Genomic DNA, 57,671 nt, shown 5'->3' on the forward strand with positions numbered 1-57,671 from the left:
AAAACTGGAGCGTTTTCACGGTAGTTTGAAGCGTGAGTGCATTCGGCCTCAGACGCCATTATCGCTGGAAGATGCCCAACGGGTTGTGGGAAAGTACGTCGAGCATTACAACACCCGGCGGCTCCATAGCGCCATCGACTACGTCACCCCACAGGATCGCCTGGAAGGGCGGCATGTGCAGATCCTGGCCGAACGAGATGAAAAGCTTGAGGCGGCCAGAGAACGGCGTCGGACGACGCACCAAAAGCAGTCTTTTCAGCCATCCCAAAAAATGGCTGAAAAGGCGAACAGCTAACTGATATTTTGGTTTAGACGGTTGTCATGTTTCCGCTGAACCAGCACAGGCAAGCGCAACACTCAGCGTATTGAGCGCAAGCATCTGACTTGGCGCACTCGCATCAAGCGACTGGCCAGAAAGACCATCTGCTTCTCCAAATGCGAGGTGATGCACGACACGGTCATTGGCCTGTTTATCAACCGCTACGAGTTTGGTCTGGAAATATAGTGATCAGCTAAACGGAGCCACTACCCACTTTTGAATGCTAGCAACTATAGTCAATCGAAACTAAAACTGCATAAAACGGCCAATGTTTGCGTGACGCAGCTTGTGCTTGCTCTGACTATTGGCCGCCGACCAGTCGGCGGCGGGGTCTGGGGGCCGCGCCCCCAGCGGGGTTTGGGGCAGAGCCCCAAGGTTTGGTCGCTGGGAGCTCGAGGGCAAAAGCCCTCGATATCTTTCATCGCCGCCAATATCCAATTTTGAATTCGACTGAGTATATCGTTGACTGCGTGAAGGAGAGCCGTTATGGCGCAGGAGAGGACCGTCTATCGCGTGCTGTTTCTGGGGCTGCATGATCGGGCGCGCAGCCTGATGGCCGAACGCATTATGCAGCGGGAGGGGCGGGGGCGTTTTCGCGCCTACAGCGCCGGAGTCGATCCGGCGGACGCGGCCCACCCCATGGCGCTGCAGTGGCTGCGCAATCTGAAGTATGACGTCGCCGGGCTGCGGCCCAAACACTGGCGGGAGCTCACCGAGGCGGAGCCGCCGCTGGCGTTCGACTTCGTGTTTACCCTGAGCGACGAGGCCCATGGCGAGATGGTGGCCGGTTGGCCCGGGCAGAGCATCACCTCCCATTGGGAGATCCCCGACCCGGTGTTGACGGATGACGATGACGCCGAGCAGGGCGCCGCCTTCGCCGACGCCTACCGCATGCTGTGGAACCGCATCACGGTGTTCGTCAATCTGCCGCTGGCCTCCATCGACCATCTGAGCATTCAGCGCCATCTGCGCGCCATCAGCGAGCAGGCCGAGACCGCCTAGATCGCCAAAAAAAATCGCGTCCGCCTGCGGCGGACAGATGGCTGGAGGGGGGAAGCCCCCCCTCCAGACCTCCCCCCTGACCGGGTTCCTATCGTCACTTGAAGTCAGAATGTCACAAATCCAAAGCGCTCAATGTTTGCGTGACGTAGATTGAGCTTGCGCTGACTATGGGCCGCCGACCAGTCGGCGGCGGGGTGATTCGGGCCATCCATGGCCCTCACCCTTCGGGCTCGCTGCGCGAGTCCGATTCGGCAATCCTGCCGAATCGTCTGGGGGCCGCGCCCCCAGCGGCCCCAGGCGAAGCCGTATCAACAATCAAAGGGCGGAGCCCGCGGTGTGGCTGTTGATCTTGGGAGCTCGAGGGCAACGCCCTCGATATCTTCCATATTCAAAATCGCCAATGTCCAATTTTGAATTCGACTGACTATCTATCCGAACGCTCAGCCAATCACGCGATGCAGATCCACTGCGCGCAGGGCGTCAAGCACCTGCGGCTGCATCGCCGGACTGCCCGCCACTACATCGCCGCTGGTCAAATAGGCGTTGCCGCCGTTCAGATCCGTCACAAAGCCGCCCGCCTCGGTCACCAGCAGCACGCCGGCGGCGATATCCCATGGCGACAGCCGCATTTCGAAGTAGCCGTCATAGCGTCCGGCGGCCACATAGGCCAGATCCAGTGACGCGCTGCCTGCGCGGCGCAACTCCCCAGTCTGCTGCAGCATGGCGGCGAACGCCTTCAAATAGGGCTCCTTGAGCTTGGGCTTGCGGAACGGAAAACCGGTGGCCAACAGCGCATGGGCCAGGCGGGTCTCGTCGCTGACGCGAATGCGGCGGTCATTGAGGAACGCGCCGCGCCCCTTCTCGGCCACGAACAGCTCATCGCGCAGAGGATCGAACACCAACCCCGCCTGCACCTCGCCATCCTTGGCCAGCGCCACCGAGATGCCGAAGTGCGGCATGCCGTGGGCGAAGTTGGCGGTGCCATCAATGGGATCGATGATCCACTGCCACCCTTTGGCCTTGCGATTGTCGTGACGTCCGCTCTCCTCGGCGAGGATGGCGTAGTCGGGATAGGCGCGCATCAATTGTTCGATCAGCTCCCGCTCCACCGCGATGTCGGCGCTGGTGACCAGATCCATGGGCGCCTTCTCATGCACCTCCAGGCGGTGGCGTTCATCGAAGTGGCGCGCGGCGATGCGGCCAGCGGAGCGGGCGGCGCGAATGGCCACGGAGAGGACGGGGGAAAGATTCATGGCGCATATTCCAAAGAGAGGCCGACGGCGTTGCGCGCCGCGCGGCGTGTGGCGAAAGCGGCGGACCCGCACGGCAGCGTGCGGGCAGAGGCCAGACATTACCACCCTGCGCCCGGCGGCGGCAACATTTGCCCGGCGCGGGGAAAAAGCGCCGTCGCCTGGGGGCGCTGGCGGCGGGACGGTCTGCGACAAGGCCCCCATGGGCGTCTGGGACAGTTCAAAAAACGCTGCAATTACAGAAACAAAATTGTTTCATCCGGCATTTTCTCGGGGTTGGCATGGCGCATGCTCTTATCTGGGCGACGGACCCGCAACGCGGTTGGCGGGCGCACTCAACCAAGAGGATTTGCCGTGAGCATCAACGGTCTATTAAACGTGTCGAAGTTGGGATTGTTTGCAAACCAGTCTGCATTGCAGGCGGTTTCCAACAACATCTCCAACGTCAATACGCCCGGCTACTCGCGGCAGACCATCGCCTTGACGGCGGAGCCCGGCGCGCGCGGTTCGGCGCTGGCCCAGGCCGGCAGCGGCGTGCGCATCGCCGACGTCACCCGTTCGGTGGACACCCTGGTGGAGAATCGTCTGCAACTGGGCACCTCCGAATTGGGGCGCCTGGAAGCGCGCAACCGCTACCTGACTCTGGTTGAAGATGTGTTCAACGAACTGGACGGCGATGGCCTGTCCACCCGTCTGGAGGAGTTCTTCAGCGAAGCCAACAATCTGGCCGACAACCCCACCAACGCCGCTGGACGCGCCTCGGTGGTGGGCAACGGTCGTCAGTTGGCCCAGTACGTCAACAATATGGCCGACTCCCTGGGCAGCATCGCCATGCCCATTGACGAAGAGATCAATGAGATGTTGGCCAACATCAATAACAAGCTGGCCAATCTGCGCGATGTGGATCATTCGATCCTGCTGCGCGAGCAGAGCCCCAACGAAGCGTTGGATCTGAAAGACACCCGGCAGCAACTGGTGCTGGAGCTGTCGCAGTTGATCGACGTGCAGGTGCTGGAGAATGGCGACGGCACCCTCAACATTCAGACCGCCTCCGGCGAGCTGCTGTTGGACCACGACTTCTCCGCCACCCTCAGCCGCGGCGCGCTGGACACCGCTACCGGATTCAACTCCATTACCATCAATGGCAAATCCGGCGACATCAGCGGCTCTTTGACCAGCGGCGAGCTGGCGGGTCTGCTGGAGGTGCGCGACCAGATCATCAACGGAACCGACGGCGTCTCCACGCAGTTGGAGAGCATCGTCGATGAGCTGCGTTTTCAGATCAACGCTGCCGCCGCGCAGTCGGTGGGGCCCAGCCTCTACACCAGCCAGACCGGCGCCTTTGATCTGGGCACGCAGTTGGACACCGCGGTGGACTCCCTGGCGACCAATCTGACCAATCCGCCGCCGCCGGACATGAGCCGCATCGTCGATGGAACCATCACCCTGGCCTATGGCGCCGGGCCCGACGGTCTGACCGCTGAGACGGTGACCATCACCGCCGGCATGACCATCAATGAGATCGTCACCGCGCTCAACGACTCCACCGCAGTGGACGCCAGCATCAGCAACAACCGCGTGGTGATCACCTCCACCGACGGTTATGGCGTGGTCTCCGACACCAGCAACGCCATGGCGGCGCTGGGCATCGGCGTGATCTTCACCGGTCAGGACGCCGCCGACATGGGCGTCTCCGACACCCTCACCGGCGACTATCGGCAACTGCCGGTGGCGCGCCTGCAGTCCGACGGCAATGGCGGCTACACCTTTGACGACGCCAATAACGACGGCGCTTTGGCTATCGCCGATGTGCGCGACATGTCGGTGACGCTGTTTGGCGAGAGCCGCACCATCAGCGGCCACTACGCCTCGGTGGTGGGTCAAATCGGCGCCGAACAGCAACGCAATGAAGAGTCGCTCTCCTCTCAGCAGGCGGCGCAGGACTTCATGCAGAACGTGCGCGATTCGATCTCCGGCATCTCCCTGGAGGAGGAGCTGACCGATCTGATGCGCTTCCAGCGCGCCTTCCAGGCGTCCAGTAAGATGGTGTCGACGGCCGACTCGCTGTTCGACTCCCTCCTCAACATGGTTTAACGAACGTAAAGGGGCGTCATCATGCTGCGCGTTACCCAGGCGTCACTCTATCGGGCCAGTGTCTCGGCCCTGCAGGACCAGTATCGCAATATGGCGACGGTCCAGGAGCAGTCGCTCACTTCGCAACACGCCAATAAACCGTCGGATGATCCGATGGCGGCGTTCCGCGATCTGCTGCTGTCCAACGATCTGTCGCAGGTGGAGAGCATGTCGCGCACCACCTCGCTGGCGGCCGAGCGCTTCAAGCACGCCGAAACCGCGTTGGGCGATATGCACGACAAATATTTGGATGCGCAGGACCTGGTCCTGCAGTTGGGCAACTCCATCGCCGCGGGCGATCCGGATGTGTTCACCGCCGCCTCGCGCAAAGCGCGGGCGCTGTATGACGACGTGTTGAAAAACGCCAACTCGCAGCTCGATGGGGTGCCGCTGTTTGGCGGTTCGCGTACGAATCTGCCGTTCGATGCGGCAAATTTGTCCACCACGCCGGTGCACAGTTGGACCGATGGCAGCAGCGACGGCATGACGTTGGCCGATACCACGCAGTTTACCGCCGCGTATGACTCCACTGTGGGCGCGCCGTCGGTTCCCAGCTCGGTGAAGGTGACTTATCGCACCACCGACGATACTGGCGCCGCGCTTGCAACGAATGTGTACAAGCTCAATGTCAACGGTGTGGACCTTACCGACGTTGAGGAGGGCGCCTACCCACAGACGTTGGATCTGGGCGATGGCATGAGCTTGACGGTCAATTCGGCGCCCAGCGATAAGCAGGCCCTCTTCTTTGAAGTGGTGCCCAGCTATCAGGGCGGCGCCAAGGACCGGGAGGTGCGGGTCGCCTCCAATCAGAAGTTTGAAGGCAATGTGACCGGCGACGAAGTGATTGAAGGCGCTGGGAATGGTCGGGGCGTCAACGCATTGGGGACCCTGGCCGGGCTGGAGGGGGCGCTGCTGCGCGGAGACTACAAGGAGGTTTCCGCCTGGTTGAGTCCGGTTCAGGAGGCGCGCGCGCAGATGTCGGATCTGCAAGCCATCACCGGCGTGCGCAACGTTCTGATGGAGTCCGTCAACACCACGTTGACCGACGACCAGCTGATTTTGGAAGAGACAAAGGCCTTGAACATTGAGGTCGATATCTTTGAGGTCATGAGCCGTCTGCAGGAGACGTCTCAGGCTATGCAGATCATGACGGTGAGCGAGCGGCAAGTTCTTGACACGTCTCTGCTCGATTTTATCCGGTAGGCCGTTTTCGTTGGAGTTGTGGAGAATATCAATGGAAATTCAGGGAACACGCTTCGGAGAACTGGAGTTCGACGAGAACGAAATCATCTATCTCAATGAGGGCCTGCTGGGATTCCCGCTGTCAAAGCGGTTCCTGCTGTTCCCGTACGGAGATGATTCTTCGTTCTTCTGGCTGCAATCGGTCGATGAACCGGAGATCGCGTTTATCGTCATCAACCCGTTCGAGTTCTTCGCGGATCTGGAGTTCGCCGTGGAGGATGACGACGCCGCTTCGCTGTCGCTGGCGCGCAGCGAGGATGTGGAGATCTTCACCTTGGTGACGATCCCCGAGGGGCGTCCAGAGGAGATGCGCACCAATCTGGCGGGGCCGGTGGTGGTGAACGTGGCCAATCGACAAGGCAAACAGGTGCTGTGCAAGCAGTACTCGCCGCGTCAGCCGCTCATCCCCGAGTCGATGCGCGCTAGTTTGCGCGAACGCACGCAAGAAAAACGTTCAGGGCGGGCCGCCGGAGGCCGATAAGCGATTTGGGGAAGTGCGATGGTTCCGGCGACACGACCATTGCCACCGTCAACCGGAGTCCGCTCCGGCCCCGCGCACTCGGAGGGAGCGTCATGAAATCAGCGTAATGCAGACGCGGCCTTCCGGGGTAGGGTTGATCCGGTAAAGCGAACAACCCAAGCGCGGGCCAGGGACGTGGCCAAAACCGCTCACCAGCGGTCCAAAAAAATCCGGTATGGATGTGACGGGGCGAACCCCGCATTAGTGAAGAGAGGAACGGACGATGCCTTTGTATATTAACACAAACGTCGCCTCGCTGAATGCTCAGCGCAGTTTGATGAAATCCAGCAGCACCCTGGGCAAGACCTTTGCGCGTCTGTCTTCGGGTCTGCGTATCAACACCGCCAAGGACGACGCGGCGGGTCTGGCGATCAGCCAGCGCATGACCTCGCAGATTCGCGGCCTGAACCAAGCGATCCGCAACGCCAATGACGGCATTTCGGTGGCGCAGGTGGCTGAAGGCGCGCTGGAGGAGACCACCAACGCGTTGCAGCGCATCCGCGAACTGGCGGTGCAGGCGGCCAACTCCACCTATAACTCGGATGACCGCGAGAATCTGCAAAAAGAGGTCAACCAGTTGTTGTCGGAGGTCTCCCGGATCTCCGAGCACACCGAGTTCAACAAACTCAAAGTGCTCGACGGCACCTACACGGCGCAGAACTTCCATGTGGGCGCGTTCTCCGGGCAGAAGATCTCCATCACCATCACCGGGGCGTCGATCAACCATCTGTTCTCCAACACCACGGGGAACCCGGTTGTGACCATCAGCACCACCAACGGGGCCAACTCCGCGCTGCGTCAAATCGACCAGGCGCTGGACAGCATCGCCGACATTCGGGCGAGCCTGGGCGCGGTGCAGAACCGGTTCGAAGCGGTGATCAACAACCTGTCGAACATTGTGGAGAACATGTCGGCCTCGCGTTCGCGCATCATGGACGCCGATATCGCCTCCGAAACCGCCGATTTGACCAAAAACGCCATTCTGCAACAGGCGGGCACGGCGGTGTTGGCGCAGGCCAATCAGCAGCCTCAGTTGGCGCTGCAGCTGCTGGGTTAAAAGACGCGACGGCCCTCGCGGGTTAAGCGGGGCCGTCGGTTAAGCAATCGCAGTGGATGGGAGCGGCCATCGGGTCGCTCCAAGGAACACAGAGGGGGCAGCCATGATCAATACTCTTGGCGCCATGGAATTGTCATATCATGCCGGGCCGCGCGCCGGTGATTTGACGCGCCCCCCGGCTCCACCCGCTGAGCACGGCATGCGGTCTGGTCGCGCGAGCGCAAGCTCGACGACCGCGTCTGCTTCCACCAATCCGCCATCAAGAGCGGAGTCCCAAACGCCGGGTCGCGCGGCGTTGGAACAAGCGGTGGAGCAGGCGCAGCGCGCAGTCAATGGCTTCACCCGTCTGCAGTTCTCCATCGAAGAGGAGACCGAAGACGTGGTGGTGCGGGTGGTGGATCGCGAAACCGATGAGGTGATTCGTCAGATCCCCAGCGAAGAGATGGTGAATTTCGCCAAACGGATGCAGGACTGGGATGGCCTGCTCTTCGACGCTCAAGCATAACGCACTGCGTTTGCCTCGGCGTCGTCATATCGAAGCGCAAGGGAGAGTGACATGACAACCGGGAGCGTGACTTTCGGCGGACTGGCGAGCGGATTGCCGTCAGATATCGTTGATCAATTGATGCAGGCCGAGCAGACGCGCCTGAGCTCGTTGCAGACCAAACGCAGCCAGGTCAGCGCGACGCAAAGCGCCTTTTCTGAGCTCAAGTCCAAGCTGCTCAGTTTTCAGAGCAAGGCCGAAGAGATGCAGGAGGAGTCCTACTTCCGCCCGCATACGGCCAGCACCTCCGATGAGGACAAGTTGACGGTCACCGCCAGCAGCGATGCGGTGGCGGCTATCCATTCCGTCAACGTGACGCAGTTGGCCACCCACGACACCCATGTGTCCGGTGCGGCCCTGACCAGCGTTTCCGACACCCTCACGGCGGACACCAGCTTTGTCTTCAGCTATAACGGGACCAACTACACCGCCAGCTTGCAAGCCGGCGACACCCTGGCCACCATCGCCGAGCGCATCGCCGCCCTCGATTATGACGACGGCGACTCCACCACCACCGAGGGGGTGAGCGCCAGCGTGCTGTATGATGGCACCAACTATCGTCTGGTGTTGCAGGCGATGGATAGCGGCACCAATAGCGGCGCGTCGCGCATCGACGTCTCCGGGGTCAACGCGCTGGCGTTCGACAGCGGCAACTCCCTGGCCAACGCCGACTGGACCAACAGCGTGGCCGGTCAAGACGCGACCATGACCGTAGACGGCATCGCCGTGACCAGCGACAGCAACGCCGCCAGCGACGTGCTCTCCGGTCTGACGCTGAACTTGGAAGCCACCGGCTCGTTCACCGTCACCGTGGCCAACGACTCCGATACGCTCAAGGAGAACATCCAGGGCTTTATCGATTCGTTCAACGAGATTCAGTCGTTCATCAGCAACAATCCGGATCAGTTCCAGGGCGATTCGTTGGCGCGTAGCACCGTTGCGCAGATTCGCAACGAGTTCAACACCAAGACCAGCAGCTCCACGTCGCCTTATGGCGACCTGTCCACCTATACGCGGGCGGCGGAGATCGGCATTCGCACCAACGCCAAATCCGGTCTGCTGGAGCTGGACACCTCCGCTTTTGAAGAAGCGGTGGCCAATGGTTTCAACTCCATTGCCGATCTGTTCACCTCCACCCCGGACGCCTCCAACTCCTCGGCCTTCGCCACTGCGGGCGCCAATGAGGGTCTGGCGCACCGGTTGGAGGATCTGATCGACACGCTGACCCAAAGCGGCACCGACAGCAGCGCCTTTGGCGGTAAGAACGATGCCCTGGCCGCGCGGCTGGCCTCTTTGGATAGCAGCATCGATCGCGAAACCATGCGTTTGGAGAAGGTGCGCGATCGTTTGAACAAGAAATTCACCAGTCTTGAGCAGCTCATGTCCCAGATGCAGGCGACGCAGTCTTCGCTGTCACAGGCGTTGGGTTAAGAGCGGGTTTGGATAAACGGCGGACGGTGAGCGCGCTTTGGTTGTTGTGCAACGCGCGTTTGGGACAACGCCACCAGTGGGCTTGATGGAAGAGAACCATGGACCAGATGCGATTTGCCGATAGCGGCGCCAATGGCGGTAGCGGCTTGCTCGATCAACTGGATGTGCTCATTCGTCTGTATGAGGGCGCGATTCAATTCCTGCAAGAGGCGCAGCAGCGTTTGCAGGACGGGCGGGAGGATTTCTCCGAACCCCTTGGGCGCGCGCGTCGCATTATTGAGGAGTTCCAGCGTACGCTGGATGTGGAGGCGTGTGTTGAAGTGACCCGCCACCTGCGTGACTTGTATGCGTTCATGATTGAGAGCATCGACAAGGCTCGCGCCACCGTCGCCGCCGATCCTCTGGGACCGGTGATTCATCAACTCGGCGTCCTTCTGGAAGGTTGGAAAGGCGCCCAACCGCTGCTCGACCGTTAAGGGAGGACGCGCGTCATGTCGTACGGGATTCGCAGTTACAAAAGCTCCCGGGCCAATACCGCCTCTCGTGAAGATCTGTTGATTCTTCTGTATGAGGGAGCGATTCGGTTCCTGGAGCGCTCGCTCCAAGAGAAGCGCGATGGCCGTCTGGCCGAGCACAAGACCTTTTTGCAAAAGGCCTCCGCCATCATCAGCGAACTCCAGAACACGCTGGACTTCGACAAGGGCGGCCAATTGGCGGTGCAGCTGTTCGAGCTGTATAACTTCATGCTTGACTCGCTGACCAAAGCCAACGTCAAAAAGGAAGAGCAGCCGATTCAAGACGTGATTCAGATGCTCACCGTGTTGTTGGATGGTTGGCGCGACGCCGTGCGTCAAGTCAAGTCCCAGGGCGGGTTGCAAGCCGCAATGGCCGGTCAAGGCCAGGCGGTGGCGGCCAACTCGTCGGCGGTGATGAAAGCGGGCGGCGCCAACAAGCCCAAAGCTTATGGCGCGGCGCAACCGGCGGCGGGCGGCGCGGCGGTGCGGCCCACCTTGACCACGCGCACCCTGTGAGCGCCATGGACGCCCTGCTGGAGTGTCCGGCGCTGGGGGATCTGGAGCGCATGCTCGATGAAGTCGACGCCCCCGAGTCTCTCGACGATGCGCGATTGGAGAGTTTGCCCCGGTTGTGGAGCGAAGCCTCCTTGCAGTTGACCACGCGTCTGTCCGACACCGAACTGGCTGGTCTGGAGCGGGAGTTGTTGGAGAAGCGCGCGCGGGACATTCTGGCGCGCATCGCTCCGGCCATGCGCACGTTGCGTGCGTATAAAGCCCGCGTGTCGGATCAGATGGGGCAGGAGAATCGCCGTTTTCAAGCCATGACCGGTTACGGCATTCAGCGCGATCACGCCACCTGCGTCAGTCATAAAGTTTAAGCGCATATCAAGCGCTGGTTGGATCTCAACGCCGCGCGCCTCGTTTAGAGGTTGCGCGGCGTTTTTTATGCGCTCTCCTGTCGCCATACGAAACCAAAACCGCACAGGACGACCAATGTTTGCGTGACGTAGGTACAGCTTGCGCTAACTATTGGCCGTCGGCTGGCCGACGGCGGGGTCTGGGGCCTGCGGCCCCAGCGGGTGTGGGCGGCGCCCACGATTTGGCAGGAACGCCAAATCGGACTCGCGCAGCGAGCCCGAAGGGTGAGGGACAGGGATGGCCCGAATCACGGTGTGGCTGTTGATCTTGGGAGCTCGAGGGCAAAGCCCTCGATATCTTCCATTCTCAAAATCGCCAATGTTCAATCTCTAAGGGTCCAATTCCCCGCAGCTTGCTGCGTTGAAAAAGAAAATGATCTACGGCTCTTGTCGCCGCTAGGCGGTAAGCGCCGTTATGACCCTCTCGAGTTCATACCCCGCTGCTTGCAGCGGGGTGGTTGATTTTTCGACTGACCATTGCGCCAAGCGGCGTGATTGTCGGCAGTGTGATCTTTTTGCATCACTGTATTGGGGGCGGCGCGGGGCGGCGGGGAGAATTTCCGCCGAATCGAGGCGGCGCGGGGCGGCGTCAAAAGCGATCAAGGGTCGTCATTGAACTGACGATGCTGTCAATATGTTGCGCAAAACGGCGATTATTGCCGGGGGAAAATTTGCCCTTCCATCCAGGTGATGTAAAAATGCAACACCTGGTCGTATGATTAAATAATTGTTTATGTGGTGTTTTTTATGGATAGGTGACAAATTTATATTTGGCACGCCTCCTGCTCTAGAAGTTTTCGTTGTTTTTTTGCAACTCGCTGTTGATTTTTCGCAACGCACCGTGTATCTTGTCAGCCATATGAAAGTGCTGATCCCTTGCGGGAAGGCGAACAAAAGCCGCCGCAATTACGCTTAAACTGGAGATGATAGCAATGAAAAAAGGTCTGATTCTGGGCGCCGCCGCCATGGCCGCCGTGGTCGCCGCTCCCTCCGCCGACGCCGGCGAAGTGAAAATGGGTGGTTACTACATGTTCCGTGGCATCAGCGCCGACAGCAACATCACCACCGAAACCGGCAACGCCAAAGACATCGCTGCGATGTACCATCGCTTGAACATCAAGATGGACTTCATCGCCAGCCCCAAGACCCACGCTCACTTGGTGTTCCGTCCCCTGAACTCCAACCTGATCAGCTCCGCTGACCTGGGCACCGTGACCGACGCCATCGGCACCGCCTCCACCCCCGGCAACGACTGGTCCATCCGTCAGGGCTGGTTGGAGACCGAAGCTTGGGGCGTGGGCGTGAAAGTTGGTGAGATGCCCATCTCCTTGAACGACAGCATCCTGGTTGAGCATGACGCCACCGCTTTCGGCACCTGGCTGCTGGCCAAGTCCTTCGGCGACGTGACCGCCATCCTGGCCGGTGTGAAGGCTGAAGAAGGCAGCGCCTCCTCCACCACCGCCAGCGCCACCCCCGCCAACCAAGACGACGCCGACCTGTACGCCCTGTCGCTGCTGGGTAAAGCCGGTTCCGTCAACTGGCAGCTGACCGGCGCCTACCTGGATGCCGACTACGGTTCGACCCTGGGCACCACCATCAACACCGTGGCCACCGACGACGTCAACAACTTCTGGTTGGCTCTGACCCTGAATGGCGCCATGGGCGGCATCGACCTGACCGGCACCATCGTCTACGAAGATGGCTTCAGCGGCGTCACCCCCACCGCCAACAGCGTGAGCGGCACCTGGGATGCCAACGGCTTCCTGGTTGGTCTGCGCGCCAAGGGCAAAACCGGCTTCGGTTCCTGGAGCGGCTATGCCTTCTACGGTGACGAAGACTTCGACTCCGTGACCAACGACAACACCGTGTGGTCCAAGACCTGGGACACCGGCGGTCCTGGCGGTCAAGACCTGATGGGCAACTGGGCTGCCGCCGCCACCGGTTCCGCTGGCCTGCTGTCCAACGCCACCAAAAACATGTGGGGCATCGGCGCTGGTCTGAGCGTGAAAGCTGGCGCGTGGACCATCACCCCGCACCTGGACTACGCTGCTCTGGCTGAAGATCGTCCCACCGGCTACACCACCAACCAAGACGTGAGCGACGCGGCTTGGGGCGGCAGCATCGGTGCGGCCACCAAGATCGACACCGACACCACCTTCGGTCTGTTCGGCGCCTATGTGGATCCTCAGTCCGGTTCCGCTGTCGGCACCACCAGCATCGACGAGATGCACATCCTGGAAGCCACCATCAAGATGAAGTTCTAATACTTCGCTTGATCGGTTGATCCAGCACTGCAGTACCAAACGGGGCCTTCGGGCCCCGTTTTTTTTGTGTTGCGCTGGAATTCTCCGGCTCATCCGTTCACTGCTTAGATCCTTCCCTTTCGGGCTGCCGTCAGTCACAATGTCGGGCTATTGTCCGTTTGCAAAATCTCTGTATTTCGCCTGCTGAGAATGAAAGGTTGGCCTGTCATGCAAAGTCGCATTTTGCGCATCTGTTTGACCCTGTTGATGGGGATCTCCCTCTCTGTGGCGGCTTCGGGCTGTTCCAACAAGTTGTGGCGCTCCTCCAACCAGGTGGACAAACACAAGCTGGCCAAATTCGGCCAGAAAAAGGCGGTTGAGGATGGCAAAGAGGACTGGATGAAAGTGCAGTCCAAAGCCGATGAAGGCGAGCAAAGCACCTTCAGCCTCGGTTCCGGCGGCATCATGGGCGGCGGGCGTGCGCTCACCGCAGCGGATATCCGTCGCGACAAGCTCTTCTCCGGGGCGCTGGATATGGTGATGGAGCTGCCCATCCAGACCGCCAATCGCGAATCGGGGTTTGTCTCCACCGAGTGGAAGGTTGACCCGACGGATCCCACCAAGCGTTATCGTTTGAACATTCGCGTCTCCGGCGTTGAGCCGTATGGCGAGGTGCGTGTGGTGGTGCTCAAGCAGGTGTTGCGTCAGAATGTCTGGATCGATCAACCGGCTGAAGAGAGCATGGCCGCGCAGATTGAAAAAGGGATTCGTAAGAACTCTCAGATCACCAAAATGTGAGTTTGGCTGTTTAGCCTGATTCATAGCCATGCAAAACGGCCCTGGAGAGCTCTCCAGGGCCGTTTTGCATGGCTATGAGTCGCTACATTCAAAAGTGAACATATGGGCGCTGGAAGATATCGAGGGCTGCGCCCTCGAGCTCCCAACACCCACACCGTGGGGCGCCGCCCCACACCCCGCTGGGGGCAGCGGCTCCCAGACGATTTGGCCATCCTGCCAAATCGTCATAGGGTCTGTGACCCTTAAGCGGGTGTAATGGAATGGTCCGCTCCGCTACCCAAACGGCCTCGCAATGGGCCAAGATGGTGGTGTGTTTTTCCATCTAAACGGAGTCGGAGCGGACCATGAGCAATCATATCGAAAACGGACAGGTACGGGTACTGGGGATTGATCTGGGCAAGAGCGTGTTTCAGTTGCATGGCGTGGATGCGCGCGGCAAGAGCGTTCTGAAACAGCGCTTGAAACGAGATAAGTTACTGGAGTTCATGGCGCAACTGCCGCCGTGCCTGGTGGGGATGGAAGCCAGTAGCGGCGCGCATCACTGGGCGCGGAAATTTCAGGGATATGGGCATGATGTGCGTTTGATGGCGCCGCAATATGTGAAGCCCTACGTGAAGCGGCACAAGAACGACAGCGTGGATGCAGAGGCGATTTGCGAAGCGGTACAGCGTCCGAATATGCGTTTTGTGGGGATCAAAAGCGTTGCCCAGCAAGAGATATTGTCGCTGCATCGGATACGCAGTCTGGCGGTGAAGAACCGCACGGCGTTGGTGAACCAGATTCGCGGACTGCTTGCCGAGTATGGGATTGTCTTTCCCAAGAGCATCAAACAGGCGCGGCGGGCGATTGTGCTGATTTTGAGTGATGAGAGCTCGGAAATGAGCGCCAATTTTCGCGTAATTCTGGAGGATGAGCGCGATGAGCTGGCGCATTTGGATGAGCGCATCGGCAAATATGAGCGTGAGATTGAGGCGCTGGCCAAGGCGGAGCCGCAGTGTCGATTGCTGATGACGATCCCGGGAGTGGGACCGATCACGGCGACGGCGCTGTTGGCGTCGGTGGGGGATGTGCGGGCGTTTAAGAATGGCCGGGAGCTGTCGGCATGGATAGGGTTGGTTCCGAATCAGCACTCCACAGGGGGCAAGGCGTGGCTGACGGGGATCAGCAAACGGGGAAATGGTTATCTTCGCACCCTGTTGATCCATGGGGCGCGGGCGGCGTTGCGCGTGTGTGAAAACAAGCCGGATCGCCGCAGCCAGTGGGCAGTGTCGGTGTCGGAACGTCGCGGCGCAAATAGAGCAGTGGTGGCGCTGGCCAACCGCATGGCGCGCAGCGCGTGGGCGATGCTGGTGAAGCAGGAGGCCTATGGGGCCAGCGCCGCTGTGTAGAGAGAGCGCAATACAACTCTAAAAGAAAAACAGGCCGATAAGGAAAGAGAAAGAGATCCCACCAGCCAGGTTGCGAGAGAGAGTCGAGATTGATGGCGTGAAACGGCATAGCCCTGCGTGGTCAAGAACCTGTTTCGCCCAAGGGCCCATAGAGGCCGAGGGTGTGTTGAGGAGGGCCACGCGCAAATTCCATCAGGGCCAGAGGGCGACAAGCCCCTCATCAACAGGCCGGATACATGGGCGCGACTAAGCCTCACACATCAGTGGACATTTTCTCTTGCCGTGGCGGAGCGGACCATACATGGCGGAGCGGACCATACATGGCGGAGCGGACCATACATGGCGGAGCGGACCATACATGGGCAGCGCCCACGATTCGGCAGGATTGCCGAATCGGACTCGCGCAGCGAGCCCGAAGGGTGAGGGCCATGGATTGCCCGAATCACGGTTTGGATTTTGATGTTGGGAGCTCGAGGGCGGAGCCCTCGAAATCTTCCAGCGCCCATATGTGCACTTTTGAATGCTAGCGACTATAGTCAGCGCGAGCTTCACTTACGTCACGCAAACATTGGCCGTTGTGTGCAGTTTTGGTTTCGCATGGCTATAGATCAACAGCGAGACAAGGTCCAGGCATGAGCCTAAGGCGCCGTCATCACGATTGATGGCGGGCCGCCCGCCTATTTGCCCATGGATTTGGGCTTCAGCGGCAGCGGAATGGTGAGGTTGATGAAGTCGTTCTTGATGGGCGGGGTGAGGGTGACGAAGCGATCGGACTTGAAGTCCATGAACACCACTTTACTGCCGGAGGTTTTGGCGCGGCTGATGATCTCTTCGGTGATGGAGGCGGTGCAGTTCTCCAGACAGACGCCAAAACCGTTCACATCGGAGATGACGATGCTAAACAGCTTCATGGATTGCGTCATACTCGCCAGCTCGTCGTTGTCCAGATAGCCGCGCTCAAGGAGGCCGTCATTGGCGCCATGGACCACCGGTGGGTAGCAGCCGTGTTCGCGAAAATAGGCTACGCAGGCGTTGGAGATGGTATAAAACAGGCCCAGCAGCAGGGTGGATTCGTCGGTCGGTAGTTTGCCGGACTTCTTTTGATCGCGGATATCGCGCAGTTTCGCCAACGTCCAGAGGATGATGGTTAAAACCGCCAAAGCCATGATATAATTAAACATATTCTCACAAACTCCGCGCTGTTCGGGCTGTGCCATGCAATCCGGCGCTGCGTGCGCGCCACACAGTCTGCCTGCAATTGGAATACCAGAACAGAATCTTTTCATTGTGCCGGGGTTGTGTCAAAACAGAAAAAAAATTTGCATCAATCCGTGCGTTGACGCAGCTTTGAGAGTATCCTGTTTTTCTAATAAACTGAGGTCCGCAGTTGCGGGCTGCTCGGATACAGACTGTTATGGAGAGGAAACTATGGCAGATAAAACGTTGGACGCCAAAGGCTTGAACTGCCCCCTGCCCATCTTGCGCGCGAAAAAAGCTCTCAAAGAGATGACCGCGGGTCAGATTTTGGCTATCGAAGCGACCGATCCCGGCTCCGCCAAAGATTTCGAGTCCTTCTGCGCCCAGACCGGCAACAAGATGGTGAAGGCTTCTGAGAACGGCGACGTGTTCTACTACGAAATCGAGAAGTGCTAAGAAAAGGGAGGTAGACCATGTCGGACCAGAAGAAACTGGCGATCATCGCCACCAAAGGCACCCTGGATTGGGCTTATCCCCCGCTGATTCTGGCCACCACGGCTGCGGCGTTGGATTATGAGGTTCACATCTTCTGGACCTTCTATGGTCTCCAGGTGCTGAAGAAAAACCGCAACCTGAAGATCTCCCCGCTGGGCAATCCCGCCATGCCGATGCCGGTTGACATGCCGGTGCTGGTGCAAGCCCTGCCTGGTATGGAAGCGATGGCCACCACCATGATGAAGGCGAAGATGAAGGGCAAAGGCGTTGCCTCCATCGACGACCTGATGGAGATGGCGATTGAGTCCGAAGTGAACATGATTGCCTGTCAGATGACGGTTGACCTGTTTGACTTCAAACACGAAGAGCTGCTGGACGGCGTTGAGTATGCTGGTGCGGCGCGCTTCTTTGAAGTGGCGGGCGACGCGGACATCACGCTGTACATCTAAGGCGTGGATGGACGCTGCAGGGCGTAAGCTCTGCGTCTGTGAATGCGAAAAAGGCCTGGCGGGCGACTGCCGGGCCTTTTTTGCGTGTTGGCGAGGAGCAAAAGTGTTTGCGTGACGCAAGGCCGAGCCAGCGCTGTCTCATGGGCCGCCGACCAGTCGGCGGCTGAATAGTCAGCGCTGGCTCGGCCTTGCGTCACGCAAACACTTTTACCGCATACCTAACAAACGACGAATGCGCTCACCCATCGGCGGGTGCGTCGAGAACAAGCTCGATAACCCCCCACGCAGCGGATTGACGATAAACATATGCGCCGTTGCCGGATGCGCCTCCGCAGTATGGTTGGGAATCGCCTCATTGCCACGCTGTAACTTATCCAACGCGCTCGCCAGCCACTGCGGGTTGCCGCAAATCTGCGCCCCAGTGGCGTCGGCGTGATACTCCCGCGCACGCGAGATCGCCATCTGAATCAGTGAGGCGGCGATAGGGGCCAGAATCATCATCACAATGCTCGCCAAGCCGCCCATGCCGCCACCCTCTTCCTCGTCGCGATTGGAGCCGAAAATGGCGGCGAATTGCGCCATATTGGCGATCATCGTCACCGCGCCGGCGATGGTGGCGGAAACCGTCATCACCAGCGTGTCGCGATTCTTCACGTGGGCCAGTTCATGGGCCATCACCCCAGCCAACTCCTCGCGGCTGAGAATGCGCATGATGCCTGTGGTGGCGGCCACGGCGGCGTGTTCCGGGTCGCGCCCCGTGGCGAAGGCGTTGGGGTTGGGGTCGTCGATGATATAGACCTTGGGCATGGGCAGACCGGCGCGTTTGGCCAACGCTTGCACCATGTTGTACAGCTCCGGCGCCTCACGCGGACCCACCGGCTGCGCGCCATACATGGAGAGCACCATCTTGTCGCTGTTCCAGTAGGCGAAGAAGTTCATCGCCACGGCGATGATCAACGCGATCATCATGCCGCCTTCTCCCGCCATGGCATACCCGGCCGCCATAAACAGCGCGGTCATTGCGGCCAGAAGAATCGACGTCTTGATTACGTTCATGGATGGTTTCGCAACCTCATGTGCGAGAGTGATCGTGAGAAGTGAACAGGCGCAACAGGCGCCTCGTACACTTTAACGGTGCGGTGAAACGTTTCCGTTCTCTTTTCGAATCTTAAGGCGAAACGAAATAAAAAACAGATACTGTGGAATCTTCATACAAGCTCAGAAGCAAAACTAACGAGGGTCCAGGGAAATCATTTCCCTGGCGGGTTGAGGGCGGAGCCCTCATGGGTCCAGGGCGAAGCCCTGGTGGGGTCTGGGGCGAAGCCCCAGTCTCTTTCATCACCCTTGTTAGTACTGCTCTACTTGTATCAGATGGGATGTGACGCGGCGTGCGTCAAGGGGTGTGCAGACGGATTCCGGGTTGCAGACCATGCCCGCGCAGCCAGTCGGCGGCGGCCATGCGCTTTTTGCCCGGGGCTTGAATCTCGGTGACCACCAACGAGCCTTCGCCACAAGCCACTTCGAAGCCGTCGTCATGAATGGCGGTGACCACGCCCGGCTCGCCGCTTCCTTGCGCCAAACGGGCGCGGAACAGCTTCAACGGCTTCTCATCCAAGCCGGTGACGGAGGCGGGCCAAGGATCAAAAGCGCGCAACATGCGCTCGATCTCCACCGCAGGCAATGCCCAGTCGATGTGGCTCTCTTCGCGCTTGAGTTTATGCGCGTAGGTTTCGCCATGGTCGGGCTGCGGCTGCGGATGAATGGCGTCCTGCTGCAGCGCCGCCACCGCCTCGACGATCAAACGTGATCCCAGTTCAGCCAATTGATCGTGCAACACGCCGCCGGTGGTGTTTGCCTCAATGGGCACGGTCTCCACCAGCAGCATGGGGCCGGTATCCAACCCGGCGTCCATCTGCATGATGGTCACGCCGGTGATGGCGTCGCCCGCCTGAATCGCCCGTTGAATCGGCGCCGCGCCGCGCCAGCGGGGCAGCACCGACGCATGGATGTTCAAGCAGCCATGGGTGGGGATATCCAGCACTTCCTGGGAGAGAATCTGCCCATAGGCCACCACCACCGCCAGATCGGGCTTCAGATCCCGCAACTTCTGCACCGGCTCGGCGTTGCGCAGTTTCTTGGGCTGAAACACCGGGATATTGTGCTGTTCGGCCAGAACCTTCACCGGCGTCGGCTGCATCTTCTTGCCGCGTCCAGCGGGTTTATCGGGCTGGGTGAACACCCCCACCACCTCGTCGGGACCATCGATCAACGCCTGCAGCGCGCCGACAGAGAAATCCGGCGTGCCCATAAACACGATGCGCCAGGGGGTCTCGCTCATGCGCTCTGCTCCGCTTTCATTTTCTTGAGCTTCTTGATGATCATCTCCCGTTTCAGCCGGGAGATGCGGTCGATGAACAGCACTCCATCCAGATGGTCAATCTCATGCTGAAGGCAGATGGAGAGCAGCCCGTCGGCCTCCAGCGTCACCTCATCACCGTTACGATCTAACGCTTTGAGGGTGATCTTCTCCATCCGATTGACCGAAGCGATGGCGTCCGGCACCGACAGGCACCCTTCGTCATAGCTGGTCTCGCCGGTGCTGGCGACAATCTGCGGATTGGCGAAACACATGGGGTTCTTACCGTCTTTATCCGGGTTGGACTGATCCACGTCCACCACGATGATGCGTTTGGAGACGCCCACCTGCGGCGCCGCCAGACCGATGCCCGGGGCGTCGTACATGGTTTCGAGCATATCATCCATCAGTTGACGAATCTCGTCGGTGACCGCTTCAACCGGTTTGGCTTTGGCTTTCAGCACCGGATCCGGCGCGGTGACAATGGGAAGAATGGGCATTGCGGCTTTCCTGCAACTCTGTGGAATATTTTGGATGATTTAAGAGACTGGGCTTTCAGCCCAGACCCGACCAGGGCTCCGCCCTGGACCCGGCAGGGCTCTGCCCTGCACCCGCACGGGCTCTGCCCGTGACCCGCCAGGGAAATGATTTCCCTGGACCCTCGTTAGTTTTGCTTCGTGCTCAACTCGACGAATTTTGCCTTCTATTGAGCACTGTTCAGCGCATTTCGTTCAACAAACTTCCTAACCTATCAGACAAACGCTTGTGGGTCGATATCCACGCCAATACGCAGATTCCGCCCCGCCAACGGCTCCGCCGCCGCCAGAATCCTGCCCACCGCCTGATGCACCATGCGGATATCCGCCCCCTTGATCATTAATTGCCAACGATGCCGCCCGCGCAGCTTCGATAGCGGCGCCGGAGCCGGACCCAGCACCAACGCGCCCTCGGTATGAGGCAGATTGCGCCGCAATTCGGCGACAAAACGATCCCCTTCGCCCAGGTCCTCACAGGAGAAGCGCACCAGCGCCATGCGCGAAAAGGGGGGATACTCCGCCTCGGCGCGAAACCGTAATTCCTGATCAGCGAACAGATCGGCGTCGTGACAGGCGGCGGCGGTGAGAGCGTAGTGCTGCGGGTCGAAGGTCTGCACCAGCACCCGACCCGTCTGCCCCCGTTCGCGCCCGGCGCGTCCCGCCACCTGAGTCACCAGTTGAAACGCCCGCTCGGCGGCGCGGAAGTCTGGCTGACTCATGGCGCTCTCGGCGGCGATCACCCCCACCAGCGAAAGGCCGGAGAAGTGGTGCCCCTTGGCGATCATCTGCGTGCCCACCAGGATATCCACCGCGCCGCTGCGGAAGGCGTCCAGGGTCTTGGCCAAACGATCCGCCGAACCCTTCACCGCGTCGCGATCCAGCCGCGCCACGTTGGCGTCGGGGAAGCGCTGTTTAACCTCCTCCTCCAACCGTTCGGTGCCGGGGCCGAAGCGGATCAACCCCAACTGGCCGCACTCGGGGCAGACGTCGGGGGGGTCGGCCACGTGGTCGCAGTAGTGGCACATCAACTGATTGCGCCCTTTGTGCAGCGTCAGCGCCACCGCACAGTTGGGACAGCTCACCGAGTGGCCGCAGAGGTTACACAGTAACGCCGGGGCAAAGCCGCGCCGGTTCAAAAACAGCAACGACTGCTTGCCCGCCGCCAGGGTCTCGCTCATCGCCTCACGCAGGGTCTTGCCGATGAGGCTGTGGGCGCGCATCCCCTCGCGGTTCTGCGGATCGGAGAGGTCCACCAGCTCAATGGGGGGGAGGTCGGCCCCGGTGGCGCGTTGAGTGAGTCGCAGATGGTGATATTTCCCATGCTGGGCGTTGTGCAGACTCTCCATGGCGGGCGTGGCGCTGCCCAGCACCACCACCGCCTGGTTGAAGCTGGCGCGCACGATGGCCATGTCGCGGGCGTGGTAAGGCACGCCCTCTTCTTGTTTGTAAGAGCCGTCATGCTCCTCATCCACCACGATGAGGCCCAAATCGGCAAACGGCGCGAACAGGGCGCTGCGCGCGCCGATGATCACCCGCGCCTGACCGGAGCGGGCGCGCCGCCACTCGTCGTGACGCCGCGCCGGGGTGAGCCCGGAGTGGAACACCGCCAGAGTCTCATGAAAGCGCACCCGATAGCGGGCGGTGAGTTGCGGCGTCAGGGAGATCTCCGGCACCAGCAGCAACGCCTGCCGACCCTGCGCCAGGGCGGTCTCCACGGCGCGGAAGTAGACCTCTGTTTTGCCCGAGCCGGTGACTCCTTGCAGCAAGAAGGGGGCGAAGCGTCCAGCGGTGATGGCCTCGTTGAGCGCATCCACCGCCTCCTGCTGCTCATCGGTGAGCTGCGGCGGCTCATGAAGCTGGCGGACTTCGGCCTGCTCCTCGGCCTCCCAGTGGGGATTCTCCCGCGCTTTGTGGCGCGCGTCCCAGCTCTCTTCGATGCGGATCAAACCGTCATCGCGTAACAGTTTGAGCTTACGATCCAGTCCGGCGCGCCCGACGTGCTGGGCGATGGTGGACTCCATCAAGCCGTTCTTGCGTTTGCGCAGATGGTCGGCCAGGGCGCGCAGGGCGGGGGAGAGGGAGTCGGGCGGGGCGGTTTCGCCGAGCCAGATAACGCGGCGTTTGCGATCGTGCAATAGATGGGCGGGTAGGGCGGCGGCGGCGATGCTGGCGGGAGCTTGGCGATAATAGCGGGCGATGTAGTCCAGCAGACGCATGAGTTCGGCGTTGAGGGGGGGCGTATCGCCGAGGATATCGGCGAGGGGCTTGATCTCACCGGTGTAGTCGCAGGTATCCGCCAACGACCAGATGAGGCCGGTGCGATTGCCGCGCCCCATGGGGACGAGAGCCAGGGCGCCGGGGATGGCGGCCTCGCGCAATGCATCGGGGATGGTGTAGGAGAAGAGGCCGCCGTAGGGGCCTTTGATGGCGACTTGGGCATACATGCGCGGATGGTACATCAAAACGCCAGGCCAGAGGAGCCGCTATGACGAAAATTGGCCGCCGACTGGTCGGCGGCGGGGTCTGGGGTCCGCGACCCCAGCGGGGTGTGGGGCGGCGCCCCACGGTGTGGCCGTTGCTGTTGCCGTTTCCCCATTGAACATAGGCGGCGCCAGTATGAGGGTGGAGAGGAGCGCAGAACAGCAAGCCAGCACAAAAGGAAAAGGGGAAACGGCGGGTGAGCAGGCCCCGTAGGGGCCGTCGTCCGCAGGACGGCGAACTGCACTAGAATTTCATGCAGGGAAAGCCAAAAAGTGTGTGTGGAAGGATGGTGGTGAAGGAGCAGTATCTGGAGTTTCCAACGTGAAATTGCCAAAAACGGTTTTGTCACAACGAGTTGGGTAAAGGAATCGTCAAGGTGCGGGAGCAGTTGGGGACGTCCTGCGGACACTGAGTGAGAAAGACTTGAGCCTCGACCTCATTGGTATTCCTAAACAGCTTTGCATTGTGCGCTTTGGCAACCGTCACAGTTCCCAGATTCCAATACACGAAAGGCAAGACCGCCACCTCGTGTATGATCAACACATCCGCAGAATCAAAGGCGGAAAAAGATTGCCTCTGAGCTTGGATAAAATGATCGCCAACACGGAGCTCATCTAAGGGTTCGGTTATCGCCATATTATAGGGCGTATAGCGTAATAGGATTCTGTGTCCAGCACTCACATATGTATAAATGACTGAAATAAAAATAAATGGGAAAAGGGTGGTCATCCCAATTGTGTAGAGTAACTTGGTCCAGAATTTATGAATATGATGGCGAATAGAGAACAAGCCATAAACTGGATATGAAATCAGGATCACACGTACAATCTCATTGATCAATACGGATTCAAAACGCAATTTAGGCGCAATCATCACCTGCATTGTGGCCAAGAGGAATAATGCCCCGTAGACAAAAAATGTCCACGGGGCATTCCATACAAAATAAGGCTTTATACTAAGTCTCACTTAGCATTACCTTCTTCCAGGGTTATTCTTGAGCCATTGTAATCCGTGTTGAATACCTTGTTTAACAGCCCGACAATCATCCCGGTCTTCACCTTTGCAACTTTCCGGGTCCGAATCCCAAGGACGTCCATCACGTGGAATGAGAGACCCATCGGGTTGCTTTTCCATCCAACCATCCATTTTCAAGTTCTCTCCTGGAAGCTCAAGAAGGCCACCAGCCCTAAGACAAGTTTGGGGATCATATCCTGCTGCAACACAGGTTGCTCCATAAGTCACATTACCAGCTCGTTCTCGAGGCGCCCACGGCTCTGCTTTCCGATTTTCATCATGTTTAAAATCCCACTCTCCATGGGGTCTGACTTTGTTAATCCATGGAATGGTGGCCCATTTTGAGCCATTTTCAACAGTCCATTCAATTTTTTTGTCAACATCTTCCCAACCATATAATGGCGGATTTTCCAGATTTGGTGATTCAGTCGCCCATTTTGGTTTGACAGGTTGAACCTGTGACCAGCCATCATAATCTTCAACCCCTTGTTGCTCTGGTATCTGATAATGTTGACCTGTTGTTTGTAGAGGCTTCTGTTGTCCTGGTTGGTTCATAATGACATTGCGCGTATCCGCCAAAGAGATCGGCTGTGCGCCCATGGCGGTCAGCGTCTGATTCACCCTCGGCAGGAGTTGTCCGGCGGCGATGGGGGCGCCTTGGGCGTTTTGGTGCAGATTACGCGGGTAGCCCTGTGGATTGCGTGGCTCCCCGGTGAAGGGATCCAATCCAAACGCCTGCCCAACCTGCTGGCGTTGGGTCAGATTCTGCGCCACGCCATTTTGCACCTGTTGATGGATCGCGCCCACGGTGGGGCCATGTAGCGTGTTGTTGCGCCACTCCTGACGCGCCGCATCGGTGGCTGCGCCATATCCCGGCGTCTGGCTGCTGGGCGCCTCGTTTAACCCCAACATGCCCTGACGCCGGGTGGCCACATAGTGATCATCCATCCCCGGTAATGTACGGAACTCCTCCAAATTACGCGGCGTTTGCAGTGTCGGCGCAGACAAAAACGCCGATGCCTGTCCAAAGGCGCGTTCGCTCAACGCATCAGCGGCGTGTTGCTCCAAATGCGGATCGCTTTGACCCGCCTCAGGGCGCCAGGTGATGCCTGCCGTGGGATCCTCCTGGTGCAGGTCGTGCGCCGCCAGCATGGTTTGATCCATGCCATAGGGAACCGGCTCGCCAAAAGCGGGCGGCGCGCCATCCAATCCTTGATTCGCATAAGTGCGTTGTCGCACTTGCTGCATCCAGGCCTGCTCTTTGCGTTGTCTGGCTTGATTGACCGTCTCCCAAGGGTCTTGCGGGGCAAAAGCGTCGGAAAACGGCGACCAGAGATTGGTCACGCCATAATCGTCATACATGATCTGTCCTTTCATACTGCGAGAGTGGAGATGTTGCGGGGATCACCCGCACCGCAGCAGAAATAATATCATAAAAGAATCATATTGTAAATATCCATACGATATGATATTAGGGCAATGCGCGCAACACGCGCCTTGCGCATTACGGAATCGTGACGTATTATGACTTTTACATGACATTCCAGTAAACACACTGCCAGGACAGACGCCACGTAACGCATAGCAAATAGCAGAAATATATATATTTATAGATATACCAAAGTGCGTCACAATGGAGAGCGCGTTCGTCACACAAGCAGGGTGACAGATCAAGGAGCGGGGCCATGACCATGCAGGAGAGCAATCCACACAACACGGAAGCCGCCATTGAAGCCATCGCCACAGGCGAATCGGACTGCGCTCGCCTTATCAAAGGAATATTGGAAGAGGTGAGTGAGCGGGAGACGGCCCTGCGAGAACAGATGGCGCAAATGGCCGAGCAACAGCGCAATGAGCTCTACCAACTGCGCAAAGCCCACGATGCGCAAGTGGAGCAACTCAATCGGCAAAGGCTGGAAGAGTTGAGCGCCGTCAGCGCTGCCCATCGGCAGGAGATCTCTACACTGAGAGCCGAAACCACAGCACAATTGAAAGCGCAAAAGCAGGAAGCTGACACGGAACTGGCGCGTATTCGGGAACAGGCGCAGGCATGCATACACTCCGCCATGAACGAAGCGCAAACCGGTACGCGCGCCCAGGTGCAGACCGCCGAAGCCCAGGCGCGCACCGCCGAGTCATTGGCCAAGACCGCCTCCGCCCAGGCGCGCACCGCGCAGGCGCAGACTCAGGCCAAATTGCAAATTGCCGAAGCCGAAGCAAAACTGATGGAGTTGGCGCAGAAGCAGGACGATGCGCATGATGTGGTGCAGTGGGCCAAAACCAGCGCCGCCCAGGCCGCCCAGGCTCAAGCAGAGTCCGCCAAAATGTTCCTGATGGCGGTGAACGCGCCCACGCGCGCGTAAATCCAGATAAAAAAAGAGACTGGGTTCGCCCCAGTCTCTTTTTTAAATCTCGAGACCTTACCGCACACATTAGCGCTCTTTACCTGGCCGTGAATCTACTGCATTCGCTCCTGTCGGCTACGCCGACATATCGCTCACCGCCGTTTCCCGTTTTCCTTTCGCGTGACTTTACATTTCGCGCTTCTCTTGCCATTTGGGAATGGCGCCCGCTTTGTTCAGCGGGAAACGGCTGAAAGATTAAAGATATTGGGGCTCTGCCCCAAACCCCGGCAGGGCGCCGCCCTGCACCCGCCAGGAGGCCAGCCTCCTGGACCTCGACAAATTTCCTACGGAAATTTGTCACCCAGATAGCGCTAGACCGTAGGCTTTCCCGCAAACACTTTTACAGTTTGCCCAGCGCCTCTTTGATGGCGTTCAGCACCGTATCCTGATCCGCTTGCTGCATGAACGGATGCATCGGCAACGACATCACCTCATTGGCCGCCAACTCCGCATTGGCGAAGGTCTCCGGCTCCAATCCCGCCTTCTGACGCATCTCCAAGAAGATCGGCTGACGATTCAGCGGCAACGGATAGTGCACCGCAATGGGCACGCCCGTTTCCCGAATCAACTCCACAACTTTATCCCGCTGCGGCACGCGCACCGTGAACTGCGCAAATGCGCTCAGATTGCCCTCACGAATCACCGGACCACGGGCGCCATCGGGCATGTTATCCATGTAGTACTGCGCCACTTTCTGCCGCGCGGCGATCTCATCATCAAAGTACTTCAGCTTCACCAACAGAATTGCCGCCTGGATGGTGTCCAGACGTCCGTTGATGCCGATCTTGCCGTGACGATAGTGCGCTGTCTGACCATGCTCCTTGATCATGCGCATGGTTTTGGCCAGCTCTTCGTCATTGGTGAAGGCCATGCCGCCGTCGCCCATACCGCCCAGCGGCTTGGCGGGAAAGAACGAAGTGCCCGCCACATGCCCCAAAGAGCCGGAGCGCCGCCCCTTATACTCCGCGCCCATGGATTGTGCGGCGTCTTCGATCACTTTCAGGCCATGTTTATCGGCGATGGCTTGGACCGCATCCATATCGGCGCATTGGCCATACAGACCCACTGCAATGATCGCTTTGGTGCGCGGCGTGATGGCCGCTTCAATCTGATTGGGGTCGATATTGAGGGTATCGGGCTCGATATCCACAAACACCGGCGTGGCGCCGGTAAGGGCGACCACCTCGGCAGTGGCGATAAAGGTGAACGGGGTGGTGATCACCTCATCGCCCGGGCCGATGCCCCACGCCATGAGCGGGGCCAACAGGGCGTCGGTGCCGGAGGAGAGGCCCACGGCGTATTTCACGCCCACATAGTCGGCCATCTGCTGTTCCAGCTCCGATACTTGCGGACCGTTGATGAAGCGAATGGAGGCGACCGCTTCGGCGATGGCGGCGTCGATTTCGGATTTATAGGCTTCGTACTGCGCTTTCAGATCGATGAATTGCATGGTGGGCTCCCGGGAAAGAGCGCTGGCGTTTCTTATGCCGCCATAAGCGCAAATTAACATAAGGCATTAAAAAATTATCGAAAAAAGGTACAAAACGCCAGTCGAGTAAGGGTGATATCGAGGGCGCATAAGCAAACTAACGAGGGTCCAGGGAAATCATTTCCCTGGCGGGTCCAGGGCAGAGCCCTGGTCGGGGTTTGGGGCGAAGCCCCAATATCTCTAATTTTCTTATATTTGTAATCTTCCATTTAGATGGGGTTTGGGCGAAGCCCCAACATCTTTCATGTTCCAGACGATGTTCTACGCAACCTTCCAAGCGATGCTCTACAGGTCATCAATATCCATCTCCCCACGGAACGACTCCTCCGCCGGGCCGGTCATGATGACGTGACCGTCGGATTCACGCCAGGCGATGTGCAGATCGCCGCCATCCAATGTGACGTTCACCGAACGCTCCACATAGCCCAACCGCATCGCCGCCACGGCGGCGGCGCACGCGCCGGTGCCGCAGGCGGGGGTCAGACCGGCGCCGCGCTCCCACACGCGCATGCGGATATGATCGCGATTGAACACCTGCACCGCTTCCACATTGGTGCGGTTGGGGAACAATTCGTGGTGTTCGATGCTGGGCCCCACCGTCAGAATGGGGAAGGTGTCGGCGTCGGGGGTGAACAGCACCGCATGGGGGTTGCCCATGGAGACGGCGCTGATGACATGCTGGCCGTTGGTGGTGCTAATGACGTGATCCAACACCTCCTCATCGGAGGTGGTGGGGATGGCGCGGCCAGCGAAGATGGGTGGGCCCATATCCACGGCGATCATGCCATTATCGAGAAAGCGCGGCGCAATAACGCCCGCCAGGGTGTCGATACGCAATTCCATATCCGAAACGCCGCGGTGTTCGCGTAGATACTTGGCCACGCATCGCATGGCGTTGCCGCACATCTCCGCGCGCGAACCGTCCGGATTGAAGATCACCATGGTGGCGTGGCAACCGTCCGGACCGGGCAGCAGTTGCACCAGTTGATCACACCCCACGCCAAAGCGCCGGTCCGCCCACTGAACCGCTTCGCGCTCGGAGATTTCGCGCGGCGCGTCCAAGTGGTCCAGGACAACGAAGTCGTTGCCCAAACCGTGCATTTTGACAAAAGGCTGTCTCACGTCTTCTACTCGTTGAATTGCGGATCCATCACATCGTTGTTGAGCAACTGATCCAACGTTTCACGCTGGCGCGCCACGGCGTATTGATCACCGCGCACCAGCACTTCGGCCACCTTGGGACGGCTATTGTAATTACCACTCATGACAAAGCCATAGGCGCCCGCCGACCGCACCGCCAGCAACTCGCCTTCACGGAATTTGGGCACGTAGCGATCCTGAGCGAAATAGTCGCCGGTTTCACAGATCGGTCCCACCACATCGGCGTTGACCTCATCGCGGTCAAAATGGCGCGTTACCGGCAACACGCCATGATACGCCTTGTACAGAGTCGGGCGCATCAGATCATTCATGCCGGCATCGGTGATGATGAAGTCGCGATCCGGCGTCTCTTTCACATACTCCACCCGCGCCACCAGAATGCCGGCGTTGCCCACAATGGCGCGACCCGGCTCCAACAGCACCGTCACCGCTTGATCGCCCAACTCCGTGAGCAGCGCCTGCGCCAACTCCTGGGGGGAGGGGGGATTATCATTCTCTTCGTAAGGGATGCCCAAACCGCCGCCTAGATCCAGATCGGTGATCTCGATGCCCAGCGCGGCGATCTCCTCCAGCAGCCCTTTGACCCGCTTGAGGGCGTCCACAAACGGCGTCACCTGGGTCAGTTGTGAACCGATATGACAATCCAGCCCGCGCACGCGGATATTGGGCATCTGCGCCGCTTCGCGGTAGAGCTCCAACGCCTGCTCGTGGGGAATGCCGAACTTGTTGCGCTTCAAACCGGTGGAGATATACGGATGGGTCTTGGCGTCCACATCGGGATTGACCCGCAGCGCAATGGGGGCGACTTTTCCCATCTCGCCAGCGATTTCGTTGATGCGTCGCAGCTCCGGGGCGCTCTCCACATTGAACATGCGCACACCGAACTCCAATGCGGCGCGAATCTCCGCTTCGGTCTTGCCCACGCCGGAGAAGACCACTTTCTCCGGGTCGCACCCCACCCGCTTGACCCGTTCCAACTCGCCGCCGGAGACGATATCAAAACCCGAACCGGCATGCCGCAGCAGGTTGAGAATCGCCAGATTGCTGTTGGCTTTGACCGAGTAGCAGATCAGGTGCGGCGCCAGGGCGAACGCCTCCTGAAACACCCGCAAATGGCGCAAAATGGTGCGTTCCGAGTAACAATAGAACGGCGTGCCCACCGCCTCGGCGATGGCCGTCAAATCGCTCTCTTCGCACATTAGCGAATCATCTTTGTAGGCGAAAAAGTCCATGTTCAGTTGGCCTTTTTATTGAGCTTCTCATCGTTTTGCGCCGCATCCGGCGTCTGCGTGGCGCTGGTTTGCGGTTTCTCTCCGGGCAGATAGAGATCGCCCTTATACCCACACGCCGCCGTTCCCAGCAACGTCATGGCCAGCAACACAGCCAGTCGATGTTTCATCGGTCAATCCTTATGCAAATTCAAATGCGGGAAGGAAAAAGAGACTGGGGCTTCGCCCCAGACCCCGACCAGGGTTTCACCCTGGACCCACGAGGGCTCTGCCCTCGACCCGGCCGGGCTCTGCCCGGCGCCCGCCAGGCCAAATTGAGACAAATCCCGATTTCCCTGGACCCTCGTTAGTTTTGCTTGGTCGCTATTATCGCACTTGGGTGCGAAATTTATGCGACTGAGAAAGTTTTATGGATTATCAACCATATGCGGCGAGTTGATCCTTGGCTTTGGCAATCGCCGCACGCACCGTATCAAACGCCGCGCCGCCCACCGCAACGCGCGCGTTTACCGACGCTTCCACCGTCAGCACCCCCGCCACGTCAGCTTCAATGCGACTATCCACCTGCTGCATCTGCTCCAGCGTCAACTGGTCCAGATCCACCCCCTGAACCTCCGCCATGCGCACAATACGCCCCACAATAGCGTGGGCTTCGCGGAAGGGGATGTTGCGCCGCACCAGATAGTCCGCCAGATCGGTGGCGGTGGCGTAACCCGCCCCGGCGGCTTCGCGCATACGCTTCTGCTGCGGCTCGATGCCCGGAACCATATCGGCGAACACGCGCAGACAGGAGCGCAGGGTATCCACCGCATCAAACACCGGCTCCTTGTCCTCCTGCATGTCGCGATTATACGCCAACGGCAGCCCCTTCATCAGCGTCATTAGCGTGAACAGCGCGCCATACACCCGCCCGGTCTTGCCGCGCACCAACTCCGGCACATCGGGGTTCTTCTTCTGCGGCATGATGCTGGAGCCGGTGCAGAAGGCGTCGGGCAGTTTGATAAAGGCGTAAGCCGGGCTGCTCCACAGAATCAGCTCTTCAGAGAAGCGCGACAGATGGGTCATGGTCAGCGCCGCCGCCGCCAGAATCTCCACCGCGAAATCGCGATCGCTCACCGCATCCAGGGAGTTTTCGCACACCCCTTCAAAACCCAGCTCCCCCGCCACCCAATGGCGATCCACCGGGAAGGTGGTGCCCGCCAGCGCCGCGCTGCCCAGGGGCAGACGGTTCAAGCGGCTGCGCAGATCGGTAAAGCGCTGACGATCGCGATTGAGCATCTCAAAGTAGGCCATCAGATGGTGGCCGAAGGTAACCGGCTGCGCGCTCTGCATGTGGGTGAAGCCGGGCATGATGGTCTCCACATGCGCTTCGGCCAGAGCCAGCAGATTCTTCTTGAGCACGCGGATCTGTTCGCGGATGGCGTCCACCTCTTCGCGCAGATAGAGGCGAATATCGGTGGCCACCTGATCATTACGCGAACGGGCGGTATGCAGTTTGCCCGCCACCGGACCGATCAGCTCCTTGAGCCGATTCTCCACATGCATGTGGATATCTTCCAGACGGGTTTGGAACGGCAGTTCGCCGCGATCCAGCTCGCCTTTGACCTGATCCAGACCGGCAATGATCTGCTCGGCCTCGGCCTGGGGGATGATGTTCTGACGGCCCAGCATGCGGCAGTGGACTTTGGAGGCGGCGATATCGTGCACATAGAGGCGCGAATCGTACTGAATGGAGGCGCTGAAGGACTCCACAAAGCTATCGATGGGCTGGGTGAAGCGGCCGCCCCAGAGTTTATTATCCGCCTGATCGTGAGATTGCGTCATGTTTGTCCACTCAATCCAAAGAAGTGTCGATTTATTGCACAATCGACGAATAAGCAACCAAGCCAAACTAACCGAGGTCCAGGAGGGCGTCCCTCCTGGCGGGTCGAGGGCAGCGCCCTGGTGGGGTTTGGGGCGAAGCCCCAATATCTTTTATCTCCCAAAACGAAACCGGAGATACCCCAACATTTTCCCCAACAGAATCAAAAAAACCCGGAGGCGCAAACCCCCGGGTTCGTTTGTCGCCTATGGCAAATCTTTATTAACCAGTGGGCCCATTGCGCAGCATGGAAGCGATGCGCATGCGCAGGGCGTTCAAACGAATGAACCCGCCCGCGTCGGCCTGGTTGTAGGCGCCGGCGTCATCCTCGAAGGTGGCGATGCGCTCATCCACCAGGGTGTAGTCGGACTTGCGACCCACCACGATGACGTTGCCCTTGTAGAGCTTCACCCGCACTACGCCGCTGACGAACGCCTGCGAAGCGTCGATCATCTGCTGCAGCATGACGCGCTCGGGCGCGAACCAATATCCGTTGTACACCAATTTGGCGTAGCGGGGCATCAGATCATCTTTCAAATGCGCCACTTCACGATCCAGGGTGAGGGACTCCATGGCGCGGTGGGCCACGCCGAGGATGGTTCCGCCCGGGGTTTCGTAGCAGCCGCGGGATTTCATCCCCACATAACGGTTCTCCACCATGTCCAGACGTCCCACGCCATTGGCGCCGCCCAGGGCGTTCAGACGCGCCAGCAGATTGGCCGGACTGAGCTTCTCGCCATCGATGGCCACCGGATCGCCTTTTTCAAAGGTGATCTCCACATAGGTGGGTTTGTCCGGCGCATTCTCGGGGGAGACGCTGAGCATGTACATCTCTTCGTCGGGCTCGTTCCAGGGATCTTCCAGGGCCTTGCCTTCAAAGGAGATGTGCAGCAAGTTGCGATCCATGGAGTAGGGCGCTTCGCCGCGCTTGTCCATGGGCACCGGAATGCCGTGCTGTTCGGCGTAGGCCAGCAGCTTGTTACGGCTGGTCAGATCCCATTCGCGCCACGGGGCGATCACGCGGATATCAGGACGCAACGCATAGTAGCCCATCTCAAAGCGGACCTGGTCGTTGCCCTTGCCGGTGGCGCCGTGAGAGACGGCTTCGGCGCCGGTGTCGTTGGCGATCTCAATCTGACGCTTGGCGATGAGCGGACGCGCGATGGAGGTGCCCAGGTGATAGACGCCCTCATACAGCGCGTTGGCGCGATACATGGGGAACACGTAGTCGCGCACAAACTCCTCTTTGAGATCTTCGATATAGATCTCTTTGACGCCCATCTGCTCGGCTTTGGCGCGGGCGGGCTCCAGCTCTTCACCCTGACCGAGATCGGCGCAGAAGGCCACCACTTCGCACGCATAGACGTCCTGCAACCACTTGAGAATAATGGAGGTATCCAACCCGCCCGAGTAGGCGAGCACGACTTTGTTGACGCCGTCACCCATGGTTCAATGCTCCTGCATAGAGTTCCAGGCCCGCCAAGGCGCTGGAACGTCGGGCTCACTCGCCCAGAATCAACCACTCCAAAATCGCCTTTTGAATATGCAGGCGATTCTCCGCTTCATCCCACACCACCGACTGCGGGCCTTCCAACACCGCAGCGGTCACCTCTTCGCCGCGATGGGCGGGTAGACAGTGCATAAACAGCGCATCGCTATGAGCAGCGGCCATCAAGCCGCCATCCACCTGATAGCCCTGGAACGCCTCGATGCGCGCGCGCTGCTCCTCCTCCTGGCCCATGGAGGTCCACACGTCGGTGGTGACCAGATCGGCTTGATCCGCCGCTTCACGGGGGTCGCGCACCAGCGTCACCGAAGCGTCGGCGCTGGAGGTGGAGAGCTCCTGACGGGCCTGCGTCAGAATCATCTCATCGGGCTTGTAGTTGGAAGGCGTCGCGATCACCAAGTGGAAACCGTAACGCACCGCCGCTTGAATCCAGGTGTTGGCCATATTGTTGCCGTCACCGACCCAAGCCACCTTCTTACCCTGCAACGAACCGCGCTTCTCTTCAAAGGTGAAGATGTCCGCCAACACCTGACATGGATGCAACAGGTCGGTCAACCCGTTGATAACCGGCGCGTCGGCGTAGTGGGCCATGGTTTCCACTTTTTGGTGCGCGAAGGTGCGCACCATAATGGCGTCGACAAACCGCGACAGCACCCGCGCGCTATCGGACATCTCCTCGCCGCGACCCAATTGGATATCCCGCGGGGAGAGGAACAGCGCCTGACCGCCCAGTTGGAACATGCCCACTTCGAACGACACCCGCGTGCGGGTGGAGGCTTTCTCGAAGATCATCCCCAGCGAGCGGCCACTCAGGGAGGGCGCATTGCCGCCAGATTTCAACTCCGTCTTCAAACGCGCCGATCGTTCAAGCAGCATGGAGAATTCGCTGGTGGACAGATCGTTGAGCGACAACAGATCGCGTTTGCTTTTTTTGACGGTCTCATTCATGCGTTCATACCCGTTTCCCCGACATTGCCAGGGGCGTGAAATGGAAAATCAAAACAGATCGTTCATCACCTCGCCAATGGTGGCGACAGCTTGATCAATCTCCGCTTCGGAGACGACCAACGGCGGCAACAAACGCAGCGTGGTGCCCATACAGACATTGATCAACAACCCGCGCGACATGCAGATGGAGACCACCTCTTCAGCCGGACAGTTGAGCTCCACGGCGGCCATCAGCCCGGCGCCGCGCACCTCTTTGATCAAGGACTGGTTATCCGACAGATTGCACAGCGCCTGATACAGATACTGACCCCGCGCCCGCACCGTGGGCAGGAAATCGGCTTCGCCCATCACCTCCAGCACCGCCAACGCCGCGGCCGAAGAGAGCGGATTACCGCCAAAGGTGGAGCCATGGGTTCCGGGAGAGAACGCCGAGGCCACCTCTTCGCGCGCCAGACAGGCGCCCATGGGCACGCCGGCGGCCAGCGCCTTGGAGCTGGTCATGATGTCCGGCTCCACGCCGCTGCGCTGATGGCTCCACATGGCGCCGGTGCGGCCCATGCCGGTCTGCACCTCATCGAGGATCAGCAGAATGCCTTTGTCGTCGCACAGCTTGCGCAGACCGCTCAGATAGTTCTCATCGGGCACGCGCACGCCGGATTCACCCTGAATCGGCTCCACCATAATGGCGGCGGTGTAACCGCTGATGGCGCGTTCGGCGGCCTCCAGATCGTTATAAGGCACATAGCGGAAGCCGGGCATGAGCGGTTCAAAACCGAACTGCACCTTCTCCTGACCGGTGGCGGTCAATGTCGCCAAGGTGCGGCCATGGAACGAATCGGTGGCGGTGATGATCTCATACCGGCCCGGCTGGCCGGAGTCCTTCATGTACTTACGCGCCAGTTTAATGGCCGCTTCATTGGCCTCGGCGCCGCTGTTGCTGAAAAAGGCGCGGTCGGCAAAGCAGGTGGCGGTCAACTTCTCCGCCAACTTCTCTTGCAACGGAATGCGATACAGATTGGAGGTATGGGTCAGCACGCCCGCCTGATGGCGAATCGCCTCCACCACGCGCGGATGGCAATGGCCCAGATTGTTCACCCCGATGCCGGAGAGAAAATCCAGATACTCTTTGTCCTGCGTATCCCACAGACGACACCCTTCGCCGCGCTCAAACGCGACCGGATACCGACCATAGGTGCTCATCACGTGTGTGGTTTTATCAACCATGGGATTCATCCCTTATCCAGCAAATACGCCATCGCGCCCGCCTCCGCCAAGAGGGGGAAAAACGTCCTTTTTACGCCATTGTGCGTAATGATTCCACCCTTTATGGATATCTGAGGGAAATTTTTGACATCACCAAAAGTTATGTGTGGATTTGTTGAACAGGATACTCATGTAGATTGCGCAACTATTTCCCAATAACTGTTCAACACATAGGATTTACTGTGTCGCGAGCAGATTGTGCGCACACTTTTCGGCGTGTAACACGCAATCAGCCACAGAGATGCCGTCGCGCCAGTTGGCGCGGGTATAGAGCCCGGCAAACGGCGCCAACGCCGCATTCACCGCCGCAATACGCGACAAGTGACCCAACGTATATTGCGGAATCGCCGCCTGATAACGGGTCAAACGACCAAACACCGCGTCGCCCCGCACCCCCAGACACTGATCCAGATCCCGCGTCACTTGCTTAATCACATCATCATCATCCCAATCCACCACGCCGGGATTCATGGCGCCGCCGATAAAGCAGGTGAGCAAGGCATGACGCTCATCGCTACGCTCAGGAAATAGCGTGGAGTTAAACAGCGCGCCCAGGGTGGCGATGCGCTCTTTACGCGGCAGCAGAAAGCCAAAGCCGTCCATGGGGTGGTCGATCTGCGATTTGAGAAAGCCCAGCGCCAGGGAGATGATGGGCGCATAGGGGATCGCCTCCAACGCCTGGGTCGCCGCCGGGGCGAATCCCGCCACCAGCTTGGCCGCCGCCGGAGCGGGCAGGGCCAATACCACCTGCTGGGCGGTCACCTGATGCGCTTGCCCCTGCTGCTCCCACTCAATGGACCAGCCGCCATCGGATTGCGGCGTCAGCGCTGTCACGGCGGCGCCCAGATGCGCGCTGCCTGCGGGCAGTTTCTCGGCAATGGCGCGGGGCAGGCTCTGCATCCCCTGTTTGAAGGAGACCAACCGTCCGGCGGGCATCCCCGCCGCCTTGCGCGCCTTACCCATGGCGATGGCGCCGCGAATCAGCGAGCCATATTTCTCCTCCAGGGCGTAGATCTTGGCGGTGGCGGCGCGCACGGAGAGGGTTTTGGGGTCACCCGCATAGACGCCGGAGACGAATGGCTCGATGGCGTAATCCAAAAACTCCTGACCCAAACGCCGCCGCACGAACTGAGCGATGCTCTCCTCTTCGCTGGCGCGGCCAATCAACGGTTCGAGCGCCAGACGCAGTTTGCCGCCGACGCTGAACAGCGGCGTTTTCACAAACGCCGGCGGCGAAGTGGGCAGGCTGTGCATCACGCCGTCACGGCGCACAAAACGCTTGGCCGCCGCCGCATTGGCCTCGATGAGTTGGTCTTCAATGCCCAGGCTGGCGATCAGACGTCCCAGGCCATCGTCCGGGCTATCGGGTTTTTGCAGCGTGGAGTTGGGGCCATGCTCCACCAACCAGGCGTCGTGACGACTGGTGAGAATGGAGCCGCCTGCTTCAGTGCGGGATTCGAACAGCTGCACATCGCAGCCCGCCTGATGCAGAAACCAGGCGGTGGCCAGACCGGAGACGCCGCCGCCGATGATGGCGACGGAAGCGGAGGAGACGGACATTGACGGACGCTCGCGTCAAGAGGTTGACGAAAGCCCCATGGGAGCCCATTTACGCCCGAGGCGCAAGGCGGGAACTGAAAGAGGGAGGAAGATTATCGAGACGCTATAACGAGTCAAAACCAAAACTGCACAAAACGGCCAATGTTTGCGTGACGCAGTTTGAGCTAGCGCTGACTATTGGCCGCCGACTGGTCGGCGGCGGGGTCTGGGGGCCGCGCCCCCAGCGGGTGTGGGCAGCGCCCACGGTGTGGTTGTTGATCTTGGGAGCTCGAGGGCAACGCCCTCGATATCTTTCATGACCAATACTCAAATTGTCCGATTCTGATTTCAACTGACAATAGCGCTGACTATTGGCCGCCGACTGGTCGGCGGCGGGGTCTGGGGGCCGCGCCCCCAGCGGGGTTTGGGGCGGCGCCCCAAGGTTTGGTCGTTGGGAGCTCGAGGGCAAAGCCCTCGATATCTTCCATTATCAAAATCGCGCATGTCAAATTATAAATCTAAGAGTTTGATTTAAAATATAATCAATCCGCCACCGGACGCAGCACCGCGTCGGCGTGCTCCAGTTCGCCGCCCAGGGTATCCATATCGCGGCGGGTCTTATCGGCGATGCGCTCCGCCATCTCCAGATTGTCCCGGGCTTGCGCCAACTGCGCGCGCAGTTGATCCACTTCGGCGCGCTGGGCAGTGGTGGCGGCCATCACTTGCTTCTTCGCCTCCAGATAGCCCAAACGCTCATTTTCCGTGGAAACTTCTGGATATTCCAACGACATCTGCTGCGCCTTGCGATAGCGCTCACGGGCTTCGCTCATGGGCAGTTCAGCGTATTTCAACGCCCGTTCCGCCAACCGCGTTTTGGCTTCGATCTGCTCGTAGATACGGCGTTTTTCCATCACCACTTCCTCTTGCTGACTCTGCGAGTCGCGCAAACTGGAGATGGCGTTTTGAATGGACTCCACATCTCCGGCGACGACGGGGGAGGCCGCCAGCAACAGGGTGGAGACGGCGATGGTCGAAAGAATCATGCGGAACATGGCGCGCCTGTTTTGAAATCTGTCGCCACACAGTGCATAAGGAAGCCATTGGGTAAAGAAGCCATTGGCCCCCGCAATCCGCGCGGCGTAATGTACCAGGAGGCCGCCGCCTCAATACGGCGACCCATGTTTGCTTGATTGCAGTGAATCCAAGAATCACGCCAAATCATATTCTCAAAGAGTTTTTGACGCCATGACCCATCCATTTCCCCATCGCGCCGCCTTCTACCAGGAGAGCTTTGTTCTCATTCTGGTTCTGCTGGCGGTGGCGGGCCTGCTGTGGCTCTTCTCCCCCTTTGCGCCGGGTCTGTTTCTGGCCGGATTGCTGGCCACGGCCACCTATCCGCTCTATTGGCGTCTGCAGAACTCGCCACGCCTCACCGGAGACGCCGCCAGCGCCATCATGAGCGTGGCGGTGGTGCTGATCGTGGTGGGGCCGCTGCTCTATCTGCTCATCGCCAGCGGCGTGATGGTGGCCCGGCTGGCGGCGGAGGGGCAGGCGTTTTTGGCCACCATGGGCGACTCGCCGGAACAGATCCGCGCGGCGCTGATGGCCAAAGTGCACGCACTGCCGCTGCCCGATGACCAAGTGGACGCGCTGATGGCGTGGTTGATGGAAAATCGCCAGGAGTTGGCGGCGCGGCTGGCCAAAGGGGCGCTGTTTCTGTTTCGCGCGGTGGGCGACAATGGCGCGGCGTTTCTCTCCTCACTGCTGCTCACCGCCTTTGCGCTGTTCTTCTTCTATCGCGACGGACCGGCCATGGCGCGCCGCTTCATGCATCTGACGCCGCTACAAAATTGCTATGATACCATCATCATGCGCCGTTTTGCCGCGCTGTCGTCGGTGTTGACGCTGAGCACCGTGGGCATCGCCTTCATTCAGGGCGTGTCGTTTGGCTTGGCGGCGCTGTTCTGGGATCTGCCGTGGTTTTACTTGGGACTGGCCATGGCGGTGGCGGCGTTTATTCCGGTGGTGGGCGGGTTTGTGGTGTGGGCGCCAGTGAGCTGGCATCTCTACGCCCAGGATCAGGTGGGCGGGGCCTTCTTCATGGCGTTTTGGGGCGCCATCATCGGCGGCGTGGTGATCGACAATCTGCTGCGTCCCATGCTCATGAGCCGCTTGGGCGCGCTCTATCCAGCGGCGCAGGAGGATGGCGACCTCAATATTCTGGATCACACCTTACTCACCGTACTGGCCACCTTCGGCGGTTTGATCCACTTCGGCATTCTCGGACTGCTGTTTGGACCGCTGCTGGCGGCCATGGCCATCACCATTTTCGATCTCTACGAGATGATCCATGGCGATTGGTTGGAGCAGGAGGATGAGATCGATGCGCCAGAACCCTCCTCTTCCGATCAGCAACCCGCGCAATAGGAAACACAGTTGACGCTGATCAAAATCTCCCTGCTGTTCATGGCCACCGCAGTGGCGGAGATCGTCGGCTGCTATCTACCCTGGCTGGTGATCAAGCAGGATAAACCCCTATGGTTGCTGCTCCCCGCCGCGGGCAGTCTGGCGCTGTTTGCATGGCTGTTGACCCTGCACCCCAACGCTGCGGGCAGGACCTACGCCGCCTATGGCGGCATGTATATCGCCGTGGCGCTGGTCTGGCTGCGGGTGGTGGATGGCGTGACGCTGACGCGCTGGGATCTGGTCGGCGCGGGGGTAGCGCTGACCGGCATGGCCATCATCGCGCTACAGCCCTCCACCGGCGGCTAATTCCGATCTATAGCGAATCAAAACCAAAACGGCACAAAACGACCAATGTTTGCGTGATGGAGGTCCGGCTTGCGCTGACTCTTGGCCGCCGACCAGTCGGCGGCGGGGTCTGGGGGCCGCGCCCCCAGCGGCCACAGGCGAAGCCGTATCTCACAAATTGGGCGGACCCACGATTTGGCAGGATTGCCAAATCGGACTCGCGTAGCGAGCCCGAAGGGTGAGGGCCATGGATGGCCCGAATCACGGTGTGGCTGTTGATCTTGGGAGCTCGAGGGCAAAGCCCTCGATATCTTTCATCGCCAAAATCGCTCATGTTCAACTCAAAATTTGACTGAGTATAATCCAGACAAACAATACGCAGAGACAGATGGCGATTAACATAACGCCTTGCCCCTGTGCGGCGCGCTGGGCATGATGGGCGGATAACCGTCCGTCACGCGGTTCTCTCATGAATGAAACAAGCCACTAGAGCCTGTTCACATGCCCGTAGAAACAGTCCAATCCCTGGTGCTCGAAGCGCTGCGCATTGCGCTGATGATCTCCGCGCCCATGCTGGTCACCGCGCTGATCGTCGGTGTAGCGATCTCGCTGTTGCAGGCGGTCACGCAGATCCAGGAGATGACGCTGACCTTTATCCCCAAGATTCTCGCCACCTTCCTGGCGCTGATGATCACCCTGCCGTGGATGATCCAGACGCTGGTGGATTACTTCCAAAACCTGTTCAATTCCATCCCCACGCTGTTGGGTTAGCGCCGCTGACAGGAGCCGATCATGGATCCCATGGCGCTGATGGATTTTCTCGGTTTCTCAGTGGGCGAAGTGGAGCGCATGGCGCTGGTGCTGGCGCGTCTGACCGGGCTGTTTCTGGCCGCGCCGTTCTTCTCCCGCGCCATTGGCCCCATGCGTGTGCGCGTCACCCTGCTGCTGGCCATTACGCTGGTCATCTATCCCCTGGTTCCGCCGTGGCCGGGGGAGGGGGGCGCGTCGGCGTGGGAGTTGGGAACCACGGCGTTTGTTGAGGCGCTCATCGGCGCCATTGTGGGCATGCTGGCGCACTGGGTGTTGGTGGCGGTGCAGGTGGCGGGCACCATCATGGGCTTCGAAATGGGCCTGTCCATGGCCATGGTGATGGACCCCACCTCCGGCGTGCAGGAGGGCGTGCTCTCCAACCTGCTCTATATGACCAGCCTGATGATCTTTCTGGCGGTCAACGGACACCACTGGATGCTCGAAGGAATTGCGCGTTCGTTCACCAGTCTGCCGTTGGGGCAGGGGTTGCCCGAGAGCGCCATTCTGTATGAGGCGGCGCTACAGGGCTTCATGCGTATGTTCGAACTGTCGATTCTCATCGCTGCGCCGGTAGTGGTGGCGTCAAAGATCCTCTATTTGGGCATGGGCTTGATCAACCGCGCTTCGCCACAGATTCAGGTGTTTTTCGTCGCCATGCCCATTGCGCAGATGATGGGCTTTTTCATCATGGGCCTGACGTTGGCGATCTTCAGTCAGGTGATGGTGCGAGAGATGGAGGCGTTCGCCAATCTGGCGTTTAGCGTGGTGAACCTCCGGTAAATTCAAACCGATCAATCCTTCCAACCAGCTTAATGGATATCGACGCACAGACGCCGAATCCCAACGGGAGCGCTGGCCATGGCGGACGAAGATAAGGACCAGAAGACAGAAGAACCCACAGGCAAACGTCTGGCCGACGCACGACAAAAAGGCCAGGTGGTGACCTCCCGTGAGGTGGCTACAGCGGTGCTGATGTTCGCCGCCATGGCGCTGTTCTGGTTGCAGGGCTCCAATCTCTGGCTCTCCCTGCAAGAGAAGATGATGTTTCTGCTCTCGGGGCAGATTCAAGGCGATCTGACCCAACCGGGCATGATCGTCCTGCTGCGCGAGCTGCTCATCGCCATGTTGGTGGATCTGGCGCCCTTCTTTGGCGTATTTGTGGTGATGGCGGTCCTTTCCGCGCTGATTCAACACGGCTGGCTGTTCACCTTCGAGCCGATTCAGCCCAAGCTCTCCAAACTCAACCCCATTCAAGGGGTCAAGCGTCTGTTCTCCATGCGTTCGGTGGTGGAGGCGATCAAATCCGTCTTCAAAATCATCATCGTCGGCATCGCCGTCTATCTGGGGGTGAAGAACAACACCGAACAGATTATGGGATTGGCCGACACCACCATTGCGGAGATGCTCTCCACCCTGGTCTCCGACTCCTTCGCCGTGATGTGGCGGGTGACGGTGGCGTTCATTCTGATGGCGATTTTCGACTTCATCTATCAGAAGTACGAACACATCAAAGGCATGCGCATGACCAAGCAGGAGGTCAAAGATGAGATGAAGCAGATGGAGGGTGATCCGCTGCTCAAAGGGCGCATCCGGCAGATTCAGCGCGAATTGGCCCAGAGCCGCATGATGCAGGAGGTGCCCAAGGCCGATGTGGTGATCACCAACCCGACCCACTACGCCATTGCACTGCGCTATACGCCCGGCGAGATGAGCGCGCCCATGCTCATCGCCAAGGGCAAGGGCCATATTGCGCTGCGCATTCGCGAAATCGCCGAAGAGAACAACATTCCCCGGGTGGAGAACCCACCGCTGGCGCGCACCCTCTATCGCGACGTGGAGGTGGAGCAGGCGATTCCGCCGCAACTGTTCAAGGCGGTGGCCGAAGTGCTGGCCTATGTCTACAACCTGCGCGGACGCAGCGAACAGATGGCGCAGCGGGTGCTGCATCGCAACGCTGTGCATCGGGAAACCGCTTGATTCTCCTCTTCTGATCACCTTACTGTGAGTAAGGAATCAAGGGTCAACCCAGGAGTCGCGCCATGCCCACCGCAACGCTCACCAGTAAAGGACAGATCACCCTGCCTAAGGCGGTGCGGGACCATTTTCACCTGCATCCAGGCGATAAGGTCTCTTTCCAACTCACAACGGATGGCGCGGTGATTCTCACGCCCCTAAATGCGGATATCACGGAATTGGCGGGTATTCTGCACCAACCCAAACGCGCGCCGGTAACACTGGAACAGATGGATGCCGCCATCGCCACAGAGGCAAAAAAACAGGCGCGATGATTGGTCTGGACACCAACGTTCTGGTTCGATTCCTCACTTGGGACGAACCAACACAGGCGCAGCAGGCGACGCAATACATTCAACAACACTGCACGCCACAAACGCCGGGACGCATCACCCTGATTGTGATTTGTGAGCTGGTCTGGGTGCTCAGATCCGCCTATGAAATTTCCCATGGGGATATTCTCGACACCATCGAACGCATCGCCAACGCCGCCTATTTTGATGTAGAGCGGATCGACCTACTGCGCGCTGCTTTGGTTCAAGCTCGAGAGAATACGCTGGATCTGCCGGATTGTCTGATCGCTCTGAGCAATCAACAGGCGGGATGCCGTCACACCATCACGCTGGACAAACACGCGGCCAAGCACAATCCATTCTTTCACCTTCTCAGCTGAAACAGCAGGATATGGACGCCGCAGAGGTCTATGATCAGGCGTTGCGCTGGCTTACGCGACGCGACTACGGCGCCCGCGAGTTGGTGAGTCGTTTAAAGCAAAACGGCGCTTCCCACCAGGATGCGGAATCCGCCTTGGCGCGTTGTCAGGAGTTGGGCTATCAGGATGACGCCCGCTATGCGGCGATGATGGTCAAAAGCCGCCTGGGACGCGGCCAAGGCGCCCAGCGCATTCGTCAGGAGTTGCGCGCCAAAGGGGTGGCCGACGGCGTCATCGACCTGGCTCTGGATGAGGCGCTGGAGCGTCCGGAGAACGATCCCCGGGAACAGGCGCTGCAGGCGCTGATCAAACGCTTTGGCGAAGCATCCACGACAGATCGGCGGGAGATCAAACGACGCTATGATTTCCTCCTGCGGCGCGGATTTGACAGTGAGACCATTCGTAGCGTTTTAGGGCTCTGACGCCGCCCGCTTCCTTGTGGTATACTTCCCCGTTTTTGAACGATCCAGCCCGTGACCTGTGCGCGGCGCGCCCTTGTCAAGCGTATGAGGCAGTCATGACCGGCAATGAGATTCGCAAACGGTTTATTCAATATTTTCAGAAGCATGGACACACCCATGAGCGCTCTTCCGGGTTGATTCCACGCAACGACCCCACGCTGATGTTCACCAACGCCGGCATGGTGCAGTTCAAAAGCGTGTTCCTCGGCGAAGAGAAGCGCCCCTACACCCGCGCGGTCACCTCGCAAAAGTGTGTGCGCGCCGGGGGTAAGCACAACGACCTGGAGAATGTGGGCCGCACCGCGCGTCACCACACCTTCTTTGAGATGCTGGGCAACTTCTCCTTTGGCGACTACTTCAAGAAAGAGGCGATTCCCTTTGCCTGGAGCTTCGTCACCGAAGAGCTGAAGCTGGATCCGGCGCGTCTCTTGGTCACCGTCTACAGCGAAGATGACGAAGCCTTCGACATCTGGACCCAGGACGTCGGTCTGCCGCCGGAGAAGGTGATCCGCATCCCCACCAACGACAACTTCTGGTCCATGGGCGATACCGGTCCCTGTGGTCCCTGCTCGGAGATCTTCTACGACTACGGCCCCAGCGTGGCGGGCGGTCCTCCCGGCTCGGAGGATGAGGATGGCGACCGCTTTGTGGAGATCTGGAACCTGGTCTTCATGCAGTATGATCGCGATAGCGACGGCAATCTCAATCCGCTGCCCAAACCCAGCATCGACACCGGCGCCGGTCTGGAACGCATCGCCTCGGTGATGCAAGGCAAGCAGAACAACTATGACACCGATCTGTTCCAACCGCTGCTGCGGGCGGCGGGCTCCATCGCCGGAGTGGATTATGTCAGCTGCTCCGATGAGCAGCGCGTCTCCCTGCGGGTGATCGCCGACCACATCCGCGCCGCCTGCTTCCTCATCGCCGACGGCGTGCTGCCCTCCAACGAAGGGCGCGGTTACGTGCTGCGGCGCATCATGCGTCGCGCCATGCGCCACGGCAAACTGCTGGGTATTGAACAGCCCTTCATGCATCAACTGGTGGAGGTGCTGGCCGCGCACATGGGCGACGTCTATACGGAGCTGGCCGAACAGCGCAACGCCATCGCCCTGATCATCGAAACCGAAGAGAAGCGCTTCGCCAAAACCTTAAGCGCCGGTCTGAAGATTCTGGAGGAGAACGCCGCCGGTCTCAAAGCGGGCGACGTGCTGGATGGGCAGACCCTGTTCACCCTGTATGACACCTATGGCTTCCCACTGGACCTGACCGCCGACATTCTGCGCGACCGCAACATCGGCGTGGATGAAGAGGGCTTCAACGCCCATATGGCCGAACAGCGTAAGCGCGCCCGCGCCGCCTGGGCCGGCTCGGGCGAAGAGAGCGTTGGGGCCATCTATCACGAAGTTCAGGAGAAGGTGGGCGGCAGCGAATTCCTCGGCTATGTGACCGAAAGCGCCAGCGGCGCAGTGGCGGCGCTGGTCAAAGAGGGCGCGTTGGCGGAGTCCCTGGCCGAGGGCGACAAGGGCTCGCTTATCGCCAACCAGACGCCGTTCTATGGCGAGTCGGGCGGTCAGGTAGGCGACTCCGGCGTGATCGAAACCGCCGATGGCGCGCGCTTCATTGTCACGGATACACAAAAACCGCTGCCCAACCTCATCGTGCACCATGGCCATGTGGCCAAAGGCGCCATCAAAGTGGGCGAAGCGGCGGAGTTCAACGTCAACACCGTGCGCCGTCATCTGATCCGTCTGCACCACTCGGCCACCCACCTGCTGCACCATGCGCTGCGTCAGGTGTTGGGCGAGCATGTGAAGCAGGCAGGCTCCCATGTAAGCGATGGCCGCATGCGTCTGGACTTCTCCCACTTCCAGGCGGTGACGCCTGCGGAGTTGAATGAGATTGAAGATCGCGTCAACGCCGCCATCAGCGCCAACGCCGCCCAAGAGACCACGGTGATGACCCCCGATGAGGCAGTGGCCGCCGGGGCCATGGCGCTGTTTGGCGAGAAGTATGGCGATGAGGTGCGGGTGGTGCGCATTGGCGACTCATTGGAGCTGTGCGGTGGCACCCACGTGGGCCGCTCCGGCGACATGGGGGTGTTCCGCATCGCCAGCGAAAGCGCCGTGGCGGCTGGTGTGCGCCGTATTGAAGGCGTGTGCGGGCCGGTGGCGCGGGAGACCTTCCGCAATGAGAAAGAGGCGCTGATGAGCGCCGCGCAACTGCTCAAAACCCGCCCGGACGCTCTGGCTGAGAGCATCGAAAAGCTGCTGACCAAGCAGAAGGAGCTGGAAAAAGAGCTGGAGAAGATGCAGGCGGCCAAAGCGGGCGACATGGTGGGCGATCTGCTGGCCAAAGCCGTAGAGGTGGGCGGCGTCAAACTGCTGGCCACGCAGATTGAGGGCGTGGAGTCCAAAGCGATGCGCGATCTGCTGGACCGTCTGCGCGATCAACTGGGTTCCGGGGTGATTCTGCTGGCGCAGGCGGGGGAGGACAAAGTGGCCCTCATCGCCGGGGTGACCAAGGATCTGACCGGCAAAGTCAAAGCGGGCGATCTGATGAAGTTCGCCGCGCCCCACGTGGGCGGCAAGGGCGGCGGACGTCCCGACATGGCTCAGGGCGGCGGCAGCGATCCGGCGGGGATTGCGGCGCTGCTGAAGGCGGTTCCCGGTTGGTTGGGGGAACAGCTCGGCTAAACTGAAATTTGATAAGTGCGGAATCCAATCGGTCATCTTCCTAGGGAGATGGCCGATTTACGTTTCGGCAAGCGAAACCCAGGATTGCACAAAACGACCAAAATGTTTGCGTGACGTCGGTGGAGCTTGCGCTAACTATAGTCGCTTGAATCCAGAATGACACACATCCAAATCGCTCAATGTTTGCGTGACGCAGGCTGAACTTGCGCTGACTATGGGACAAATTTCCAACGGAAATTTGTCGGGATTCTTAAGGGTCTGTGACCCTTAAGCGGGTGTGGGCGGAGCCCACGGTTTGGATGTTGACCTTGGGAGCTCGAGGGCATAGCCCTCGATATCTTTCAGCGCCCAAATGTTCACTATTGAATGCTAGCGACTATATTGGCCGCCGACTGGTCGGCGGCGGGGTCTGGGGCCTGTGGCCCCAGCGGGGTTTGGGGCGGCGCCCCAAGGTGTGGAAGTTGGGAGCTCGAGGGCGAAGCCCTCGATATCTTTCATCTTCAACCCGATTGACTCAAAGTGTCTCCAACCAATCAGCCAAACGCCGATTGGCTAACTCTTCAATGCGCGGATGCATCACATAGTACTGCCGTCCCTGCTCTTGAAGTTGTGGTTCGGGGGTTAATGCGCCATCGCGCAATCCCCGCAGCGCGTCAAGCATGCACTCCCACATCATGCGCTCCAGACGGCGGCGGATGAGGGCGAAATCATCCTCCGGCAACACCTGGCACACCCGACGCAGCAGAATCGGGCCGGTATCCACGCCGGAATCCATGCGATGCAGCGTGATGCCCAGATCGGCGCCAAAGGGTTGTGGAGTCGAAAGGACCGGCCACTCCACCACATCCATGCCGCGCCACTGGGGCAGAATGCCCATATGCGCATTGAGCACTCCATGAGGCGCTAAAGAGAGCAACTTCTTGCGGATCAATCCACCGCCGGTAAAGGCGATGACATCCGGCTGCGCCTGTTGCAGGAAGCCAAGGCAATCGGGGTCATTGTGATCGGCAAAGGTGGCGACGGGAACCTGAGCGACCTGCGCCAGTTGAGAGAGTCCCACACCCTCCAGCCCGCGCGTGCGGGCCAGTGCGGTGAGGGTCTCCACGCCATTGGACACCAAGGTTTCGCCGCGATGGCCAAACACCATCTTGCGTTTGACCTTGCGCAGCAGACGCGCGCCGTCACGACGCAACTCGCTGCGCATGCGCTTCCAGGTCCATGGGGTGCGAATGGCGATGGCGCAGGGGGTGATGTTGGCTTCGTCCTGGAGTTGATGCAGCAACATGCGCGCATAGATACTGCCATCCATGGGCGCCAGGATCGCCACGCGCAAAGGAGCGGAAGAGGGGGCGCTCATTGCGCTTGCTCCCACAGATGTTGAACGGCTTGCTCCTGGGCGGCGATGGCCCACGCCATGGCGGCCAGTCCGGGACGGTAACGGCGGGGAAGGGAGCGGGGGAAATCCCAATCGGTCAATTTCAACGCGCCATTCACAAAGCGCCAATCCAGTTGCCTGCGAGCATACTCCGCCAATGCGGCGGCAATACGCGCGCGCTGCGGCCACGGCATGGACCGACCCGCGCCATCGGCCAGACAATCCTGACGCCGAATCTCAATATGCCGCAATAGACGCTCCATCTGCGCAGCCAAGCGCGCATCGGCATGATTCACCCAGAGGGGAAGAAAGCGCGCCAGTTCCGGCGCCGCGCCGGTTTTCGGCGTGACGATAGCGTCATTGGGTAACGCTTTCATCCAACTTTGCAATACGCTTGTTTGCGACGCTGAATCGCTCGGCGCGATGGATATGGAACAGGACGCATCCACCCATCCGGCCTGATGCCCCCACGTCCACGCCACCATCAAGGCGTGACGCTCATCAGTGTCCAGCGTCTCCACGCCCACGCTGTGACACAGCGCAATGCAGCGCGCAAACAGCTCTTGCCGCTGATCCGGGGTGATCTCCTGCTGCAACGCATCGGCGGCGCGATCCAATACCCACGCCACCCCACGCCGCCACAAAGCGACGCTCTTCTGCTCCACGCTATGCGCCATTAAGCCGACTCCTCCCAGCGCAGAATGCCGCTGCGTCCCTCCAAGCCCTGCAACGCTTCGCCGCTGATATAGAGTTCACCCGGCGGCATGGGCCCTTCGGCGCAGGAGATGACGCCAAACTTAAACAAACTCATGGGACGCCAGCGATCCTTGGTAAAACGATACGCCTCTTGCCAATGGAAACCATCGCGACTGGTCAACACCTGACTCTCATTGCTCAAAATGCCCGGGCCCTCCTCCACCGTGGTGAAGGCGACCATCAGACCATCGCTCAAGGTGGCGCCATACCAGCAGGAGTTATCGACCTTCTGACCCACCTCCAACACACCATCCTGTCGCGATAGGCGGCATGCGTAGTTCTGCGCCAAATTGCTATCGGTCAGCCAACAGATATGCTTCGGCGTAAAAAAGAGCCGCACGGCGCGATAGAGCTGTGTGCCGTCGCCAAACTGATCGACGTGAGCAAAACGATCCCGGGTGCAGTAGAGATAACACTCGCCATCTTCATCCCCCACCGCCGCCCAGATGGCGCTGGGGTCAAATGGATCGCCATACACGCCGTGCACATGACGCGCCTGTCCGGGGGCGAATTCATGCGCGATCTCCCATTGGCTCAGATCCGGCGCAATGCGCCAGATGCGCACAGGCCCGCGCTCGGCGTTGCGAAAGTACTCGCCAAAGTAGATCCAACCATCCGACGCTTCATGGATTCCGCCATGCAGCACGCAGTCGCCCTGAATGGCGAACAGGGGCCGCAAGGAGTGTTTGTGCCCAGCATCAGGATCCGGCAACGCAAAGACCCAGCCGCCACGAATGCCCAGCAGACGCCCCTGACTGGTGAGGAAGAGATTGCACTTGTCGCCGCGCAACACCCGCTGTCCCAGACGGAACCAACTGGCCCAGTCGCGCGGCGAGCAGAAAGGGAAGCGCCCATGACGCCGCCACTGTTTGCCGTCGCCATACAAAATCTCACGCCCGCGCGTGGCCCACAGGCCGCCCTTGGCGTCGCGATGATGCAGAAAGCTGCGTCCTGGCAGCGGAGTAAACGTAACCCTTGGTTGGGCGTTGCTCACGTCGCCCTCTCCTGGCTGAATTTCTGTGAAAATAGTCGCTAGCATTCAAAAGTGAATACAAGGGTGTTGGAAGATATCGAGGGCTTCGCCCTCGAGCTCCCAAGATCAAAACCCACACCGTGGGGCTCCGCCCCACACCCCGCTGGGGGCGCAGCCCCCAGACCCCGCCGCCGACCAGTCGGCGGCCAATAGTCAGCGCAAGACCAACCAGTGTCACACAAACATTGGCCGTTCTGTGCAGTTTTAGTTTTGACTCACGAATTCCGCTTGCCCAAGGATAGCGGGTTTCATGCCAACCCATCGCAATTTCGGTGATGCATCCAATACCCATTGCGCAATTTCATCACAGACGAAGAATGGACCTTAGCGGGTGATTCCCCATAAAATGTGCAGAAATGAAACGTCGTTTCACGCCAATCCGAAAAATCCCCATGCCCAACGCCGCTACGACTCAACGCGCCGCCGAACTGCGTCGCCTGCTCACCGACTACGCCCATCACTACTATGTGATGGATCAACCCAAGGTTCCCGACAGCGAATATGATCGCCTGTTTCGCGAGCTGCAGGCGTTGGAGCAGGAGCATCCCGAGCTAAAAACCGCCGATTCTCCCACCCAACGGGTGGGCGGCGCGCCGCTGGATGGATTCGCCAAGGTGCAACACGTTGTGCCCATGCTGTCGCTGGATAACGCCTTCAGCAATGAGGAGCTGCGGGAGTTCGACCGCCGCGCCCGCGAAGGGTTGGTGGAGTCGGTGGTGGCGGAAATCGCCGAAAACTTCAAAAGCGAACGCGGGCTGACTACGCTGGACTCCCTGGGCAAGGACCCCATGAGTCTGAGCGCACTGGCCAAGCAAGCGCTGCAACTGGCCATGACCGCGTTGCCCACACACCTGACTGACGCGCCATCGCCGCCGAGCAACGCCGAGCTGCTCAGCGCCGGACGCAAAGAGCCGGAGATTCTGCGCCGCTTGCGTCAAACCTTGCTCGAAGCCGTACCGCAAACTCTCACCTATGTGGCTGAACCCAAACTGGATGGTCTGGCCATCTCCCTGCTCTATCGCAATGGCGAATTGGTTCAAGCCGCTACGCGAGGCGATGGACGCGAAGGGGAGGATGTCACCGCCCATGCGCGCACCATTCACGATGCGCCATTGCGCCTCAAAGGGGAGGATTGGCCACCGCTGCTGGAGGTGCGCGGCGAGGTGTTCATGACCCTGAAGAATTTCCGCCGCATCAATCAACAAGCAGAAGCGGCGGGGGAGAAGTTGTTCGCCAATCCGCGCAACGCCGCCGCGGGTTCCTTGCGGCAGTTGGACCCCAAAATCACCGCCAGTCGACGTCTGCGCCTCTTCTGCCATGGTTTGGGACAGGTCACCGACGGCGCGCTACCGGACTCCTATACGGAAATTCTCAACAAATTGCGTCAATGGGGCCTGCCGGTCTGCCCGGAGATTCACACCGTGCGCGGCGCGGATGGGTGCATCGCCTACTTTGAGCAGCTGGGCGCCAAACGCGATAGCCTGCCCTATGAGATCGACGGCGCGGTGCTCAAAGCGGATCGCTTACAGGACCGGCAGCGCTTGGGCTTTGTCGCCCGCGCGCCGCGCTGGGCCATCGCTTGGAAGTACCCGGCCCATGAGGAGATCACCACCGTACGCGGCATCGACATCCAGGTGGGGCGCACCGGTGTGTTGACCCCAGTGGCGCGTCTGCAGCCGGTGCAGGTGGCGGGGGTCACCGTCACCAACGCCACGCTGCACAATTTCAGCCTGCTGGCGCAAAAAGATGTGCGCATTGGCGACCGGGTGAGCGTGCGTCGGGCCGGCGATGTGATCCCCGAAGTGGTGCAGGTGATGCCGCAAACCGATGATGCGCCGCGCAACGCGCCGTTCGAGCCGCCTACCGCCTGTCCCGAATGCGGCTCCCATGTGGCGTTCGATGAGGCCGGGACGCAAAAGGCGCTGCGCTGTGTGGGCGGGCTCAGTTGCCCGGCGCAGGTGCGCGAGGCGGTGAAGCACTTCGTGGCCCGTCGCGCCATGGATATCGACGGACTGGGCGGCAAGTGGGTGGAGAAGTTTCTCGACCTGGGCTTTATCCGCTCCATCGCCGATATCTACCGTCTACATGAGCGGCGCGATGAACTGGAGCGGCTCGATGGTCTGGGGGCCAAATCGGTGGAAAATCTACTGGCCGCCATTGATGTCAGTCGCAACGCCGAGCCGCGTCGGCTGCTGTTTGCCCTGGGCATTCGCGAAGTGGGAGAGGCCACCGCGCGGGCGCTAACCAGCCACTTTGCCGATCTCAACGCCCTCATGGCCGCAGATGAGGCGCAATTGTTAGCCATTGAGGATGTCGGCCCCATTGTGGCGCATCGCATTCTGGATTTTTTCGCCGAGGCGCACAATCGCGAGATTTTGACTCAACTGGATGCGTTGGGCGTCGCCGCCATTCAGGCGCCTTGGCAAACGGCGCCTGCTCAAAACGCCCAAACGGGCGATGAAGCGGACGCGCAGGGGACGCCGTTGACGGGATTGACGGTGGTGCTAACGGGAAGCTTGGAGAGCATGACGCGGGATGAAGCCAAGGATCGGTTGGTTGCGCTGGGGGCCAAGGCGGCGGGGAGCGTCTCCAAAAAGACCGGCTGTGTGGTGGCGGGGGCGGAAGCGGGCTCCAAATTGACCAAGGCGCTGGATCTGGGCGTGCCGGTGCTGGATGAATCGGGACTGGCGGAGTTGCTGGCCGGGCGCATCCCTGACGATGTAAAAGCGCGTATGGCGTGAAATCGTTTTAGATTCTCGAGAACCCAAAACCGCACAGAACAGCCAATGTTTGCGTGACGCAGATTGAGCTTGCGCTAACTATTGGCCGCCGACTGGTCGGCGGCGGGGTCTGGGGCCTGCGGCCCCAGCGGGTGTGGACAGCGCCCACGATTCGGCAGGACTGCCGAATCGGACTCGCATAGCGAGCCCGAAGGGTGAGGGCCATGGATGGCCCGAATCACGGTGTGGAAGTTGGGAGCTCGAGGGCGGAGCCCTCGATATCTTCCATTATCCAAAAACCAAGCATGTCCGATTCTCGGTTTGACTTACTATAATTTCCTGGCGGGGTTTGGGGCGCAGCCCTCAATATCTTTCCTCTTCCAACGCATCCAGCAAAACAATAAAAGTCATACAAATAGATAAAAAAATGGGGAGGGCCGACATGAGAAAGTGCGTCGGTGGATCCTCCCGCCAAGTGAAGGGAAAAGGGAAACGGTATCAACGCATCTTTTTGATGCGCTTGGCGTGTTACTGAGTGTCTGAGGCACACAGGAACCGCCGTGAATTCTTATTCTCTCCTGAAGATTATCAGAAGGTTATGCATAAAAACTCGACAACGAAAGAGACAGTCAAGCAATCAGCCGGAACGCTGTCGACGCAAACACTGCTGCAAGATGGAATCGAAATCGGAGGATTGGGAAGAACCCGGAGAGGTTCGCCCAGACGTCTGATTCAGGCCGCGAGAAGAGATGGGCTGAACCGCGTCAGACGAAGTGTGATCAGACCCGCGTTTGGGCTGATCCAGGATGCTCAGCATGCCAGGATAGGTATACGGATACATGAGCCATTCCCCCATTCCATGGGACCCAAGTCATTTGGGATTTCCATCCATTCCATTGCGCTCACAAAACGTATCGGCAATGGCGTGGTTTGACTTGAGCGAAAAAAGCGAAATTTCTTGCTCAGAGACCAATGATTCGATCGCCTTGAGATATTTTTCGGAATAACAGGGAAGGGACTGAAGAAGTTTTTGCAGGGATTGTTTGAAAAAAACGCTGTGTCAGCACAGGAATGGGAATAGTGAACGCGTTGAACTAATTGCTAGTCAACTCTTTGACAACCTCCAACAGTCTGTTTTTGCTGATGGGTTTGGTCAAATGCATGTTGCAACCGGCATCCAGAGCCTGATTGACATCATTCTGCATGGCAAAGGCGGTAAACGCCACAATGGGGGTGGGGGCACGCTTCTGTTCATGCTCCCAAGCGCGAATGGCGCGGGTGGCGGCGTGGCCATCCATGATGGGCATCTGCACGTCCATGAACACCAGATCAAACTCGTTTTGCTGAAACTGCTCAAACGCTTCCTGGCCGTTTACCGCCTCTGACAATTGCAAGGGAACATTCTTCAGGAAAGCGCGGATCAACGTGCGGTTATCTTCGGTGTCATCCACCAGCAGTAGACGAATCTCACGACTATCGGCATTGAGAATCGGCGCGTCTTCATCCGGTTTGTGACGCCGCAAACGCCGACGATCCAACGAGCGCCGATCACCGCTACGGCGCTCCAACTCAGCGCGTCGGTCCAGTCCACAGCGGCGATCACTGCTGCGGCGATCGGAATCCTGGCGCCGCTCCTGGTCGGTTTTTGCATCAGCCAACGCTTGCGCGTTCTGTTCGCTCTCATCCACTGATTCCGACACAGCAGGCAGTAACAGATGGAACAGGAAGCGACTGCCCTCATCCGGGTTGCTGGACAGATGAATTTCGCCGGACATCTTTTCAATCAACTGCCGACAGATGGATAGACCCAGCCCGGTGCCGCCAAACCGGCGGGTAGTGGCGGATTCGGCCTGCACAAACGGCTCGAATATCGATTGCTGTTTATCCGAGGCGATGCCAATGCCGGTGTCTTGTACGCTGAACAGAATATGGTCGGCAATATCCGGATGCGGACGCGCCTCCACTGAAATATTGCCCTCCTGAGTGAACTTGATGGCGTTGCTGACCAGATTCATCACCACCTGACGCAGACGGTTGGAGTCGCCCAACACCCGCATAGGCACGCGCTCATCCACATTCAGCGTCAACGCCACGCCCTTTTCGCGCGCTTTCATCAAGAACAGGTCCAGCGTACGCGCCAGCACATGACGTGGGTTGAATACGGTGTTCTCCAGATGAAGCTGTCCCGCTTCGATTTTAGAGAGATCCAGAATGTCGTTGATCACCGCCAGCAACGTTTCGCCCGCGCGATGCAACGTTTGCAGGTAGTCGTACTGCTCCTCATCCACCCGTGTCTCCAACAGCAGTTCCGACAGGCCCAGAACCGTGTTGATGGGGGTGCGAATCTCATGGCTCATGGTGGCCAGGAAAGCGCTCTTGGCGTGGTTGGCTGCCTCAGCACTTAATTTGTCCCGCTCCATGACCTCCACACGATCGCGATCAATTAGAATCGCCAACGTACGCGACAGGCTATCGAGCAGCAGTTGATGCGACTCATCCAACGCCTTCTGCCGTGGATCCAGAAACAGCACCAGAACGCCCAGATTGCGCCGCCCGGAGAGCAGCGCAATACATTTCATCCCCTCTACAGGCACATTGTGTTGTTCAAAAGCATATTGCAGGCAGGAGATCTCACAGGTCATCAACTCCACTTGGCCCGAAGCAGAGCGTTCCGGATAAGCGCTGGCGCACTGATCCGACGGCACGTTGGCGCACTGAGCAATGGCCGATTCCGACAACCCATGGTGGGCCATTAATTTCAGATCCTGCGCCACAGAATCCAAAATAAACACCGCGCCGCCATTGGGCTTGGGCAAGCAGCTGGAGTTGATAATCGCTTGTAGAATGGCGTCGAGTCGTTCACTCAGGGGATCGGTGGTCAGACCGATATGCAATAACTGATTGACCAGATTCTGCGCTTCCAGCGCGCGATGCTCCTGCTGTTGCGCCGCGCGCCGCGCTTCGATCTCATACTCCAAACGCGTGTTGATAGTCTGCAACTCCTGGGTGCGTGTTCTGACTTGATCCTCCAGGGTGCGATTGAAGGCGAGAATCTGCGCCTCCTGGCTTTTGCGCAGCGTGATGTCGCGCAGGTGCGCCGCATAGTGGTTGCGCCCTATCAAGCGCATGGGGGAGATAGAGGCCTCCAGTGTAAACGAGCCATTGGCGCGAATGCCCAAGCACTCGTTGTGACGGCTGATCAGGGATTGAATACGGTCGGAGAAGTGATCCGACTCCACGCCGGGCAGCGTCACCAGTTGCGCAAACGACATCTCCTGCAACTGACTCAGGGAGAGTTCAAACAGCGTGGCGGCGGCGGGATTGGCGCGTTGAATCCCGCCCTCTTCATCCAACAACACGATAGCGTCCAAAGCCGAGTCCACAATGGCGCGAATCTGCGCGCTCTGGGCGCTCAACTTGGCCTGACTGCGCTCATGGCGGCAGTAGTTGATATAGGCGTTGGAGTGGTGTTGCAGACGCGCCAGCAGTTCGCTGGAGGCGGGGAGTTTGACCAGATAGTCGTTGGCGCCCATGGCGAACGCCTGCGCCTTGGTGTCGGGATTGTCCTCCACCGACAGCATGATGATGGGAATGTGCGATGTGCGCTGCTGGCCGCGCAGTTTGATCAGCAGGGTGATGCCGTCCTGCCGGGCCATCTGAATATCCAGCAGAATGACCGTGGGCTGAAACGCCTGAATGCGCGCAACCGCTTGCAGCGGGTCGGCGCAGTACTCAATCTGCAGCCCCACCAGACCGCCGATCATACGGCGCAACCCCACCGCCGTGCTCTCCTGGTCATCCACCAGCAGCACGCGAATGGAGTCGTCAAACGGCTCTTCCGCTTCGTGATTGAGGCCGCTGCTCATGGATGGGCGCTCTCCATAGGACTAGATTGACGTTCGCGTAAATACGCGAACACCAAAAAATATTAACAATTAATTAACAAAATTGTGGGTTTCAATCACATCCTATTTACGCAGATTATAAGCGCTTATTCAGCAAAACAAAACCGTTGCATCACTGCATGGTCAATCATTTTACCAAACGCTCGGATTGACGCCCCACCCAGGCGTCATCACGCCATATGCCTGCAAAGCGTTTGCCCTCTGGTGAGACATAAACGCCCAATCCATGGCGCAGATTATTGTGAAACTCTCCCTCATAAACGCCGCCATTGGCCCAGTGATAGACGCCGCTGCCCTGCTTTTTATCGTTAACAAACTGACCTACATAGCGACTGCCTAAGGGAAAAGACATCACGCCGACGCCATTCATGCGCCCGTTGCGCCACTCCCCTTCATAACGCCGCCCATCGCGCCAGATGAACAGCCCCTGACCATGTTTGCGTCCCTTGTGGTAGTAACCGCGATAGACATTGCCATTGGCGAAGCGCACCACGCTGAAGCCCTCCTTGGCGTTGCCGCGCAAACAGGTAAAGCCGGTGGTTTTTTTGGATTCGGGCGGCAGTCCGCGTTTGAGTCGCTCAATGCGTTCGGCGCGGCGGAAGAAGAAGTGGGTGTAATCCCGGGTGACCGCGATCACAAACAGCACCAGCGTGGCCATGACAAACAGCCAAAACAGCACCGTGGGGGCCTGGGAGAAGGGATCAAAAGGGATCATGGCGTTACGGAGTCACAAGAAGCCAAAATCAGACGTTTCATTCATGGGGAAACAGAAGATATCGTCACTAGCATTTAGAACTGAACATATGGGCGCTGGAAGATATCGAGGGCTCCGCCCTCGAGCTCCCAACGACCAAACCTTGGGGCGCTGCCCCAAACCCCGCTGGGGGCGCTGCCCCCAGACCCCGCCGCCGACCTGTCGGCGGCCAATAGTCAGCGCAAGCTCAACCTGTATCACGCAAACATTGGTCGTTCTGCGTGGTTTTGGGTGCGCATGATTTCGAAAGCGACGATCACCAACAAAAAATTCAATGCACAGAGAGCCTCTCTCTTTCTATCGGTTCATCAGCAGCGGGATATGATACATTCCGCAGCATGAAGCCAACAAACTCCCCCTCTCAGCCGCAACCCACCATCCCCTTGACCATCGAACGTC

General features: G+C 59.4%; 51 protein-coding genes and 1 pseudogene (1 of these 52 running past the window's edge). 29 read left to right on the forward strand and 23 right to left on the reverse strand.

Features of this window, described 5'->3' with window-relative positions; all coding sequences use genetic code 11:
- The 3 genes and pseudogenes from MAIT1_RS05130 to MAIT1_RS05140 form a co-directional block, all read left to right on the forward strand.
- Nucleotides 1-295, forward strand: a 295-nt coding sequence (locus MAIT1_RS05130; protein WP_143814669.1) for an integrase core domain-containing protein, incomplete at its 5' end; no start/stop codon positions are given.
- A 45-nt stretch (nucleotides 296-340) separates the two neighbouring features.
- Nucleotides 341-505, forward strand: a pseudogene (locus MAIT1_RS05135) (IS1 family transposase); the annotation flags it as partial.
- Between the two features lie 300 nt (nucleotides 506-805).
- Nucleotides 806-1,321 carry an arsenate-mycothiol transferase ArsC gene (locus MAIT1_RS05140; protein WP_085441235.1) on the forward strand — a complete coding sequence of 172 codons (516 nt, stop codon included), beginning with the start codon at nucleotides 806-808 and terminating at the stop codon, nucleotides 1,319-1,321.
- Between the two features lie 440 nt (nucleotides 1,322-1,761).
- Here the strand turns inward: MAIT1_RS05140 and MAIT1_RS05145 are convergent, their stop codons facing one another.
- Nucleotides 1,762-2,574, reverse strand: a complete 813-nt coding sequence (locus tag MAIT1_RS05145; RefSeq protein WP_085441236.1) for an inositol monophosphatase family protein — start codon at nucleotides 2,572-2,574, stop codon at nucleotides 1,762-1,764.
- Between the two features lie 351 nt (nucleotides 2,575-2,925).
- Here MAIT1_RS05145 and flgK point away from each other — a divergent pair, with 351 nt between their 5' ends.
- The 12 genes from flgK to MAIT1_RS05205 all read left to right on the forward strand — a co-directional run bounded on the left by flgK (nucleotide 2,926) and on the right by MAIT1_RS05205 (nucleotide 15,359).
- Nucleotides 2,926-4,665: a flagellar hook-associated protein FlgK gene (gene flgK, locus MAIT1_RS05150; protein WP_158089324.1), complete on the forward strand. Its 1,740-nt coding sequence runs from the start codon at nucleotides 2,926-2,928 to the stop codon at nucleotides 4,663-4,665.
- Nucleotides 4,666-4,686: 21 nt separating this feature from the next.
- Nucleotides 4,687-5,907 carry a flagellin N-terminal helical domain-containing protein gene (locus MAIT1_RS05155; protein WP_085441238.1) on the forward strand — a complete coding sequence of 407 codons (1,221 nt, stop codon included), beginning with the start codon at nucleotides 4,687-4,689 and terminating at the stop codon, nucleotides 5,905-5,907.
- Between the two features lie 31 nt (nucleotides 5,908-5,938).
- On the forward strand, nucleotides 5,939-6,427 hold the full coding sequence (gene fliW, locus MAIT1_RS05160) for a flagellar assembly protein FliW (RefSeq protein WP_085441239.1): 489 nt from the start codon (nucleotides 5,939-5,941) through the stop codon (nucleotides 6,425-6,427).
- 262 nt (nucleotides 6,428-6,689) lie between these two features.
- Nucleotides 6,690-7,523: a flagellin N-terminal helical domain-containing protein gene (locus MAIT1_RS05165; RefSeq protein WP_085441240.1), complete on the forward strand. Its 834-nt coding sequence runs from the start codon at nucleotides 6,690-6,692 to the stop codon at nucleotides 7,521-7,523.
- Between the two features lie 199 nt (nucleotides 7,524-7,722).
- A complete protein-coding gene (locus tag MAIT1_RS05170) occupies nucleotides 7,723-8,028 on the forward strand; it encodes a flagellar protein FlaG (RefSeq protein WP_198947804.1) in 306 nt (101 codons plus the stop codon).
- A 51-nt stretch (nucleotides 8,029-8,079) separates the two neighbouring features.
- Complete coding sequence (fliD, locus tag MAIT1_RS05175) at nucleotides 8,080-9,498, forward strand: flagellar filament capping protein FliD (protein ID WP_085441242.1); 1,419 nt, start codon at nucleotides 8,080-8,082, stop codon at nucleotides 9,496-9,498.
- Between the two features lie 98 nt (nucleotides 9,499-9,596).
- Complete coding sequence (locus MAIT1_RS05180; RefSeq protein ID WP_085441243.1) at nucleotides 9,597-9,974, forward strand: flagellar export chaperone FliS; 378 nt, start codon at nucleotides 9,597-9,599, stop codon at nucleotides 9,972-9,974.
- Nucleotides 9,975-9,989: 15 nt separating this feature from the next.
- Nucleotides 9,990-10,529 carry a flagellar export chaperone FliS gene (fliS, locus tag MAIT1_RS05185; protein WP_085441244.1) on the forward strand — a complete coding sequence of 180 codons (540 nt, stop codon included), beginning with the start codon at nucleotides 9,990-9,992 and terminating at the stop codon, nucleotides 10,527-10,529.
- Nucleotides 10,526-10,891, forward strand: coding sequence for a hypothetical protein (locus MAIT1_RS05190; protein ID WP_143814671.1), 366 nt, complete (start codon nucleotides 10,526-10,528; stop codon nucleotides 10,889-10,891). The genes fliS and MAIT1_RS05190 overlap by 4 nt, the downstream gene beginning before the upstream one ends.
- A 971-nt stretch (nucleotides 10,892-11,862) precedes the next feature.
- Nucleotides 11,863-13,194: a hypothetical protein gene (locus tag MAIT1_RS05195; protein WP_085441246.1), complete on the forward strand. Its 1,332-nt coding sequence runs from the start codon at nucleotides 11,863-11,865 to the stop codon at nucleotides 13,192-13,194.
- 207 nt (nucleotides 13,195-13,401) lie between these two features.
- Nucleotides 13,402-13,971: a DUF3576 domain-containing protein gene (locus MAIT1_RS05200; protein WP_085441247.1), complete on the forward strand. Its 570-nt coding sequence runs from the start codon at nucleotides 13,402-13,404 to the stop codon at nucleotides 13,969-13,971.
- A gap of 344 nt (nucleotides 13,972-14,315) precedes the next feature.
- Nucleotides 14,316-15,359: an IS110 family RNA-guided transposase gene (locus MAIT1_RS05205; RefSeq protein WP_085441248.1), complete on the forward strand. Its 1,044-nt coding sequence runs from the start codon at nucleotides 14,316-14,318 to the stop codon at nucleotides 15,357-15,359.
- A gap of 677 nt (nucleotides 15,360-16,036) precedes the next feature.
- On the opposite strand, the gene MAIT1_RS05210 is transcribed toward MAIT1_RS05205, so the two are convergent.
- Nucleotides 16,037-16,540, reverse strand: a complete 504-nt coding sequence (locus MAIT1_RS05210) for a hypothetical protein (RefSeq protein WP_085441249.1) — start codon at nucleotides 16,538-16,540, stop codon at nucleotides 16,037-16,039.
- 247 nt (nucleotides 16,541-16,787) lie between these two features.
- Here MAIT1_RS05210 and MAIT1_RS05215 point away from each other — a divergent pair, with 247 nt between their 5' ends.
- Together MAIT1_RS05215 and dsrE2 are read left to right on the forward strand one after the other, a co-directional pair.
- Complete coding sequence (locus MAIT1_RS05215) at nucleotides 16,788-17,012, forward strand: sulfurtransferase TusA family protein (RefSeq protein WP_085441250.1); 225 nt, start codon at nucleotides 16,788-16,790, stop codon at nucleotides 17,010-17,012.
- 17 nt (nucleotides 17,013-17,029) lie between these two features.
- Entirely contained in the window at nucleotides 17,030-17,500 is a 471-nt protein-coding gene (gene dsrE2 / locus MAIT1_RS05220; protein WP_085441251.1) for a sulfur carrier protein DsrE2, read from the forward strand.
- A 207-nt stretch (nucleotides 17,501-17,707) separates the two neighbouring features.
- Here dsrE2 and htpX read toward each other — a convergent pair whose 3' ends face one another.
- From htpX to MAIT1_RS05250, 6 genes are all read right to left on the reverse strand, one after another.
- On the reverse strand, nucleotides 17,708-18,556 hold the full coding sequence (gene htpX / locus MAIT1_RS05225) for a zinc metalloprotease HtpX (protein WP_085441252.1): 849 nt from the start codon (nucleotides 18,554-18,556) through the stop codon (nucleotides 17,708-17,710).
- A 337-nt stretch (nucleotides 18,557-18,893) separates the two neighbouring features.
- Entirely contained in the window at nucleotides 18,894-19,838 is a 945-nt protein-coding gene (gene fmt / locus MAIT1_RS05230) for a methionyl-tRNA formyltransferase (protein ID WP_085441253.1), read from the reverse strand.
- Nucleotides 19,835-20,356, reverse strand: a complete 522-nt coding sequence (gene def / locus MAIT1_RS05235; protein WP_085441254.1) for a peptide deformylase — start codon at nucleotides 20,354-20,356, stop codon at nucleotides 19,835-19,837. The genes fmt and def overlap by 4 nt, the downstream gene beginning before the upstream one ends.
- Before the next feature lie 251 nt (nucleotides 20,357-20,607).
- Nucleotides 20,608-22,851: a replication restart helicase PriA gene (gene priA, locus MAIT1_RS05240; protein ID WP_085441255.1), complete on the reverse strand. Its 2,244-nt coding sequence runs from the start codon at nucleotides 22,849-22,851 to the stop codon at nucleotides 20,608-20,610.
- 367 nt (nucleotides 22,852-23,218) lie between these two features.
- Nucleotides 23,219-23,764 (reverse strand): hypothetical protein, encoded by a 546-nt coding sequence (locus tag MAIT1_RS05245; protein WP_143814673.1) that lies wholly within the window; start codon nucleotides 23,762-23,764, stop codon nucleotides 23,219-23,221.
- Between the two features lie 81 nt (nucleotides 23,765-23,845).
- Nucleotides 23,846-25,249, reverse strand: a complete 1,404-nt coding sequence (locus tag MAIT1_RS05250; RefSeq protein WP_158089325.1) for a polymorphic toxin type 44 domain-containing protein — start codon at nucleotides 25,247-25,249, stop codon at nucleotides 23,846-23,848.
- 323 nt (nucleotides 25,250-25,572) lie between these two features.
- Here MAIT1_RS05250 and MAIT1_RS05255 point away from each other — a divergent pair, with 323 nt between their 5' ends.
- Nucleotides 25,573-26,250 carry a hypothetical protein gene (locus MAIT1_RS05255; protein ID WP_085441258.1) on the forward strand — a complete coding sequence of 226 codons (678 nt, stop codon included), beginning with the start codon at nucleotides 25,573-25,575 and terminating at the stop codon, nucleotides 26,248-26,250.
- A 382-nt stretch (nucleotides 26,251-26,632) separates the two neighbouring features.
- On the opposite strand, the gene MAIT1_RS05260 is transcribed toward MAIT1_RS05255, so the two are convergent.
- The 10 genes from MAIT1_RS05260 to MAIT1_RS05305 form a co-directional block, all read right to left on the reverse strand.
- The gene (locus tag MAIT1_RS05260) at nucleotides 26,633-27,742 is read right to left on the reverse strand and encodes a DegT/DnrJ/EryC1/StrS family aminotransferase (RefSeq protein ID WP_085441259.1); all 1,110 of its coding nucleotides are present in this window, start codon (nucleotides 27,740-27,742) and stop codon (nucleotides 26,633-26,635) included.
- Between the two features lie 324 nt (nucleotides 27,743-28,066).
- Nucleotides 28,067-28,903: a diaminopimelate epimerase gene (dapF, locus tag MAIT1_RS05265; protein ID WP_198947805.1), complete on the reverse strand. Its 837-nt coding sequence runs from the start codon at nucleotides 28,901-28,903 to the stop codon at nucleotides 28,067-28,069.
- A 5-nt stretch (nucleotides 28,904-28,908) separates the two neighbouring features.
- The gene (gene lysA / locus MAIT1_RS05270; protein ID WP_085441261.1) at nucleotides 28,909-30,174 is read right to left on the reverse strand and encodes a diaminopimelate decarboxylase; all 1,266 of its coding nucleotides are present in this window, start codon (nucleotides 30,172-30,174) and stop codon (nucleotides 28,909-28,911) included.
- A gap of 2 nt (nucleotides 30,175-30,176) precedes the next feature.
- Nucleotides 30,177-30,341 carry an LPS translocon maturation chaperone LptM gene (gene lptM, locus MAIT1_RS05275; protein WP_085441262.1) on the reverse strand — a complete coding sequence of 55 codons (165 nt, stop codon included), beginning with the start codon at nucleotides 30,339-30,341 and terminating at the stop codon, nucleotides 30,177-30,179.
- Nucleotides 30,342-30,588: 247 nt separating this feature from the next.
- Nucleotides 30,589-31,995 (reverse strand): argininosuccinate lyase, encoded by a 1,407-nt coding sequence (gene argH / locus MAIT1_RS05280; protein ID WP_085441263.1) that lies wholly within the window; start codon nucleotides 31,993-31,995, stop codon nucleotides 30,589-30,591.
- Nucleotides 31,996-32,254: 259 nt separating this feature from the next.
- Entirely contained in the window at nucleotides 32,255-33,478 is a 1,224-nt protein-coding gene (locus MAIT1_RS05285) for an argininosuccinate synthase (RefSeq protein ID WP_085441264.1), read from the reverse strand.
- Nucleotides 33,479-33,533: 55 nt separating this feature from the next.
- Nucleotides 33,534-34,487, reverse strand: a complete 954-nt coding sequence (gene argF, locus MAIT1_RS05290; RefSeq protein ID WP_085441265.1) for an ornithine carbamoyltransferase — start codon at nucleotides 34,485-34,487, stop codon at nucleotides 33,534-33,536.
- A gap of 48 nt (nucleotides 34,488-34,535) precedes the next feature.
- Nucleotides 34,536-35,711, reverse strand: a complete 1,176-nt coding sequence (locus tag MAIT1_RS05295) for an aspartate aminotransferase family protein (protein ID WP_085441414.1) — start codon at nucleotides 35,709-35,711, stop codon at nucleotides 34,536-34,538.
- A gap of 216 nt (nucleotides 35,712-35,927) precedes the next feature.
- Nucleotides 35,928-37,310 carry a protoporphyrinogen oxidase gene (gene hemG / locus MAIT1_RS05300; RefSeq protein WP_085441266.1) on the reverse strand — a complete coding sequence of 461 codons (1,383 nt, stop codon included), beginning with the start codon at nucleotides 37,308-37,310 and terminating at the stop codon, nucleotides 35,928-35,930.
- Between the two features lie 521 nt (nucleotides 37,311-37,831).
- A complete protein-coding gene (locus tag MAIT1_RS05305; protein ID WP_085441267.1) occupies nucleotides 37,832-38,341 on the reverse strand; it encodes a hypothetical protein in 510 nt (169 codons plus the stop codon).
- 193 nt (nucleotides 38,342-38,534) lie between these two features.
- Between MAIT1_RS05305 and MAIT1_RS05310 the strand changes: the two genes are divergently transcribed.
- The 9 genes from MAIT1_RS05310 (at nucleotide 38,535) to alaS (ending at nucleotide 46,729) form a co-directional block, all read left to right on the forward strand.
- On the forward strand, nucleotides 38,535-39,716 hold the full coding sequence (locus MAIT1_RS05310) for an AI-2E family transporter (protein WP_085441268.1): 1,182 nt from the start codon (nucleotides 38,535-38,537) through the stop codon (nucleotides 39,714-39,716).
- Between the two features lie 9 nt (nucleotides 39,717-39,725).
- Nucleotides 39,726-40,061, forward strand: a complete 336-nt coding sequence (locus MAIT1_RS05315) for a YnfA family protein (protein ID WP_085441269.1) — start codon at nucleotides 39,726-39,728, stop codon at nucleotides 40,059-40,061.
- Nucleotides 40,062-40,541: 480 nt separating this feature from the next.
- Nucleotides 40,542-40,811: a flagellar biosynthesis protein FliQ gene (gene fliQ / locus MAIT1_RS05320; RefSeq protein ID WP_085441270.1), complete on the forward strand. Its 270-nt coding sequence runs from the start codon at nucleotides 40,542-40,544 to the stop codon at nucleotides 40,809-40,811.
- A 21-nt stretch (nucleotides 40,812-40,832) separates the two neighbouring features.
- A complete protein-coding gene (gene fliR, locus MAIT1_RS05325; protein WP_085441271.1) occupies nucleotides 40,833-41,630 on the forward strand; it encodes a flagellar biosynthetic protein FliR in 798 nt (265 codons plus the stop codon).
- Between the two features lie 78 nt (nucleotides 41,631-41,708).
- Nucleotides 41,709-42,827, forward strand: coding sequence for a flagellar biosynthesis protein FlhB (gene flhB / locus MAIT1_RS05330; RefSeq protein WP_085441272.1), 1,119 nt, complete (start codon nucleotides 41,709-41,711; stop codon nucleotides 42,825-42,827).
- 62 nt (nucleotides 42,828-42,889) lie between these two features.
- Entirely contained in the window at nucleotides 42,890-43,138 is a 249-nt protein-coding gene (locus MAIT1_RS05335; protein ID WP_085441273.1) for an AbrB/MazE/SpoVT family DNA-binding domain-containing protein, read from the forward strand.
- Nucleotides 43,135-43,536, forward strand: a complete 402-nt coding sequence (locus MAIT1_RS05340) for a PIN domain-containing protein (protein ID WP_085441274.1) — start codon at nucleotides 43,135-43,137, stop codon at nucleotides 43,534-43,536. Before MAIT1_RS05335 ends, MAIT1_RS05340 begins: the two co-directional genes overlap by 4 nt.
- A gap of 11 nt (nucleotides 43,537-43,547) precedes the next feature.
- Nucleotides 43,548-43,997 (forward strand): regulatory protein RecX, encoded by a 450-nt coding sequence (locus tag MAIT1_RS05345; RefSeq protein WP_158089326.1) that lies wholly within the window; start codon nucleotides 43,548-43,550, stop codon nucleotides 43,995-43,997.
- Between the two features lie 95 nt (nucleotides 43,998-44,092).
- Complete coding sequence (gene alaS / locus MAIT1_RS05350) at nucleotides 44,093-46,729, forward strand: alanine--tRNA ligase (protein WP_085441276.1); 2,637 nt, start codon at nucleotides 44,093-44,095, stop codon at nucleotides 46,727-46,729.
- A gap of 514 nt (nucleotides 46,730-47,243) precedes the next feature.
- Here the strand turns inward: alaS and MAIT1_RS05355 are convergent.
- The 3 genes from MAIT1_RS05355 to MAIT1_RS05365 are packed head-to-tail and all read right to left on the reverse strand — an operon-like array spanning nucleotide 47,244 to nucleotide 49,854.
- Complete coding sequence (locus MAIT1_RS05355) at nucleotides 47,244-48,086, reverse strand: formyltransferase family protein (RefSeq protein ID WP_085441277.1); 843 nt, start codon at nucleotides 48,084-48,086, stop codon at nucleotides 47,244-47,246.
- Nucleotides 48,083-48,781: a hypothetical protein gene (locus MAIT1_RS05360; protein ID WP_085441278.1), complete on the reverse strand. Its 699-nt coding sequence runs from the start codon at nucleotides 48,779-48,781 to the stop codon at nucleotides 48,083-48,085. The genes MAIT1_RS05355 and MAIT1_RS05360 overlap by 4 nt, the downstream gene beginning before the upstream one ends.
- Nucleotides 48,781-49,854 carry a hypothetical protein gene (locus MAIT1_RS05365; RefSeq protein ID WP_085441279.1) on the reverse strand — a complete coding sequence of 358 codons (1,074 nt, stop codon included), beginning with the start codon at nucleotides 49,852-49,854 and terminating at the stop codon, nucleotides 48,781-48,783. Before MAIT1_RS05365 ends, MAIT1_RS05360 begins: the two co-directional genes overlap by 1 nt.
- A gap of 395 nt (nucleotides 49,855-50,249) precedes the next feature.
- On the opposite strand from MAIT1_RS05365, the gene ligA reads away from it, so the two are divergent.
- Nucleotides 50,250-52,634, forward strand: coding sequence for an NAD-dependent DNA ligase LigA (gene ligA / locus MAIT1_RS05370; RefSeq protein ID WP_241893418.1), 2,385 nt, complete (start codon nucleotides 50,250-50,252; stop codon nucleotides 52,632-52,634).
- Between the two features lie 1,073 nt (nucleotides 52,635-53,707).
- Here the strand turns inward: ligA and MAIT1_RS05375 are convergent.
- Nucleotides 53,708-56,479: a response regulator gene (locus MAIT1_RS05375; protein ID WP_085441281.1), complete on the reverse strand. Its 2,772-nt coding sequence runs from the start codon at nucleotides 56,477-56,479 to the stop codon at nucleotides 53,708-53,710.
- 166 nt (nucleotides 56,480-56,645) lie between these two features.
- Entirely contained in the window at nucleotides 56,646-57,233 is a 588-nt protein-coding gene (locus tag MAIT1_RS05380) for an MORN repeat-containing protein (protein ID WP_085441282.1), read from the reverse strand.
- A gap of 377 nt (nucleotides 57,234-57,610) precedes the next feature.
- Here MAIT1_RS05380 and rlmD point away from each other — a divergent pair, with 377 nt between their 5' ends.
- Nucleotides 57,611-57,671 carry the 5' end (the start) of a 23S rRNA (uracil(1939)-C(5))-methyltransferase RlmD gene (gene rlmD / locus MAIT1_RS05385; protein ID WP_085441283.1) on the forward strand. 1,283 nt of this gene lie beyond the right edge of the window, so only the first 61 of its 1,344 coding nucleotides appear in the window; the start codon lies at nucleotides 57,611-57,613; the stop codon falls past the right edge of the window.

Source organism: Magnetofaba australis IT-1 (genome assembly GCF_002109495.1).
Taxonomy (GTDB): Bacteria; Pseudomonadota; Magnetococcia; order Magnetococcales; family Magnetococcaceae; genus Magnetofaba; species Magnetofaba australis.

Excerpts from the sequence above, each read along its gene's own strand:
- hemG (WP_085441266.1), bottom strand. The coding sequence starts at position 37,310 with ATGTCCGTCTCCTCCGCTTCCGTCGCCATCATCGGCGGCGGCGTCTCC.
- MAIT1_RS05215 (WP_085441250.1), top strand. The coding sequence starts at position 16,788 with ATGGCAGATAAAACGTTGGACGCCAAAGGCTTGAACTGCCCCCTGCCC.
- MAIT1_RS05255 (WP_085441258.1), top strand. The coding sequence starts at position 25,573 with ATGACCATGCAGGAGAGCAATCCACACAACACGGAAGCCGCCATTGAA.
- MAIT1_RS05165 (WP_085441240.1), top strand. The coding sequence starts at position 6,690 with ATGCCTTTGTATATTAACACAAACGTCGCCTCGCTGAATGCTCAGCGC.
- def (WP_085441254.1), bottom strand. The coding sequence starts at position 20,356 with ATGCCCATTCTTCCCATTGTCACCGCGCCGGATCCGGTGCTGAAAGCC.
- ligA (WP_241893418.1), top strand. The coding sequence starts at position 50,250 with ATGAAACGTCGTTTCACGCCAATCCGAAAAATCCCCATGCCCAACGCC.
- MAIT1_RS05250 (WP_158089325.1), bottom strand. The coding sequence starts at position 25,249 with ATGTATGACGATTATGGCGTGACCAATCTCTGGTCGCCGTTTTCCGAC.
- fliQ (WP_085441270.1), top strand. The coding sequence starts at position 40,542 with ATGCCCGTAGAAACAGTCCAATCCCTGGTGCTCGAAGCGCTGCGCATT.
- MAIT1_RS05180 (WP_085441243.1), top strand. The coding sequence starts at position 9,597 with ATGGACCAGATGCGATTTGCCGATAGCGGCGCCAATGGCGGTAGCGGC.
- MAIT1_RS05345 (WP_158089326.1), top strand. The coding sequence starts at position 43,548 with ATGGACGCCGCAGAGGTCTATGATCAGGCGTTGCGCTGGCTTACGCGA.
- MAIT1_RS05140 (WP_085441235.1), top strand. The coding sequence starts at position 806 with ATGGCGCAGGAGAGGACCGTCTATCGCGTGCTGTTTCTGGGGCTGCAT.
- MAIT1_RS05380 (WP_085441282.1), bottom strand. The coding sequence starts at position 57,233 with ATGATCCCTTTTGATCCCTTCTCCCAGGCCCCCACGGTGCTGTTTTGG.
- MAIT1_RS05285 (WP_085441264.1), bottom strand. The coding sequence starts at position 33,478 with ATGGGTGACGGCGTCAACAAAGTCGTGCTCGCCTACTCGGGCGGGTTG.
- dsrE2 (WP_085441251.1), top strand. The coding sequence starts at position 17,030 with ATGTCGGACCAGAAGAAACTGGCGATCATCGCCACCAAAGGCACCCTG.
- argH (WP_085441263.1), bottom strand. The coding sequence starts at position 31,995 with ATGACGCAATCTCACGATCAGGCGGATAATAAACTCTGGGGCGGCCGC.
- MAIT1_RS05155 (WP_085441238.1), top strand. The coding sequence starts at position 4,687 with ATGCTGCGCGTTACCCAGGCGTCACTCTATCGGGCCAGTGTCTCGGCC.
- fliD (WP_085441242.1), top strand. The coding sequence starts at position 8,080 with ATGACAACCGGGAGCGTGACTTTCGGCGGACTGGCGAGCGGATTGCCG.
- fmt (WP_085441253.1), bottom strand. The coding sequence starts at position 19,838 with ATGAGCGAGACCCCCTGGCGCATCGTGTTTATGGGCACGCCGGATTTC.
- MAIT1_RS05145 (WP_085441236.1), bottom strand. The coding sequence starts at position 2,574 with ATGAATCTTTCCCCCGTCCTCTCCGTGGCCATTCGCGCCGCCCGCTCC.
- htpX (WP_085441252.1), bottom strand. The coding sequence starts at position 18,556 with ATGAACGTAATCAAGACGTCGATTCTTCTGGCCGCAATGACCGCGCTG.
- MAIT1_RS05310 (WP_085441268.1), top strand. The coding sequence starts at position 38,535 with ATGACCCATCCATTTCCCCATCGCGCCGCCTTCTACCAGGAGAGCTTT.
- MAIT1_RS05305 (WP_085441267.1), bottom strand. The coding sequence starts at position 38,341 with ATGTTCCGCATGATTCTTTCGACCATCGCCGTCTCCACCCTGTTGCTG.
- MAIT1_RS05360 (WP_085441278.1), bottom strand. The coding sequence starts at position 48,781 with ATGGCGCATAGCGTGGAGCAGAAGAGCGTCGCTTTGTGGCGGCGTGGG.
- MAIT1_RS05260 (WP_085441259.1), bottom strand. The coding sequence starts at position 27,742 with ATGCAATTCATCGATCTGAAAGCGCAGTACGAAGCCTATAAATCCGAA.
- MAIT1_RS05195 (WP_085441246.1), top strand. The coding sequence starts at position 11,863 with ATGAAAAAAGGTCTGATTCTGGGCGCCGCCGCCATGGCCGCCGTGGTC.
- lysA (WP_085441261.1), bottom strand. The coding sequence starts at position 30,174 with ATGGACTTTTTCGCCTACAAAGATGATTCGCTAATGTGCGAAGAGAGC.
- MAIT1_RS05375 (WP_085441281.1), bottom strand. The coding sequence starts at position 56,479 with ATGAGCAGCGGCCTCAATCACGAAGCGGAAGAGCCGTTTGACGACTCC.
- MAIT1_RS05335 (WP_085441273.1), top strand. The coding sequence starts at position 42,890 with ATGCCCACCGCAACGCTCACCAGTAAAGGACAGATCACCCTGCCTAAG.
- flhB (WP_085441272.1), top strand. The coding sequence starts at position 41,709 with ATGGCGGACGAAGATAAGGACCAGAAGACAGAAGAACCCACAGGCAAA.
- MAIT1_RS05295 (WP_085441414.1), bottom strand. The coding sequence starts at position 35,711 with ATGGTTGATAAAACCACACACGTGATGAGCACCTATGGTCGGTATCCG.
- alaS (WP_085441276.1), top strand. The coding sequence starts at position 44,093 with ATGACCGGCAATGAGATTCGCAAACGGTTTATTCAATATTTTCAGAAG.
- MAIT1_RS05210 (WP_085441249.1), bottom strand. The coding sequence starts at position 16,540 with ATGTTTAATTATATCATGGCTTTGGCGGTTTTAACCATCATCCTCTGG.
- MAIT1_RS05200 (WP_085441247.1), top strand. The coding sequence starts at position 13,402 with ATGCAAAGTCGCATTTTGCGCATCTGTTTGACCCTGTTGATGGGGATC.
- MAIT1_RS05355 (WP_085441277.1), bottom strand. The coding sequence starts at position 48,086 with ATGAGCGCCCCCTCTTCCGCTCCTTTGCGCGTGGCGATCCTGGCGCCC.
- fliR (WP_085441271.1), top strand. The coding sequence starts at position 40,833 with ATGGATCCCATGGCGCTGATGGATTTTCTCGGTTTCTCAGTGGGCGAA.
- argF (WP_085441265.1), bottom strand. The coding sequence starts at position 34,487 with ATGAATGAGACCGTCAAAAAAAGCAAACGCGATCTGTTGTCGCTCAAC.
- fliW (WP_085441239.1), top strand. The coding sequence starts at position 5,939 with ATGGAAATTCAGGGAACACGCTTCGGAGAACTGGAGTTCGACGAGAAC.
- MAIT1_RS05170 (WP_198947804.1), top strand. The coding sequence starts at position 7,723 with ATGCGGTCTGGTCGCGCGAGCGCAAGCTCGACGACCGCGTCTGCTTCC.
- fliS (WP_085441244.1), top strand. The coding sequence starts at position 9,990 with ATGTCGTACGGGATTCGCAGTTACAAAAGCTCCCGGGCCAATACCGCC.
- lptM (WP_085441262.1), bottom strand. The coding sequence starts at position 30,341 with ATGAAACATCGACTGGCTGTGTTGCTGGCCATGACGTTGCTGGGAACG.
- MAIT1_RS05340 (WP_085441274.1), top strand. The coding sequence starts at position 43,135 with ATGATTGGTCTGGACACCAACGTTCTGGTTCGATTCCTCACTTGGGAC.
- MAIT1_RS05205 (WP_085441248.1), top strand. The coding sequence starts at position 14,316 with ATGAGCAATCATATCGAAAACGGACAGGTACGGGTACTGGGGATTGAT.
- priA (WP_085441255.1), bottom strand. The coding sequence starts at position 22,851 with ATGTACCATCCGCGCATGTATGCCCAAGTCGCCATCAAAGGCCCCTAC.